Origin of the sequence: Stenotrophomonas maltophilia R551-3 (assembly GCF_000020665.1) — a bacterium.
In the GTDB taxonomy this organism is placed as follows: domain Bacteria; phylum Pseudomonadota; class Gammaproteobacteria; order Xanthomonadales; family Xanthomonadaceae; genus Stenotrophomonas; species Stenotrophomonas maltophilia_L.
Window position 1 is genome coordinate 1,097,131 of record NC_011071.1, and the last position, 54,398, is coordinate 1,151,528.

A 54,398-nucleotide genomic window follows, 5' to 3' on the forward strand; every position below is an offset into this window, starting at 1 on the left:
CAGCGCCAGCGGATGCGACTGCATGATCTTCTCGATGGTTTCCCAGCGCTGGCGCGGTTCCAGCGCATCCAGCCAGGACAGTTCCTCGGTACCGAGGATCTGCACCTTGTTGGGGTAGATCGCGTTGAGGTAACCGGCCAGCGAGGGCCGCCGCGAGACCGTGTTGCCGGCCTCCAGCTCACGCTTCTCGCCGGACTTGCCTGCGGCCCAGCGCAGCCCCAGCCGCTCGCGCTGCTGTTCGAACAGTTCACGGGCGGTGATGCTGGTATTCATGCGGCACTCGCAGGTGGGGTCAGCTCCAGCGCCTCGCGCAGGGCCCGGGCATCGCCGGCCGCGCGCAGGGCATCGCGGATGGCGGGCATCGAGAACAGCTCGGCCAGCTCGGACAGCAGCATCAGGTGCTGGTGGGTGTAGTGGGCAGGGACGGCCATCGCGAACACCAGGTCCACCGGCTCATCGCCACCGAAGTCGACCGGGGTGGCCAGCCGCAGCAGTGCGCCACGGGGGCGGTCCAGCGTCGGCGCGCGGCCGTGGGGGATGGCGATGCCGTGGCCGATCGCAGTGCTGCCCAGCGCTTCGCGCTGGCACAGGTTCAGGTAGATCTGTTCGGCGTTGGCCTGGCGGCAGGCCAGCAACCCGGCGGCGGCCTGCAGGACGCTGTCGCGGTCGGTGGCCGTGCAGAGCTGGGTCTGCACGGCCGCCAGGAGGTCAGTCAGGGGCATGTCTGCGGGGAACGGTGGCGATCAGCCACCATTGTCGCCCACCGGCAGTGGCGCGTGCTGCTGTTTTTTCTCCTTGTGCTTGATCACCAGACGGTCAAGCTTGTCCGCAAGCAGGTCGATCGCGGCATACATGGTCTGGGCATTGGCCTCGGCGTGCAGGGTCTGGCCGGGAATGTTGAGGCTGGCGTCGACGTGGTGTTCGGTCTTCTGCAGCTTGAGGGTCACCCGCGCTTCGCAGTGCTGGTCGAAGTGTTTGCCGATCCGGGCCAGCTTCTCCTCTACATAGGACTGCAGGGCCGGGGTGACTTCGACATCTTTGCCAAACGTTTCGATGCGCATCGGGTTTCTCCTGTGTTCGGATGTGCCAATGAACCTCTCCGCCGGGCGCGGCGGCGCGTCAAGCGATTCTGACCCTTTCGTGCGAGGCGGAGATGTTCATGGCTTCACGATACTTCGCCACGGTGCGCCGCGCTACTGGAATTCCCGACGATTTGAGCAGGTCAGCCAGCTTGGCGTCAGAAAGCGGCTTGCGTGGGTTCTCGTCGTCGATCAGGCGTCGGATCATCGCCTGGATGGCCGTGCTGGAGGCCTCGCCGCCGCCTTCGGTGTCGATGCCGGAGGCGAAGAAGGCGCGCAGGGGCAGGGTGCCGCGTGGCGTACGCACGTGCTTGCGGGCAATCGCGCGCGACACCGTCGATTCGTGCAGGCCGAGCTCGGCGGCGATCTCGCGCAGTGTCAGAGGGCGCAGCGCCTGTTCGCCGAATTCAAGGAAGCCAGCCTGTTGCAGGATCAGGCTGCGCACGACGCGCAGCAGGGTTTCGCCACGCTGCTGCAGCCCTTTCAGCAGCCAGCGCGCTTCCTGCAGCTGTGCACGCAGGTAGCCGGCATCGGCCTCGCCACAGCGGCGGATCAGCTGTTCGTAGCCGCGGTGGATCACCACCCTTGGCCCGGCATGCGCGGCCAGTGCAGCGCGCCACACGCCGTTCTGCCGCCACACCACGACATCGGGTACCACGTAGGTGTCCTGCGACAGGGGGGCGATCTGCGTGCCCGGCCGAGGATCCAGCGAACGCAGCAGGGTCACTGCAGTCTCGACCTCGGCCAGCGGCAGTTTCAACTCGTGGGCCAGCCCGGCCACGCCGCTGCGCGGCAACCGTTCCAGCGGGCCCGCGGCAATCTGTCGCGCCAATGCCAGGCCCGGTGTGGTGTCGTCCAGCACCTCCAGCTGCAGCTGCAGGCATTCGCCGAGGGTGCGCGCGGCCGCGCCGACCGGATCGAAACGCTGGATCCGGTGCAGCACGGCAAGAATCTCGTCCTGGTCGGCATGGATGGCCGGCAGCAGGGTTTCGGCGATGCCTGCCAGCGGTTCGCGCAGGTAGCCATCGTCGTCCAGTGCATCGATCAGTGCGGCACCGATGCTGCGATCACGTGCGGTCAGGTGCGACAGGTGCAGCTGCCACAGCAGATGATCGGCCAGGGTTTCGGTTTCGGCCACGCGTTCGGCGGCACTGCCGGTATCGTCGTCATCGTCGAAGCTGCCGCCGCTGCCGGCCGCGCTCCAGTCCAGTTCGGCCGGCGCCCAGTCGTCGCCGTTGTCGGCACGTTCGGCCGCTGCATCGCCGTCGGGGTTGTCACTGGTTTCGTTGGCGGCGCTGCTGCTGTCGCTGCTGTCGGCCCAGTCCAGCAGTGGATTGCTTTCCACTGCCTGCGCGATTTCCAGTTCCAGCTCGGTGCTGGACATCTGCAGCAGCTTGATCGCCTGTTGCAGCTGGGGCGTGAGCACCAGCTGCTGTCCCAACGATGTCTGCAGCCGAGTCTTCATGCCTGTGCCGAAAGGAAGGAGAGGGACCCGGCGCTAGCCGTCACAGCTTGAAGGAATCCCCAAGGTAGACGCGACGCACGTCGGCGTTGTCCAGGATCGCTTCCGGCGAGCCTTGGGCCAGCACGCTGCCCTCGGCGAGGATATACGCGCGGTCGCAGATTCCCAAGGTCTCGCGCACGTTGTGGTCGGTGATCAGCACGCCGATGCCACGCTGCTTGAGGTGGGTGACGATGCGCTGGATCTCGCCGACCGAAATCGGATCGACGCCGGCGAACGGCTCGTCGAGCAGGATCAGGCGCGGTTGTGCTGCCAGTGCGCGGGCGATCTCGCAACGGCGGCGCTCGCCGCCGGACAGGCTGGCACCGAGCTGGTCGGCCACGTGGCCCAGCTGCAGTTCGTCGAGCAGGCTGTTCAATTCGCGCTCGCGGCCCTTCGAATCGAGGTCCTCGCGCAGTTCCAGCACCAGGCGGATGTTGTCGGCCACGCTCAACTTGCGGAACACCGACGGTTCCTGCGGCAGGTAACCCACCCCCTGCTTGGCGCGGGTGTACATCGGGTCACCGGTGATGTCCTTGCCGTCAAGCACGATGCTGCCGGCATCGGCGGCGACCAGGCCGACGATCATGTAGAAGCAGGTGGTCTTGCCGGCGCCGTTCGGGCCGAGCAGGCCGACCACTTCACCGGCATCGAGGGTCAACCCGAAATCCTTGACGACTTCGCGTTGCTTGTAGCGCTTGCGCAGGCCCTTGGCGACGAGCATTACTTCTTGCTCCCGGCCGGTGCTGCCGGCGTGCTGGCCTTGGGTTGTGCAGCCGGCGCCGCAGGCGTCTTGTTCTTCGGCGGAATGACGGTGCGCACGCGGCTGCCGTCGCCGCCGGAGTTCATTTCACCGCTGCGGGTGTTGTAGACCATGCGCTGGCCGGCATTGGTGCCGCGCGCGCTGGTGACCTTGTAGTTGCCGGTCAGGGTAATGATCTCGGTCTTGATGTCGTAGTCGATGCGGTCGGCCAGGGCATCCATCCAGGTGCCATCGTCGAGCTGCTGCTTCATCTTGGCCTGCTTGCCGGTGAACACCACGCGCACCGCTTCGCCGTCCTTGAGGTAGATCTCGGCCTCGGACGAGCGCAGGTCCAGCGTGCCCTGGGTGATGACCACGCCCTGCGACAGCACGGTCTTGCCGTCGCCGGTGAGCATGCCCGACTGCGCGCCGGAATCGATGTGCATGTCTTCGTTGCGGTCGGTGGACTTGGCGAAGGCGGCGCTGGGGACAAGAAGACCAAGCGCGAGTACGGCTGCAAAGGGAATCTTCATCGGGGTCCGTTCTACCGGTGGGGGCCTCCCGGGTGGACCGGGGGCGTGCGGGTGGGGCTGCCGGCCTTGCGCCTGTCCGGAGACGTCGCAGGCTGGCGGCGGAATCAGTGCTTGGGCGTGTAGCGGCCCTTGGACTGGCTGAGGAAATGATACGTGTTGTTCTTCGAATCCACCTCGAAGCCCACGCCGGACTGTTCCATGCCGGGGCGGGTCATGGTCACCAGGGCATCGGTACGGGCGCGGTTCTCCTTGGGGAACACGTCCAGGTGGTCGGTGCGGAAGGTGGTCGGCACGGTGCCCGGTGCGGCCGGGCTGTCGCCAGCCACGTTGCCGCGCAGCTTCATCTCATCGCCCTTGGCGCTGAGCCAACCGGTCTCGGCGCGCAGGGTCCAGTGCTTGCCATCCTTGTCCGGCATCTCGAACAGCGGGGTAGCGATGTTGATGGTCTGGTCGCCGCGCTGGCGCTCCAGCAGCGGTGCACGCAGGGTGGTGGACTCCTTGCCGTGCTCATCCAGGGCGACGATCTGGAAGTCGTGCAGGATGTAGTCCACGCCGACTTCCTTGCCGTCATTGGCCGGCCCCTTGTCGCGGTTGCGCAGCGCCGCCCAGCTGCTGAGCAGGGCCGCCAGCAGCAGGCCGATGCCGAGGAGGGTGCGCCAGTTGAGCGAAGGAGCATTCATGCGCCGAACCTCGCCAGCACCGCATCGACATAGCCCTGTGCGGCCAGCAGGACGTCGCACAGCTCGCGTGCAGCACCACGGCCGCCGTCGGCACGGGTCTGCCAGTGCACGCGCTCGGCGATCCACGGATGCGCGTTGGCCGGCGCCACCGCCAGTCCGACCGCGCTCAGCGGTGCCAGGTCAGGCAGGTCATCGCCCATGAACGCCACCTGTTCCAGGCCGATGCCGTGCTGGGCACACAGGGCCTGCACGCTGGCCAGTTTGTCGCCCACGGCAATCTGGGTATCGATGCCGAGGTCGGCGCCGCGCCTGAGCGCGGACTGGCTGTTGCGCGCGGTGATCAGCACGGGGTGGATGCCGTGCTGCTGCAGCAGTTTCAGGCCCAGGCCGTCCTGCACGAAGTACGCCTTGCTCTCGTTGCCGTCCTTGTCGTAGTACAGCTGACCGTCGGTGAGGGTGCCGTCCACGTCGAAGCAGGCCAGGCGGATACGGGCCGCGGCGGCATGCAGGTGGGCGGGGAAGGCGGGCAGGGGGGACCAGGGCATCAGGGCGGCAGGCTCGGTGGGGGCGGGTGCGGCGTTACAGACTGAATGGGGTCTACGGACTGTCGGTTAAACCACCCGCGCCCGCAACAGGTCATGAATGTTCAGGGCACCGACCGCGCGGCCCTGGCCATCGACCACGATCAGGCCGGTGATCTTGTGGGTTTCCATCAGGCGCGCGGCCTCGACCGCCAGCTGGTCGGCACCGATGGTGCGCGGGTTGCGGGTCATCACATCGGCGATCTTCGCCGTGCGTACGTCCAGCGCGCTGTCCAGCGCACGGCGCAGGTCGCCGTCGGTGAACAGGCCGATCAGCACGCCGTCCGCGTCGACCACGGCGGTCATGCCGAGCCGTTTGCGGCTCATCTCCATCAGTGCTTCGCTGAGGCTGGCGCCGGCGCCGACGCTGGGCAGGTCGTCGCCGGTGTGCATGACGTCGGTGATGTGCAGCAGCAGGCGGCGGCCGAGGCTGCCGGCCGGGTGCGAGCGGGCGAAGTCATCGGCGGTGAAGCCGCGCGCATCGAGCAGGGCCACCGCCAGCGCATCGCCCATCGCCAGCGAGGCGGTGGTGCTGGAGGTCGGGGCCAGCGCCAGCGGGCAGGCCTCGGCCGGTACGCTGACGTCCAGATGGATGTCGGCGGCGGTGCCCAGGCTGGACTGCGGGCGCCCGGTCATGGAAATCAGCACGTTGCCCTGGCGCTTGAGCACCGGCAGCAGCATCAGCACTTCGTCCGACTCGCCCGAATAGGACAGCGCCAGCACCACGTCGTCCTCGGTGATCATGCCGAGGTCGCCATGGCCGGCCTCGCCCGGGTGCACGTAGAAGGCCGGGGTCCCGGTGGAGGCCAGGGTGGCGGCGATCTTGCGGGCGATATGCCCGGACTTGCCCATGCCGGTGGCGACCACCCGGCCGCGGCTGGCCAGGATCGCCTGGCAGGCCTGCTGGAAGGCCTCGCCGAGGCGGTCGGCCACGGCATCCAGCGCCTGCCGCTCGATCTCGAACACGCGGCGGCCACTGGCGACCAGGCCGGCAGGGTCGACGGAACGGGGGGGCAACAGGGATTCGGCCATGCGGACGCCACGCAGCGGAAGTAGAATGGACGTACATTTTATTAGGAAAGCCCGTTGGACGCCGACACCATCCGCAATCTGATCGAAACCGGCCTGCCCGGCGCCCGCGCCGACGTGCAGGGCGACGATGGCGTGCATTTCGAAGCGACCGTGGTCTGTGACGCCTTCGCCGGCAAGATGCCGCTGGCACGCCACCGCATGGTGTATGCCACTCTGGGCGACCTGATGGGCGGCGCGATCCACGCGCTGGCACTGAAAACCGTGACCCCGGCCGAAGCCGGCTGAACCGCAGAAGATCCCGAATACATGGCCAAGATCGTTGTGACCGGCGGCGCTGCGCTGCACGGTGAAGTAAGCATCTCCGGCGCCAAGAACGCCGTCCTCCCCATTCTCTGCGCGACCCTGCTGGCCGACGAGCCGGTGGAGATCACCAACGTGCCGCACCTGCACGACGTGGTCACCACGGTGAAGCTGCTGGGCGAACTGGGCGCGAAAGTGACCATCGACCAGGGCACGCTGTCGCGTGGCAGCGCGATCGTGGTCGACCCGCGTTCGGTCAACCAGCACGTTGCGCCGTACGAGCTGGTCAAGACCATGCGCGCCTCGATCCTGGTGCTGGGCCCGCTGCTGGCGCGTTTCGGCGCGGCGGAAGTGTCGCTGCCCGGCGGCTGCGCGATCGGTTCGCGTCCGGTCGACCAGCACATCAAGGGCCTGCAGGCGCTGGGTGCCGAGATCGTGGTCGAGAACGGCTTCATCAAGGCCACCGCCAAGCGCCTGAAGGGTGGCCACTTCACCTTCGACATGGTCAGCGTCACCGGTACCGAGAACGTGCTGATGGGCGCGGTGCTGGCTGAAGGCACCACCATCCTCGACAACTGCGCGATGGAGCCGGAAGTGACTGATCTGGCGCACTGCCTGATCGCACTGGGCGCGAAGATCGAAGGCCTGGGCACTGCCCGCCTGGTGATCGAAGGCGTCGAGCGCCTGTCCGGCGGCCGCCATGAAGTGCTGCCCGACCGCATCGAGACCGGTACCTTCCTGGTGGCCGCGGCGATGACCGGTGGCAAGGTCACGGTCAACCGTGCGCGCCCGAACACCATGGACGCAGTGTTGTCCAAGCTGGTCGAAGCGGGCGCGAAGATCGAGACCACCGACGACACCATCACCCTAGACATGCAGGGCAAGCGGCCGAAGGCGGTCAACCTGACCACCGCGCCGTACCCGGCGTTCCCGACCGACATGCAGGCGCAGTTCATGGCGCTCAACTGCGTGGCCGATGGCGTTGGCGTGATCAACGAAACGATCTTCGAGAACCGTTTCATGCACGTCAACGAACTGCTGCGCCTGGGCGCGGACATCCAGGTCGAAGGCCATACCGCCATCGTGCGTGGCAACGAACACCTGAGCGGCGCGCCGGTGATGGCCACCGACCTGCGTGCGTCGGCCTCGCTGATCCTGGCTGGCCTGATGGCCAGCGGCGAGACCACCATCGACCGCATCTACCACCTTGATCGTGGCTACGAGAACATCGAAGAGAAGCTGTCTTCGCTCGGTGCCACCATCCGGCGCGTGCCATGATCCTGCGCGGGAGGTTCAGCCCGCGTCGCAAGGCGCTGCTGGCGCTGGTGCTGATCGTGCTGGCGTGGCTGGGCTATGCCTGGTACGCCAACCTGGCCATCACCCAGGGCATCGAGCAGAAGGACATGGACTGGAACGGCGACGGCACGGTCTCGCGTGACGAGATCATCCAGTCGTTCTATGCGGTGTCGGTCAATGACAGCCAGGACGGCAGCCGCCATTGCCGGACCTTCGTCTGGCGCAGCACCGGCGAGCAGATCCGGGTGGATTGCCGGACCGAGTTCAAACCGGCCGAGGAACAGAAGCCGGCTGAAGCGAAGAAATAAGAGAACGCCCGCGAAAGCGGGCGTTTTTTTTGCGCGGGGTCGGATCCCTTTCCGACGGAAAGGGCTCTGACCCCACCATGTCGCAACCGGGGTCAGAGCCCTTCCCGGGGAAGGGATCCGACCCCTGCAATCAGTTCATCGCCCTGATGGTCAGGTCCAGCGCATCGCGGCCGCTTTCACGCTGCAGCATGCGCGCCGGCACCGGGAACTCGGGCACGATCCAGGCGATCAGTTCCTTGTTGCCGTCGGCACGCGAGACCTTGGTGGCTTCATAGCTCTTGCCGGCCACGGTGATCGACTCCTTGCCGATCACGCGATAGGTCATGTTCTTGATGCGGCCTTCGTCGACCATGCGATAGGTCAGCGGCTTGCCCGCCGCCAGGTCACGGGCGATCGCCAGGTTGATCAGCAACGCGTCCATGTCACCGGCCTTCAACGCGATCGGTCCAGCGCGGTCCGGCTTGATGTCGCCGGTCCAGGTGGCCTGGTTGCTGCTCCAGTTGTAGTTGGCCTGCACGTTGCGCTTCTTCACCAGCAGCGCCGAACGGTCCTGGCTGCTGAGCGGGCGCAGCTGGCCACGCACTTCCTCGAACACCGTGCTCTGGCTGAGGTCGGCCAGCTGGTTCTTCACCTGCAGGCTGTAGCGCCACTTGTTGGCACCTTCGCTGGCCAGGGTCATGGTGCCGTTGGCCTGCATGCCCATGTAGCTGGCCAGGTAATCGGCCTTGAACGGTTCCAGCGCCATGGCCGGCAGGCTGGCCACGGTCAGTGCGGCCGCTGCGATCCAGGTGAGGGGGCGGGTCAGGGTGTTCATGCTCAGACTCCTTGGTATTCGATCAGGCGCAGATCGACGCGATCTTCGCCGTCCTCGCGTTGCAGGATGCGCACCGGGGTGGGGACACCGTTGGCGATCCAGAGAATGGTTTCGTTGTTGCCGCCGTTGGTCCGATAGACCCGCAGCGCGTTGTAGGACAGGTCACCGACCTCGACGTTCTCGGTCTGCGCTGCGGCCTGGTAGTCGTGCTGGCGGACCTTGCCCATGTCCACGTAGCGGTAGTGCATGGCGGCACCCGGGCGGGCATCGCGCATGATCGCCAGATTGATCAGCAGCGCGCTCTGGTCACCCGCCTGCAGCGGGATCGGTTGCGCGCGCTCCTTTTTCACGTCACCGCTCCACTGCGCGGTGCCGGCCTGCCAGTTGTAGGTGCCCACGGCCTTCTTGCCGAGAAACAGGCCCTTGCGCACGGTGCTCTGGCTCAGCGGTGCATAGATGCCACTGCGCTCCTCGAACACCGTGCTCTGCTCGATGTTCAGGCCGAGCACGCTGGCGAAGCCGCGGCGACCGACCACCTGCATGTCCACCCGCCACTGGCTGCCGCCGGTATGGGTGACCTGCATGCTGGCATCGCCGGCCTCCTTGCCCTTGTAGAAGGCCTGGTAAGTGGCGCTGAACGGCTGCAGCGGCGGCGGCTCCCAGGCCAACGCCGCCGGCATCGGTACGGCCGGTTCGGCGGGCGGCTGCACCACGGGCACGGGTGCCGGCGGGGTGGCGGGCGCCTGCGCCTGGCTCCAGCCCACGGCGGGAAGCACGGCAAGCGACAGCAGCAGTGAAGTGGACAACAGGGTCGTGGTCTTCATGGAGGACAGGGACCGCAGGAGGAGGCAGGATGCCAGCCCCGCAGTCAGCGGGGCGTGTGCAATGGGGTTACCGGTTCAGGTTACCGGCGGAATCTAGGGCCAATGGGCTAAACAGGGGGTGACCGTCGAGCCAGGGCTGGCCCTCCCGTTCAGCCAGGCGGCCGCCACACAGCAGCTGCAGCGTGGCGATCAACAGCGGATGCTCTACCGCCAGCACGCGCGCGGCCAGGCTGTCCGCGTCATCGCCCGGCTGCACCGGGACACGCACCTGCGCCAGCACGGCGCCGGCATCGAGCTCCGGCACCACCAGGTGCACGCTGGCACCGTGCTCGGCATCGCCGGCCTGCAGGGCCCGTGCATGCGTGTCCAGGCCCTTGTGCAGCGGCAGCAGCGACGGATGGATGTTGACCAGGCGGCCATCGAAGCGCTGCACGAAGCCAGCGCCGAGGATGCGCATGTAGCCGGCACAGATGATCCAGTCCGGCTCAACTGCAGCCAAGGCATCACCCAGTGCGTGCTCGTAGGCAGCGCGGTCGCTGAATTCCTTTGGTGCATGCGCCCAGCGCAGCGCAGGCGCCACGCGTTGCAGCGCCTGCGCGGTGGGCCGGTCGGAGAACACGCCGACCACTTCAGCCGGCAGGCGCCCGCTGCCGATGGCATCGAGGATCGCCTGCAGGTTGCTGCCGCGCCCAGAGGCGAGCACGGCGATACGGGTGGGGGCGGTCATTGCAGCGAACTCCGGCGGATCAGCGGCCAGGTCAGCAGGCTGCCCGCGGTGGCCATCAGCATGTCGGCATGCGCGTCCCACATATCGCCCTGCTGGCCGTTGTAGGCCTCGGCGGCATCCGGCGACAGGGCCAGCGCGATGGCCCACTCGAACCACTCGTAGACCAGGCTGGCACACATCACCGTCATCACCGCCAGGGTGAAGGCCTGGCCCACCCGCAGTGCCGGCCAGGCGTGGCGGGCCAGCTGCAGCAGGGCGGGGGTGAAGCAGACGCCGAACAGGAAATGGATGAGGCGGTCGAAATGATTGCGCTGCCAGCCGAACGCCGCGTTGGGCGACCAGCCGAACAGCGCCTGCGACCACGCGTCATAGGGCACGTTGGAATACAGCCAGCGCGCTGCCACGCAGTGCAGGGCGATGAAGCCGCAGATCGCGATGAAGGCGCCATTGCCCAGCCAACCGCCGCGGCGGTCCACCCACAGCAGCGCGGCCAGGCCGATCACGGTCAGGGTGCTGTGCAGGGCCTGCTCGATCGGCCACAGCGGATGGACCCAGCTGATCGCGAACACCGCCAGTACGGCGGCGAAGGCCAGCTTCTTGGGGCCGGAGAAACGGTAGGCGGTTGCAGCGGCGGTGGTGGCGATGGCAGGCGAGGACATGTCGGGTCGATCGAAAGGGGGATGGTTCGTCTGCCTGCCGGCTCAGACGCTGAGGTGGTCGCCGCGGTCGAACAGCGCGGCCATTTCCGACTTGGACAGGAACACCCAGGCATAGGCGGCCAGGGCCATGCCCAGCGGACCGGCCAGCACCGCCAGCCACGCCGCGCGCCGGCACCAGGCCAGCCCGGTGCGGGCCGTCAACAGGCGCGCGGTATGCAGCTGCACGAAGCCGAGCACGGCCGCCAGCACGGCGATCGAGGCATAGACCGTGGTCAGCATCCAGGCATCGTCCAGCCCGCGTGAGTGGGCCACCCAGCCGCTGAGGCCGAGGAAGGCCACTGTGGCGAACCAATGGAAGCCGGCCAACGCGTAGAACAGCACTTTCAGCGTCTGCAGATGGCTGGCCAATTGCAGCTGCGCCAGGGTCTGCCGCGGCAGCGGCGGCGGATTGCCGGAGGCGGTCATGCGGGCGTGGCGGGAAGATCGAAGACGGCCTTGACCTGCGGACGCAGCAGGGTGATCAGGCTGAACACCCCCAGCACGGTGCCGACTGGCGCGAACAAGCAGGCCAGGCCGGCCACGATCAGACACAGCAGGTAGCGGCGGCGGCGGGTCAGGCAGCGGCCGGCATAGGCCACGAACGCGCCCAGGGTGACGCCACCGAACACGATGACGCAGCCGATGATGGTGAACATCCAGCCGAACAGGCGCTGCTCGGCCGGCGACGACGGCTGGCCGCCGGAATTCATCGGCAGGTTGCCGGTGAGCGCGGTGATGCCCAGCACGATGTGGATGATGAAGATCAGCGAGAACAGCGCGATCAGGCCGCCGACCACGTAGTGCGCGATGGCCAGCATGCGCAGGTGGTCGGCATCCTGAGTGCTGAACACCGGTACCGTCGCCAGCGGCGGCGGCACGGGGGCGGGCGACAAGGGGGGCGTTGCGTCCATGCGGGCTCCTGGGTTGCCGGGATCAGCCGATGTGGACGCGCTCGGCGCCTTCAGCGGTGACCACCTGGCCGATGGTCCAGTGGTCCAGGCCCTGGGCCTTGACCGCCTCGGACACGGCAGCGACCTGGTCCGGCGCGACGATCAGCACGAAGCCGATACCGCAGTTGAAGGTGCGCCACATCTCGCTGTCGGCCACCGCGCCTTCCTTCTGCAGCCACTGGAACACCGGCGGCAGGGTCCAGGACGAGGCCTGGATGTCCAGACCGAGGCCTTCAGGTACCACGCGGATGATGTTTTCGGTCAGGCCGCCACCGGTGATGTGGGCCATGCCGTGGATGGCCGCGCCGTGCGACTTCAGCAGCGACAGGATCGGCTTGACGTACAGCCGGGTCGGTGCCATCAGCGCGTCGACCAGCTTCACGCCGCCTTCCAGCTCCAGCTCGGCCGGGCGGCCGGCACGGTCGTAGATGCGGCGCACCAGCGAGTAGCCGTTGGAGTGCGGGCCGGAGGAGGCGATACCGATCAGCACGTCACCGGCGGCGACGCTGGCGCCGTCCTTCAGCTCGCTTTTCTCGACCGCGGCCACCGTGAAGCCGGCCAGGTCGTACTCGCCCGGGGCATACATGTCGGGCATTTCAGCGGTTTCGCCGCCGATCAGCGCGCAGCCGGCCTCGGTGCAGCCGTTGGCGATGCCGCCCACGACCGCCGCGGCGGTGTCGATGTCCAGCTTGCCGGTGGCGAAGTAGTCCAGGAAGAACAGCGGCTCGGCGCCCTGCACCAGCACGTCGTTCACGCACATGGCGACCAGGTCGATGCCGATCGTATCGTGGCGGTTCAGCTGGTGGGCCAGCTTCAGCTTGGTGCCCACGCCGTCGGTACCCGACACCAGCACCGGCTCGCGGTACTTGTTGGACAAGTCGAACAGGGCGCCGAAGCCGCCCAGGCCGCCCATCACTTCCGGGCGGAAGCTGCGCTTGACCAGGGGCTTGATCCGCTCGACCAGCTCGTTGCCGGCGTCGATGTCGACACCCGCGTCACGGTAGGTGAGGGGGGAAGGGGCGGAAGACGGGGTGTTGGTCACGGGCGTCGGCGCTGGCAGGGGTTGAACGGGCGATTTTAACAGGCCGCATTGGCGCAAAGGCCGTATTCGGGCAACAATTCCCCCGGATACGTCGAGCCAATGGATGTCCTGATGCGCCGCAGCCTGATTTTGACCCTGCTCCTTGCGCTGAGCCTGCCGGTGGCCACGATGGCCCAGAGCGGCCTTCGCACCGAGGGTGATGTCGCCACCGCCAGTGGCGCGTACGAGGCCGAAGTGCCCGTCAACAGCCAAGCCGAGGCCGATCGCAACGGCGCCCTGGCCCGCGCCTTGAGCGTTGTACTGGGCAAATTGTCCGGGGATCGCAGCGTGATGTCGCGCCCTGGCGTGGCGCAGGCGCTGCGCAATGCCAAGGATTACGTGGCCAGCTACGACTACAAGCAGGACCAGAGCGTGGGCGCTGGCGGTGCCCCAAGCTTCCGGACGCTGCTGGTCGCCCGCTTCCGCGAGGATGACGTTGATTCGCTGGTGTCGGCGCTGGGCCTGCCGTTGTGGCCGCAGCCGCGACCGAAGCCGGTGCTGTGGCTGGCCGTCGACGACGGCAGCGGTCCGCGCCTGGTCAGCGTGCAGCAGGCCAACGCCGCCCGCCCATTGCTGAACCGCGCCATCGAGCGCGGCTACAAGCTGGGCCTGCCCAGCGGTGGTGCCGCCGAACAGGCACTGGCCGGTGCCATCTGGCGCCAGGACAGCGCCGCCGTGGCCCGCGCCTCTTCGCGCTACTCGCCGCCGATGCAGCTGATCGGCAAGCTGTACCGCGCCAACGGCGGCTGGCAGGCGGACTGGGTGTTCGTCGACAACGGCCGTGAGCTGAACAAGTGGACCAGCAAGGACGCCAACGCGATGCGCGCGATGGCCGCCGGTGCCGATGGTGCCGCCGATGCGCTGGTCAAGCGCTATGCCAAGGCCGGCGCGGCCGTGGGCCAGGCCGGCACCTACCGGGTGGTGGTCACCGGCATCAACAGCGCCGACGACTACCTGCGCCTGGCTGCCGGCCTGCGCGAGGTACCGGTGGTGCGCAACGTCACCCCGCTGCACGCCTCTGCCAGCCAGCTGGAGCTGAACCTGGAGATGACCACCGGCCTGGCCGGCTTCAACCGCATGCTGGGCGACAACGGCGTGCTGGTGCCGAGTGCGCCGCTGCCGGCGCTGCCGACGCCCATCGATGACACCACTGGCACCCCGGTGGCCCCGCCTGTCAGCAACGAGTACCGCCTGCGATGACCCTGACCCCGGAAGCGGAAATCGCGCAGTTCCTGCGCCGGCTGAAGTACATCCTGTTCGCCGGCCTGATCGGCTGGATCGTCTGGTTGCTGGCACCGATCCTGACCCCGTTCGTGCTGGCGCTGGCGCTGGCCTGGCTGGGCGACCCGCTGGTGGACCGCATCGAGGCCACCGGCCGCTCGCGCATGACCGGCGTGGTGCTGGTGTTCGCGGCGATGGTGCTGGTGATCGTGGCGCTGCTGCTGGTGCTGGTGCCGATGATCGAGCGCCAGATCACCACCCTGATCGCGGTCGCGCCGCAGGCACAGGCGTGGTTGATGGAAAAGGGCATTCCCTGGTTCGAGCAGAAGACCGGCCTGGAAGTGATGCAGTGGATGGATCCGGACCGCCTGATCGAATGGGTACGCAGCCACTGGCAGCAGGCCGGCGGCTTTGCCACCACGTTCATGGGTTACGTCTCGCGCTCGGGCTTCGCGATGGTGACCTGGGTGGTCAACATCCTGCTGCTGCCGATCCTGGCGTTCTACTTCCTGCGTGACTGGGACAAGCTGGTCGAGCGGGTCGCGTCGGTGATCCCGCGCAACCAGATCGGCACCATCAGCGCGCTGGCGCGCGAATCCAACGAAGTGCTCGGTGCGTTCATCCGCGGGCAGTTCCTGGTGATGTTGGCGCTGGGCGTGATCTATGCCGGTGGCCTGTCGCTGGTCGGCCTCAAGCTGGGCCTGTTGATCGGCCTGATTGCCGGCCTGATCAGTTTCATCCCCTACCTGGGCGCAACCACCGGCATCCTGATGGCCATCGTGGCCGCGCTGGTACAGGCGCAGGGCTTCGACCTGAAGCTGCTGATCCTGGTCGGTGTGGTGTTCACCGTGGGCCAGTTGCTGGAAAGCTACGTGCTGACCCCGCGCATCGTTGGCGACAAGATCGGCCTGCACCCGGTGGCGGTGATCTTCGCGGTGATGGCCGGCGGCCAGCTGTTCGGCTTCCTCGGCATGCTGCTGGCGCTGCCGGTGGCAGCGGTGACCAACGTGCTGCTGCGCTACGCGCACCAGCGTTATCGCCAGAGTGAACTGTACGTGGGTGAGAAGCCGGCGATCGTGCTTGATGGCGTGGTCGACCAGCCCCATATCATCCTCCCGACCGACAAGGGCCCCGACCTGAAGTGATGGGTGTGCCGCAACTGCCGCTGGCCCTGCATTACCCGCGGGACCAGCGCCTGGAGACCTTCATCGGCGCGCCGGACGGTGCGCTGGCGCAGCTGCGTGCGATCGCGGTCGGCGCCAGCCATGATTGGGTCTACCTGGAAGGCGCGGCGGGCACCGGCAAGACCCATCAGGCGCTGGCGATGTGTTCCAGCGCGGAGCAGGCTGGCCGGCTGCCGACCTATGTACCGCTGGCCAGCGCCGCCGGCCGCGTGCGCGCGGCACTGGATGGGCTGGAGGCGCGCGAGCTGGTGGCGCTGGACGGCCTGGATGAGATTGCCGGCAACCGCGAGGACGAGATCGCGCTGTTCGATTTCCACAACCGCGCGCGCGCTGCCGGCGTGACCGTGCTGTACACGGCGCAGAAGGCGCCGGGCGAACTGGGCCTGGTACTGCCGGACCTGCGTTCGCGGCTGGGCCAGTGCGTGCGCGTGCTGCTGCAGCCGCTGGACGAGGAAGGGCGGGCCGCGGTGCTGCGCGAGCGCGCGCTGCGGCGTGGGCTGGCGATCGACGAGGCATCCATCGAGTGGCTGCTGTCGCATACCGGGCGCGAGCTGGGTGGGTTGATCACGCTGCTGGACTGGCTGGACCGTGAGTCGCTGGCGGCGAAGCGGCGGATCACCGTGCCGTTCCTGCGCCAGGTGCTGGAAGAAGGCCGGCCGCGTTACTGAGGGATGTTGTTCGGCAGGGCTGCGCCCTGCACCCGCCGAAGCCGAAGCAACGTCAACGTCAAAGGCTGGCTTCCTGAGGGGAGGCGGGGCGCTGTGGGCTTGCGGGGCCGCCGTAAACCCGTCCATGGGGGCTTGGTCGCCGCATCCATGCGGCTCACACCCCGCAAGCCCACAGCGCCCCGCCTTCGACAGGTTCCCGCGATCTGCCGGGACTGCGTACTGCACTGCTGTTGGTGGGTGTCGACCTTGGTTGATACGTGTCTTGCTTGTGGTGGGTGACGACCGTTGGTCGTCACCAGAGCAAGCGCAGCGAAGCGACCCGCTTTTGCTTTTCTTTTTCTTTTCCGTGGCTGGACGCCCACGGAAACTGTCATAGGCCGGGCGGGGTGGGTTCGCGGGGGTGTCCGCGGCATGGATGCCGCGGCCAAGCCCCCAGGGTGAAGTGACCCCCGGGAATTGGACACCAGATCCAACCCCGAGGGATACATGAACAGATACGACGCGCGTTTCAAACTGCAGGTCGCCAAAGAGGCCTGCAAGACCTCCACATCGGTCAAAGCCATTGCCCGTCGCCACGGCCTGGAGTTCTCCACGGTCAGGCGCTGGGTGGCGACCTATCGGCTGCATGGTTGGCGAGGATTTCATCGCCAGGCCCGGTTCTATGACCTCCCGTTCAAGCTGGCTGTCCTGGAGAAAATGAGCCAGGACGGCATGTCCGGGCGGGAGGCCACCACCTACTTTCAAATTGGCGATGCCGGCGCGGTGGGGCGATGGCGGCGCCTGTATGCTCAAGGCGGTGCCCAAGCGTTGGCACCCCCTCCGCCGCCGCCCCGAAAGCCGATGAAAAAGACCCGTTCGTCCAAGCCACCTGAAGATATGAGCCGCGATGAGCTGCTCAAGGAAGTCGCCTATCTGCGTGCGGAGACCGACTACCTAAAAAAACTCGATGCCTTGATCCGGGAAGAGCAGGCGGCGCAGGACGCAAAGCGCAAGCCGTCCAAGGATTGAGGCAGGTTCATACGCTGTCGCTTCTGCTCGAAGCAGCTGAGCTGTCACGCAGTACGTTCTATTACCAGAACCATGTCCTGGCCCATCCGGATCAGGACGAGGCACAGCTGTGCGAGCGCATCCGTGCAATCTACGATCAAAGCCAAGGGCGCTATGGCTATCGCACGGTGACGCTGGAATTAGCCAATCAGGGCCATCGGACCAATCACAAGCGGGTTCAGCGCCTGATGGGGGAGATGGGGCTGAAATCGCGGGTGCGTGTGAAGCGCTACCAGGCCTTCAAGGGGGCGGCCAACGTTGTGGTTGGCAATGACCTCAATCGCCAGTTCCATGCCGAGCGCCCCAACCAGAAATGGGTGACTGACGTGACCGAGTTCAAGGTGCAGGGCATGAAGCTGTACCTGTCGCCGATCATGGACCTCTACAACGGCGAAATCGTGGCTTATCAGATCAAGCGTCGGCCCGTATTTGATCTGGTGGGCCAAATGCTGGAGGAGGCCATCAAGAAGCTTCCCCCGGATGAGCGCCCCATGATCCACTCCGACCAGGGCTGGCAGTACCAGCATGAAAACTACCGGCACATGCTGGAAAAGCACTCGTTGAAACAAAGCATGTCCCGGCGCGGCAACTGCCTGGACAATGCGGCGATGGAGAGCTTCTTTGGGACGCTGAAGTCGGAATTCTTCTACCTGAACAGCTTTGACAGCATCGAGAGTCTGGAAGCTGGGCTGGTGGAATACATCCAGTACTACAACGAAGAGCGCATCAAACTGAAACTGAAAGGTCTCAGCCCGATAAAGTACCGGGAGCAGGCCCAATCGGCCGCCTGACCCCGTCCAAGTCTCGGGGGTCACTTCAGGGACGGGTTCACGGCGTCCCCCGCGAACCCACCCCGCCCGGCCAAGCACGGCTTTTGATCTGAGCGACCAACCACGAGGGGCTCAGCCGTTCGCTGCCAACTCCACATCCAGCGCGCGCAGGCGATCCACGGTCCCGACATCGGTCCAGCGCCCGCGATGGTGCTGTCCGGTCATCAACCCCTGCGCCATGAAGTGCTTCTGCAACGGCACCACCGAGAACTTCGGCGGCAGCCGCTCGCTGCCCGGCGCATCACCGATCACCGCGCGCCAGTCGGCCACGATGGAAGGGCGATACACGCCGATGCCCGCATAGGTCAGGCAGGGTCCTGCCCGGTCGTGGTACAGCACACCCTGCGCATCGAGACGGTAGTCACCTTCGGGGTGCTGAGCCGGATTGTCGACCAGCACCAGGTGTGCCTGGCCTTGTGGCTCACGGGGCAGCGTGGCGAAATCGAAATCGGTCCAGATGTCGCCGTTCACCACCAGGAACGGGGCGTCGCCCAGCACCGGCAGTGCGTTGAGGATGCCGCCGCCGGTTTCCAGCGGGGTCGGCCCTTCGTACAGGAAATGCAGTTGCAGGCCCCATTGGCTACCGTCGCCCAGCGTCGCCGGGAACTGCTCGGCCAACCACGCGGTGTTGACGACCACCTCGCGCACGCCCAACGCGACGAGGCGCTCCAGGTGCCAGACGATCAGCGGTTTGCCGGCCACTTCCAGCAGCGGCTTGGGCGTGTGCAGCGTCAGCGGGCGCATGCGCTCGCCCAGGCCTGCGGCAAAGACCAGTGCTTTCATCGGGCCACGCGCATCGGTGCGGCCAGCTCGGCCAGCGCCGGCTTGATGCGGTGTTCCAGCAGTTGCTGCAGCGGTGCCAGCTCGCGGTAGCGCGGCAGCACTTCGTCCAGATAGTTGATGAAGCGCGGCGCGTCGTCCAGGTAATGGCCCTTGTTGTCGCGGTAGCGCAGGCGACAGAACAGACCGAGGATCTTCACGTGGCGCTGGATGCCCATCCAGTCGGCATCGCGCAGGAAGATGGCGCGTTCGGGTACCGGCAGGCCGGCGGCGCGGGCGCGCTCGTGGTACTGCGCCAGCCACTCGTCCACGCGCTGCAGCGGCCAGCTCAGGAACGCGTCCTTGAACAGGCTCACCGCGTCGTAGGCGATCGGGCCACGCACCAGGTCCTGGAAATCCAGCACCGCCGGACCGTCGTCGACCGGCATCAGGTTGCGCGGCATGTAATCGCGATGGGTCAGCAGCTGCGCCTGGCCCAGGGCGTTGTCCATCAACCGGCGGTGTACCAGCTGCAGGCCTTCGAGCTCGCCGCAGTCCAGCTCCAGGTGGAGGTGGCGCTGCAGGAACCATTCGTCGAACAGGCCGGCATCACGCTGCAGCAGCGCCTCGCCGAACTGGCCGAAGCCGGCGGGTACCGGAATCGCCTGCAGGCGCAGCAACTGTTCGATCGAGCGACCGAACCATTCATCGGCGTTGCGCTCGTCGAGGATCTTCGCCAGGGTCGGGCCGCCGAGATCTTCCAGCAGCAGGAAGCCAACATCGAGGTCCTGCGCCAGCAGCGCGGGCACGCGCAGGCCGTTGTCGTGCAGCAGGCCGTGCATGTGCAGCCACGGCCGCGGATCTTCCAGCCCCGGGGGGGCGTCCATCACGATGTGGCTGCCGCGCGTGCTGGTGGTGCGCCAGTAGCTGCGCATGCCGGCATCTACCGAAGCGCGCTCGACCACGGCGTTGCCGTCGTCAAGCTGGGTACGGGCCCACCGCAGGCGCTGCGCGCTGCGCTGGGGATCGGAGGCGGGTTCGGTCATGCAGGCATATCCGGGCGCGCCGGGCGCGCCAACGTCGGGAACAGGAAGGGAAGGGCGGTCAGGCTCAGCGGCGACCGCTGAACAGGCGCAGGATCGCCAGCACGACGACCGCGCCCACGACCGCACCGAAGAAACCGGCCGGTTCGCCGGCGGCGTACCAGCCCATGTACTGGCCGAACCACCCGGCCAGCAGCGCGCCGATGATGCCCAGCACGATGGTCAGGAGGCAGCCCATGCGGTTGTTGCCGGGCATGAAGAATCGCCCGAGCAGGCCGACGAAGAAGCCGACCAGGATGATGTACAGCCAGCTGCTGCTGCCGAACAGACCATTCATGCGTGTGATTCCCACCAAGAGTGGACGCAGCCTAGCAAGGCCAGGCTGCGTCCGTCACGGTGTGCCGCTGTCAGCAGCAGCCGTGGTCGCCGTGGCGGGTGCCGCTGTCGGCAGCCACCGGCGAACCGCTGGTCTCGCCACGCAGGCTGGCGGCGTAGTGCTCGCTGATCACCTTGGACACGCAGGACGTGACCTTCTTGCCCATCGGGATGTGCAGGAACTCGTTCGGGCCGTGCGCGTTGGAGTGCGGGCCGAGCACGCCGGTGATCATGAACTGTGCGCCCGGGAATTTCTCGCCGAGCATGCCCATGAACGGGATCGAGCCGCCTTCGCCCATGTACATCGCCGGCTTGCCGAAGAAGGCCTGGCTGGCGTCGTCGATCGCCTTGGTCAGCCACGGCGCCATCGCCGGAGCATTCCAGCCGGTGGAGGCCTTTTCCAGGTCCAGGGTGACCTGTGCGCCGTTCGGCGGATCGCGTAGCAGCGCTTCCTTCAGCAGTTCGCCGCAGGTCTTGCCATCGGCAGTCGGCGGCAGGCGAAGCGACAGCTTCACCGACGTCTGCGGGCGCAGCACGTTGCCGGCCGATTCCAGCGCCGGCATGCCACCCACGCCGGTGACCGACAGCGCCGGGCGCCAGGTGCGGTTGAGCACCAGCTCGGTCAGGTCCTCGTTCATCGGGCGCAGGCCGTCGACCATCGGGAACTTCTCGAAGATCTCGGTATCGACCACTTCGGCGGCGCGCTTGGCCTGCGCCTGGCGCTCGGCCGGAATTTCAACGTTCATGCCATCGATCAGGATGCGGCCGGTGTCCTGGTCCTCGATGCGCGACAGCAGCTGGCGCAGCAGGCGGAAGCTGGACGGCACAACGCCGGAGGCATCGCCGGAATGCACGCCTTCGTTGAGCACCTTCACGGTGAAGTTGCCGCCGGTCAGGCCGCGCAGCGAGGTGGTGCACCACAGCTGGTCGTAGTTGGCGCAGCCCGAATCCAGGCAGACTACCAGCGACGGCTTGCCGATGCGGTCGGCCAGGTGGTCGACGTAGGCCGGCAGGTCGTAGCTGCCCGATTCTTCACAGGCCTCGATCAGCACCACGCAGCGGGCATGCGGCAGGCCCTGGGCCTGCAGTGCCAGCACCGCGGCCAGCGAGCCGAAGATGGCGTAGCCATCGTCCGCACCGCCGCGGCCATACAGCTTGTCGCCGCGCAGGACCGGGGTCCACGGGCCGAGGTCGTCGTCCCAGCCGGTCATTTCCGGCTGCTTGTCCAGGTGGCCGTAGAGCAGGATGGTGTCGTCGCCGGTTTCGGCGCCGGTAGCCGGAATTTCCAGGAAGATCAGCGGGGTACGGCCTTCCAGGCGCACCACTTCAACCTTCAGGCCGGGCAGCTGCTGGGCCTTGGCCCAGTTCTCCATCAGCGTGACCGCCTGTTCCATGTAGCCGTTCTGCACCCAATTGGCGTCGAACATCGGCGACTTGTTGGGAATGCGGATGTAGTCGACCAACTGCGGGACGATTTCGCTGTCCCACTTGTCATTGACGAATTGGCCGAGCTTGGCGCTGTCCATCTGAAACTCCGGTTGCATGGGCTGATCCGGCCATTCTACGCCTGTGCCACGGGTAGGGTTTTTCCTACATCACGTCGGGTATTTGGCTGGCTTTTAGAAATCCAGGAAACCGATAGGCTGTGTGCATGTGGTGACGGACACTGTTCCTACCGACGGGATTGCCGGTCGGGACGGCCAGAATCACAAGGAGATACACGTCGTGCCTTGGAGTGTCGTGTTGAGGGCACTGGTGCTGGTCGTGTGGATCGCTGGGGCGCATGCCGCCGAACCGATCGACATCAACCGCGCCGATGCCCAAGCGCTGCAGCAGGGATTGACGATGGTCGGAGCCGCCAAGGCCGAGGCGATCGTCGAGCACCGGCGCAGACACGGCCCGTTTCATCGCGTCGAGGACCTGACGCAGGTGAAGGGGATAGGGAAAGCAATCGTCGAACGGAATCGACAGCGGATCACCGTAGGCAACAGGTTGTTGCCGGCGGATCCGGTACCTGGATCGGTACCGGTGCGAACCGTACCGAGGCGCTGACAGCAGGAATCGTCGGAACCGGCAGGAGGCTGGTTCACCGGTCACGGACAGGAAGGCCTTGACCACCGACCGCCGCAGGACGCGGCACCAATCACCAGGATGGTGGCATCACAGACCTGTGGAAGGGGCTGAGATACAAACAGGACAGACGCGGCCGCGTGCAGGATGCAACGCTACCCCCACAGCGCAGGATGCGAGGGGGCGGCAGCAGGCCGACAAGGACGTAACGATTGCCCGGTACGACACATGGCTGTGTCGCCGGGCAGTTTCATTTCCGGCGCCTGGTTTTGCCGCGGCCACCACGGGCCGATGGTGTACGGTGGCCGCTCCGCATGGAAAGGACCCCCGCTGGATGCTTCCGCACCGCCCCACGACCCTGATGCTCGCCCTTGCACTGGCGCTGCCGCCGCTGGCCCATGCCGCTGCGCCGACGTCGGCTGCCAAACCAGCAGCTGCCGCAGCCAGCAGCGCCGAAGTGCGCGGACCGACCGACCTGAAGCCGGGCGAGTACCTGTGGCATCCGGAAATCTCGCCGACCGGCCCGATCGTGCTGGTGGTCAGCCTCGATGAACAGCGCGCCTACGTGTACCGCAACGGCATCGCGATCGGCCTGACCACGATCAGCTCGGGCAAGGCCGGGCACGAGACGCCAACGGGTGTGTTCACCATCCTGCAGAAGGACAAGGACCACAAGTCCAACCTCTACAACAGCGCGCCGATGCCGTACATGCAGCGGCTGACCTGGGACGGCATCGCCCTGCATGGCGGCAGCCTGCCCGGGCACCCGGCCTCGCACGGCTGCGTGCGGCTGCCGCAGGCTTTCGCGCAGAAGCTGTTCAGTGAAACCCAGCGCGGCGACACCGTGGTCGTGGCCGATGCCAAGAGCTCGCCGATGACGCTGGCCTATCCGTCGGTGCTGGCGCCGGTCAACGCGCGTGGCCAGGCCCTGCCGGAGACCGAGGGCGGGGCGCCGGCGCAGGCCTGGTGGAACGACAGCGCGGCGCCGGCGGGGCAGGTCGGCATCCTGGTCAGCCTGCACGACCAGCGCCTGTACGTGCTGCGCGATGGTGTGATGATCGGCGAGTCGCCGTTGAAGGCCGACGCGCTGCCAGCGTTCCAGGGCACCACCTTGTTTGTGATGGGGCAGGGTTACAGCGACACCCCCAGCCCGCTGGACGTGAACCAGCGCCTGCACCAGTGGACGGCCTATCCGCTGCTGGGCCAGGACCGTGCCCAGGCCACCCCGGACCTGCTGGCCACGCCCTCGCTGCCGATGGCGCTGCCGGCCGATTTCGCCCGCCAGCTGTACCAGGTGCTGGTGCCGGGCACGACCCTGCTGGTGACCTCGCTGCCGGCGGTCCGCCCAAGCCCGGCTGAATCCGGAATGCAGCCGGTCTTGGAATCCGAGCCGCCAGGGTCCACCCTCAAGGGCAACTGAGTCCCCCTGTTGTGCCCATGACTGCATCCCGCCTGTGCCGGCTGGCCGCGTTCGGCCTGCTGGCGACCTCGGCCAGCGCCCCGGCGCTGGCACAGACGCCCGCCCTTGCCACCAGCGCCGATGATCTGGCTGCCCTGCTGTCGCGCAGCGCGCCCAAGGCCGACCGCCACGTGTTGCAGCTGGCGGCGCACGCCATGCGCTGTGCGTTGCAGCGGCCGGAGCTGGGCATCAATGGTGATCGGCTCAGCGTGATCGACTATTCGCGCCCGTCCACCGAGCCGCGCCTGTGGGTGTTCGACCTGGCCCACCAGCGCCTGCTGTTCGAGGAATGGGTGGCGCATGGCCGCAACAGCGGTGAGAACCGCACCGAACACTTCTCCAACCGCGATGGCAGTTTCATGTCCAGCCTCGGCGCGTTCACCGCGCAGGAGACCTACATGGGCGGCAACGGCTATTCGCTGCGCCTGGCCGGGCTGGAACCGGGCTTCAACGACCGCGCGCGTGACCGAGCCATCGTCATCCATGGTGCGCCGTACGTGAACCCGGCTACCGCGCAGCTGCAGGGGCGGCTGGGCCGCAGCCTGGGTTGCCCTGCGGTGCGGCTGTCGGTGGCCAAGCCGCTGATCGATGCGTTGCGTGGCGGCACGATGGTGTTTGCTTACTACCCCGACCAGGATTGGCTGAAGCACTCGCAGCTGCTGGCCGGCGAGTGCGGTGGCCAGGGCACGCTCGCCACGCGGTGATGCACGACGGCGCGCGGCATGATGCAATGCGCGGATGAACATCGACTCCCTGCTGCACACTCCGAGCCAGGTGATCTCCCGCCTGGACTACCGCCGCGAACGTTGGCGGAATGGACTTGGCTGGACCCGCGAGATCCTGCGCCTGCCTGCGCAGGGCGATGACTGGGCGCTGCGCCTGTCGGTGGCCGAGATCGAGCAGGATGCCGCGTTCTCTGCCTTCCCCGGGGTGGAGCGCGAACTGGTGCTGCTGCAGGGCAATGGCGTGCGCCTGCGCTTCGACGATGGCCGTGTGGCCGAGGTGCTGCCACCGCACGGGCGCGTGCGTTTTGCTGGTGAGGAAGCGCTGCACGGCGAACTGGTCGATGGCACCACCCACGACTTCAACCTGATGTGGAAGCGCGAGCTGCTGCAGGCCGAGCTGCTGCACCGGCCGCTGGTGGGCGCCATGTTCTTCTTCTGCGAACCGGGTGTGGCCTGGGCGCTGCATCTGCTGGCCGGTCAGGCGGAGTTCGGTGCAGATAGCGGCTTGCCGGCGCTGCAGGCGGGCGATACCGCGTGGCTGTCGGCCGGCGAGCGTCAGCGGCACGCGTTGCAGGGCGGTGGCGAGTTGTTGGCGATCCGGGTGAGTGCGGCGACGATGGCATGACCCTGTAGAGCCGAGCCCATGCTCGGCTGCTTTTCGCGTTCCACCCAGCCGAGCATGGGCTCGGCTCTACAGTGGCTAATACACATCGCGCCGGTAGCGACCGGCCAGCTGCAACGCTTCCTTGCCCTCGGCCCCCAGCACCTGCTCGATCACCGCATCCACCGCCGGGGCCATGCCCTGCAGGCTGCCGCAGACCAGGATCGTCGTACCTTCATCGACCCACTGCCGCAGCGTTGCCGCTTCGGCCAGCAGCCGGTCCTGCACATAGCGATGCGCGCCGCCGCTGCGGCTGAACACTGCATCCAACCGCGCCAGCGTGCCGTCGGCCAGCATTGCCTGCAGTTCCTCACCGAAGTGGAAGTCGTGCTCAGCGGTGCGTTCACCGAACAGCAGCCAGGTGCGGCGCGCGCCATCGCGAGCACGTTCATGCAGGTGCGCGCGCAGGCCGGCAATGCCAGTGCCGTTGCCGATCAGCAGCAGCGGCACGTCGGCGGCCACGCCGTGGAAGTTGTCGTTGCGTCGCAGGCGCAGCTGCACCGGTTCGCCGACCACCGCGTGGTCGCACAGCCAGCCGCTGCCGATGCCCGGCGTGCCATCGGCACGCAACTGGCGGCGCAGCAGGATGTCCAGCGCACCGTCGGCCATCACCGAGGCGATCGAGTACTCGCGATGCGGCAATGGCTGCAGGGTCGCCAGCAACGCAGGCAGGTCCCCCGGTGGAACCAGTGAAGGCAGGTGCGAGCGTGCGACACGGGCCAGCAACGTCTGTCCATCGTCGAGTACCGCGTCAGCATCAAAGCCCTGCGCGTCCAGCCACGCGCGCGCGCTGTCCCGCGCATGCTGCGGACCAATTTCGGCGATGTCGCCGGCCTGCCATTGTACATCAACGCCAACGGGGGGCTGCAGGCGCAGCCAGTACACCGGGCCGCCGGGGCTGCCCGGGTTCAGGTGCTCGCGTTGCAGCAGCGTCCACGGTTGATACTCGGCCGGGCTCCAGTCGGGTAGTTCGCTGGCGCCACCGCCGAGTTGACCCAGCAGTTGCTGCCAATGACGCAGCGCTGCAGGATCGGCGTTGTCGACCTCGATCGCATCGAACAGCGGATGCGCACCGTGCTGGCGCAACCACTGGTCCAGCTGGTGGCCGAATCCGCAGAAGTGGCCATAGCTGCGGTCGCCCAGCGCGAGCACGCCGTACTGCAGATGCTGCAGTGGGGGCGGCGTGGCCATCACCCCGCGCAGGAACGGCAGGGCGTGGTCGGGTGGGTCGCCCTCACCGGTGGTGCTCGCGATGAACAGCGCGCGCTGGCTATCGGCCAGCAACGCCGCGTCCACTTCGTGCAGGCCGCGTACGCGTACCGGCAGGCTGGCACCGCGCAGGGCCTCGGCGCTGCGCTCGGCCAGCTCACGCGCGAAGCCGGTCTGGCTGGACCAGACCAGCAGGATCGGTGGGGTGTCTCCGGTTGCGGCATCGTCGCGCGGGCGCCCGCGCCACCACAGGGCCGCGCAGGCCAGCGCATACAGCGCCGTGGCGAGCACTGCGATCTGTGATTGCCGCGCCGGCGGAGCGCCCTGCCACCAGGCCTCGCCCAGGTGCAGGCGCAACAGCGCCCAGCCGATCACTGCCAGCAGGAACAGCACCAGCGCGTTGCCGAGCCACGCGCGCGACGGACGGGTGCTCATGCGACCTGCTCGTCGAGCAGGCGCTGGAAGGCGCTGCTGAGGAATTCGCGTGGACCCTCCGCTACGCGTTGCAGGTAGCGCGCGGCCAATCCTTCGCGCTCGGCCAGTGCCATGCCTGCCTCACGTCCGAGCACGGTCAATGCCGTGGCCCAGGCATCGGCGTGCATCGCATCGTCGGCCACCACGGTTACCGCAGCCGCAACCTGACGCACCGGCATGCCGGTACGCGGGTCGAGACTGTGGCTGTAGGCCTCGCCATCGGCCTGGTATTGGTGCCAGCGATCACCGGAGGTGGCCACCGCCCTGCCGTCCAGTGTGAGCACGCGTGGCGGGGTATCGGTGTGCGCGTCTTCTTCGGGTGCGGATTCCACCAGCACCCGCCACGGCTGGCCGTCCGGCTTGCGGCCGTAGCCGGCCAGTTCGCCGCCGACTTCGATCAGCGCTGCAGTGATGCCTTGTCCACGCAACCAGGCGGCCACGTGATCGACGCCGAAGCCCTTGGCGATCGCAGAGAGATCTAGTTCCAGTCCACCCGGTTGCAGCAGCGCATCGTCCTGCCACTGCAGGCGCTGCCAATCGCAGCGATCACGCGTGGCCTGCAGGCGTGCGGGATCGGGCTGAGTGCGTTCACCGGCGTGTGCGCCGAAACCCCACAACGCTACCAGCGGGCCGATGCTGGGATCGAAGGCGCCGTCACTGGCGGCGGCGATGGCCAGTGCGCAGGCCAGAACGTGGCGGGTCTCGGCCGGCAACGCGCACCATTGGCCGGCGTCGGCGCGGTTGTAGCGGCTTAGATCCGAGCCGGGTTCCCAGGTGCTCATCTGTGCGACCACTTCATCCAGCCGCGCCTGGATGCCAGCGTGCAGCGGGTGCAGGTCGCGCTGGTGCGATGCGACCAGCGACACGCTCCACGTGGTGCCCATGGTGGTGCCGCCGAGGCGGGCGATGTCGAGCAGGGAATCGGTCATGGTGATGCGTAGCGGCGGCGATGCCGGGGGCTGCCCGGCATCGCAGTCCACATTACTGCGGCAGCACTTCCAGCGTCGCGACGTAGCTGAGGCGGCGCTTGGCGGCCTGCTTCACCGAGGTCTTGTTGTCCTCGGTGCCGGTTTCCAGCCAGTACATGCCAGCTTCCGGCCAGGTCACCTTGATCTCGCCCTTGGCGTCGCTGGTCAGCTTCTGCTCGTCCTGCGCGTTGCGGTAGCGGGTGCCACCACGCACGATCTCGAACTCCAGGCCGGCGGCCGGCTTGCCATCGACCAGCACGCGGAAGGTCGCTTCCTCGCCGGCGAACAGATCGTTCGGATGGCCCACGGCCACCAGTTCGATGCCGCGGTTGGTCGGCTTCAGCGCAGTGTCGTTCGGTGCGCCGTTGGTGACGAAGGTTTCCACGCGGCCGACCGACTGGCTCACTTCCAGCTTCTTCGCGTCCTTCGGCAGTTCACCGAAGGTGGCGGCGGTACCACGCCAGCGCTTGCGCTCGCCGTTCTGCTCGTAGGTGGCGAACAGGCCGTCATTGACCGACGCGATGCGGTAGGTGCCCGGCTGTTTCAGCTCGACATCGAACACGCTGCGGTACTTGCCGGTGGACGCGTTCTGCGGCTGCACGGTGCTGCCGTCCGGCGCGGTGATCACCAGCGACTCCAGGCGCAGCGGCACGTGGTTGAAATAGAACAGGTCATTGGAGACCGCACCGTCGACGGTGATCCACGGCGCGTTGCCGGCGATCACGGTCTGCGAGGGCAGCAGCCAGGCCTTGTGGGCCAGGGCGGAGAAGGGAAGGGCAGCGGCCAGAGCGGCGGCGAGGACGAGCGTGCGCTTCATGCGGAAGACTCCAGGTGGATGCAGGGTGGTGCGGCGAGGGGAGGGGAATTACGACTTAATCCCCTCCGTCCCCTTTTCAGGGTTTGACGGCGAGGGTGACCTGGCCCAGTTCGGTGGCGCCCTGCGCCTTGCCGTTCTGTGCGGCGGTGGCCGGCCAGGTGAAGGGGATCTTCAGCAGCTCGCGGCCGCCGACTTCGCGCACCGCTTCCACCACCAGGGTGTAGTTGCCCGGGGCCAGCTGCTTCAGCGCCGGCTGCTTGTCGTTGAACGACAGCGCGTGCTTGCCGGCCGGGCGGGTCGGGCCGGTCACGCCGTCCACCGGCACCTGCAGGGTGCGGCCGCTCTTGCGCCACCACTGGCGCAGGTCGGGCAGCCACTTGGTGCCGTGGCCTTCGCTGTTGCTGGTCTGCTGGTACCAGACCGACAGGTTGGCGGCGACCTTCTGGTCGGCGCCTTCCAGCCACACCGCCACATATGGGCGGTGGTACTCGGCCACGTTGAGCTTGGGCACTTCGACGTTGATGTCGAGGGTGGTGGCATAGGCCGGCGAGGTGGCCAGCAGGCCGCTGAGGGCGATGGTCAGGGTGACGCGCATGGGGCGGCTCCGGAAACGAAGGAAAGTCAGTGGATCAGCAGCAGGGCGATCAGCAGCGGGATCATCAGGCCGAGGCCGACCAGCGGCCAGGTCATGCGCCGCTGCCGCGCATGCAGGTGCAGCAGGAACAGGCCGGTGATGCAGAACACCAGGCAGGCCACGGCGAACAGGTCCAGGAACCAGCCCCACGCCGGGCCAGCATTGCGGCCCTTGTGCAGGTCGTTGAGGTAGGACACCGCGCCGCGCGAGGTTGATTCGTACTCCACCGCGCCGGTCTCGCGATCGATGCTCAACCAGGCGTCACCACCGGGGCGCGGCAGCGACAGGTAGATTTCTTCGGCCGACCACTCGGCCGGGCGCCCGCCGATGGCGATGCCCAACTGCGTGTCCAGCCATTGCCGGGCCGGGTGCGGAATCGGCGCGTTGCCATCCTCGCGCGTGCCCAGCTGGCCCAGCAGCGCGGCCGGCAGTTCCAGATGCTGGTTCTGCACCTCGGGCTTGGCCTCGATCTTCGCGGCATGGTTGAGGGTCAAGCCGGTCACCGCGAACAGCAGCATGCCGATCAGGCAGACCGCCGAGCTGATCCAGTGCCACTGGTGCAGCGTACGCAGCCAGAAGCCACGGCTCTGTTGCTGCTGCACGGTGGAAGGGGCAGGACGGCTCACGGCACGGTTCTGGATGGACGGGGACTGCCCATTACATCATTGATGAGAATAGCTCGCAATTGCGTGTCGTTCTGTATCCCTGGGTGGGAATTGCCGGCCAGCGGCCGGCACTACCGACTGGCTGGAATTGCCGGCGCTTGGCCGGCAATCCCGCGGATCAGTAGATCCACGCCATGCGTGGATGGAGCGGTGCCGACCAAGGTCGGCACCCACCAGGGCAGGGCGCAGAGATCAGAACTTCGCGTTCAACGAAATCCAGTAGCTGCGGCGCTGGTCCTTGGTCGCGTAGTCGTCCACGCAGCTGAATTCACTGGGATTGAGCAGCAGGCACGACTGCGAGACGAAGTCCTTGTCGAACAGGTTGTTGACCCGTGCGTTGACCGTCAGCCACGGCGTGGCCTTCCAGCTGCCGCCCAGGTGGAAGATCGTGTAGTCCTCGTAATAGCGCACGTGGCGGGCGCCGGCACTGTCGATGAGGGTGTCGCGATAGCGGTCGTAGCGGCCTTCGCCGATCAGCGACAGGCTGATCGCTTCGTTGATCTGCCAGTTGAGGCTGGCGTTGGCCATGTGCTTTGCCGGCGTGGTGCCAGAGATCGGGCGCCCCTTGTCGGGGCCGCTGGTCTGTTCGCTCTTGGTCCAGGTGTAGTTGCCGCGCAGCTGCAGGTTGTCGAGCAGGTCGACGTGGCCGGCCAGTTCCGCACCGCGGGTCTCGGCCTTGTCGATGTTCACGCTCTGGGTGAAGGTGCTGTAACCCAGCGCCGCCCAGCCCGGGCCGATGTCCACGCAGTAGCCGCTGCCGGCCGGCGCCACTTCGCAGTTCGGGAAGGTGCCGCCGCTGGCGATCTTGTCTTCGAACTTGTTGAAGAAGCCGGTGACATTGAAGCCCCAGCGCTGGCCTTCGTAGTACGCCGCCAGCTCGTAGTTGGTGCTGGTTTCAGGCTTCAGGTTCGGCGAACCCACCAGCGGCAGCACGCCCTGGCCACCGAAACCGGTGATGCCCGGGAACAGCTGGTCCGGACGCGGTGTCTTGTAGCCGGTGCTGATGCCACCCTTGAAGGTCCAGGCGTCGCTGGCATTCCATACCAGGTAGCCGCGCGGGCTGAGGTGGCTGCCGAACACGTTGTGGTCGTCGTAGCGCAGGCCGAAGGTGGCGGTGAGGGTATCGGTCAGCGACCAGTTGTCCTCGGCGAACAGCGCCCACATGCGGTGCTTCTGCTTGGTGTTGCTGCGGTAGCCGGCGCCATCCATGCCGAATACACCGTCGATCATGTCGGTGTTGTTGTATTGGCCGCCGACGGTCAGCTTGTGCGCGCCGAAGTCGAGGTCGAGCATCGTGTCCAGCACGTAGCCTTCCAGCTCCATGGTGCGCAGCGGACGCGGCAGGAACGCCTGCAGGCGTGCCTGTTCGCTGGCATTGAGTGCACCCAGTGCGTTGTTGCGGCCAGCGGCACAGTTGTTGGCCGCACCGGTGCGGCGGCAGACGTCATTCCACAGCGTCTGCAGGTTGGCGCGTTCGTCCAGCGTCAGCGGCAGCGAGCGGCCGAGATTGCTGCTCTTGCTGTGGGTCAGCGAGGTCTGCCAGGTGCCGAAGCTGTAGCGGCCCTGATGGGTCAGCGACAACTGGTCGCGCTCGTAGCGCTGGTAGGCGGTGTAACCCACGCGCGGCTGCACCACGCGGCGGGTGACCGTGCCGCTGCCGTTCGGGTTTGGAATCACTGCGTTGCCGACGCGCCACAGGCTGGCCAGGCTGTCGAGGGTGCCGGTCTGGCCCTCGCTGTTGTCGTACTTCTGCCGCGACACGTCGTAGTCCAGCCACAGTTCGTGGTCATCGTTGACGTGGAAGTTCAGCCGCACACCGGTGTTCCAGTTGGTGTTGGCCACCGACTTGCCGCCGCCACCGAAGCCGATGCTGCGTTCCCACAGGCTGCCGTCGGGCAGGGTCAGTGCATCCCACTCCGGATTGGAGGCCTTGGCGTCGTAGTAGCTGCCGCGTATTGCCAGGCCGATACGGTCCTTGACCAGCGGGCCGCTGAGGTAGACGTCGGTGGTGCGTGCATCGCCGAACTGATCGTCCTGCTGCACGGTGAAGCCCTGGGTGAGCGCGCCGTGCCAGCTGTCCTGGTTGCGACGGGTGATGATGTTGATCACGCCGCCCATTGCATCCGAGCCGTACAGCGTGGACATCGGGCCGCGCACCACTTCAATGCGCTCGATGGCATCCAGCGGCGGCAGGTAGGCGAACTGGCCACCGCCGAAGTTGTTCGGATACAGCTGGCCGACATTGCTCTGGCGGCGGCCGTCGATCAGCACCAGGGTGTACTCGGAGGGCAGGCCGCGCATCGAGATGGTGGCACGGCCGTTCTTGTCGCTGGCTTCCAGGCCGACGTCGATGCCTTCGACGTCGCGCAGCGCATCGACAAGGTTGGTGTACGGGCGCTTGCTCAGCTCCTCGCGGCTGACCACGCTGATGCTGGCCGGGGCATCGACCACCTTCTGCTCGAAGCCGGAGGCGGTGACCACCACCTTGTCCAGCGTCTGTGGCGCGCCGGAAGCGTCACCGTAGGCGAAGGCAGGGGCGGTCATGGCCGCCAGCACGGCGCTGGTCAGCAGGGTACGGGACAGGGACGAACGGACACGATGGCGCTTGGCCATGGCAGTTACCTCGAGGGATGCAGGGTGGTGCGATGCCAGGCGCAAACGGCGCGGCATGCACGGGGAGGCCCGGTCAGGGGCGGCAGGGATGAAGCAGGCAGCGGCGTGCCGGTGCGACCGCGAAGGCGGTCACGCGGGGCCGTGAATCAGGCGAGCGGCGGCGCCTGGCCGCGTTGCTGGCGGCGCCCGGGCGCATCGGCCCAGGGCGTGTCCGGAGTGGCCAGTGGCCAGTCCAGGCGCACGCCGGGCGTGGCCGGCGTGGCGGGTACCAGTTCGAGTTCAGTGCGCAGCCATTGGCTGGCCAGCAGCATCGGAGGGCGTGCCTTGTCAGCCGATTTCACCGGGGCCGAGGTGGCGCGGCGCAGCTTGGCCGGTGCTTCTTCCTGCAGCGGGGCTTCACCACCGCGTTCTTCCAGCGGCACCTGCAGGGCCTGCACCGGAGCGCTGGCGTGGGCCTGCGGCAACAGCGGCAGGGTGCCCAGCAGCAACACCAGCATCGCCACCCACGCCAACAGGCTGGCCAGCGCAGGACGCTGGCCGCGCATGGCGGTGCCCATCTTGCGATGGATGAGTGGGCGAGGGCGAAGCGGGCGCAGCAAGAAGGGGTCCCCAAGGGTCTGCCGGCAGCGGCCGGCATCAACGGGGCGTGATTGTAATGAGAGCTGTTAGCTGTTGCAAATGAGAATGATTGCCAAAATGTCGCAGGCCGGCCGGATCCGGCTCAGACCTCGCTCCAGCGTCGCAGCAGGTTGTGGTACACGCCGGTCAGCTGCAGCACCGCCTCGGCATCGCCGCCGGTCTGCCGCAGGCGCTCGATCGAGCCGTCCATTTCCCACAGCAGGCGGCGCTGCACATCGTCGCGGACCATGCTCTGCACCCAGAAGAACGAGGCCACGCGCGCGCCGGCCGTGACCGGGCGCACCTGATGCAGGCTGCTGGACGGATACACGATCAGGTCGCCGGCCGGCAGCTTCACTTCGTGCTCGCCGTAGGTATCGCTGATGATCAACTCGCCGCCTTCGTATTCGTCGGGCGCCGACAGGAACAGGGTGCAGGAGATGTCCGAGCGCAGCTGTTCACCGTTGGCCAGGTTCATCACCGCGCCATCGACATGGAAGCCGTAGGTGCCGCCGCCGCTGTAGCGGTTGAAGCGTGGTGGCAGGTACTTCAGCGGCAGCGCGGCGCTGAAGAACAGCGGGTGCCGGGCCAGTGCGACGAGGATGATCTCGCCCAGTTCGCGGCGCAGCGGTGAGGCCTCGGGTAGCTGCTGATTGTGCTTGGCCTGCGCGCCCAGATGGCCGACGGTCTCGCGGCCATCGGTCCAGTCGGCGGCATCCAGTCGGCGGCGGAAGTCGGCAACCTGGTCGGCGCTGAGAATATCGGGGATGTGCAGCAGCATGCGGGACTCCTCAGAGGGACGGCGGTGCGACCAGGGCGCGCACCTGCGGATGCGGCGACGCGGCCAGTTCCGGCACGATGTGCGCCATGAACGCCGGGCTGCCGTGGGCCAGTGCAAGCCGCAGCCAGTGCACGGCCTGCTCGACCTGGCCGGCCTGCAGCAGGATGGAGGCGTAGTTGGCCTGGCCGCGGAAATCGCCGGTCTCGGCCGCGCGCCGGTACCAGCCCAGGGCGGCCTGCGGATCGCGTTCGATCTCCAGGCCGTCTTCGAGGTGGCGGGCCAGCAGGTTCATCGATTTGGCGTGGCCCAGGTGCGCGGCGCGGGTGTACAGGGCCAGCGCCTGCGCGCGGTCCTGCGTCACGCCGCGGCCGGTGGCCAGCAGGTTGGCCAGGTTGTACAGGCCCCAGTCCAGCCCGGTGTCGGCCGCGCGCCGGTACCAGACCGCGGCCAGCGTCGGGTCGGCGACGGTGCCCTGGCCCAGCTCATGGCAGCGGCCGAGCATGTTCATCGCCATCGGCGCGCCGTTGTTGGCGGCGGTTTCGTACCAGAGCAGCGCGGCCGAGGCGTCCTGCGCGGTGCCTTTGCCTTCCATGTGCATCTGCGCGAGCAGCAGTTGTGCATCGACCTGTCCAGCCTGCGCGGCATCGCGCACGCGTGCGAACGCGGCCTGCGGATCGTGCTGCAGCAGCTCGGCCAGGGCGTCGCTGTCGATGGGAGTGCGGGTAACCATGGGGTGAGTATCGCCGGAAACAAAAACGGCGGCAGGAGAGCCTGCCGCCGTGGTGGAGCGGAGTTACATCAGAACTTCACGTTCAGTGCCAGGGTGGCCGAGCGACCCGGGGCGATGCTCGCGTAGTGCGAGGCATAGGCCTTGGTGAAATAGGTCTTGTCGGTCAGGTTCTGCACGTTGAGCTGCAGGCTGATGTTGTCCTGGATCGCGTAGCTGGCCATCGCGTCGAAGCGGGTGTAGCTGGCGATCCACTTGGTGTTGGCGACGTCACCATACTGCTTGTCCGAGTAGAACGCGCCGGCGCCGATGGTCAGGCCGATCGGGAAGCGGTAGGTGGTCCACAGGTTGGCGCTGTGCTTGGCGGTGTTCGGGAACTCGTTGCCGTTGTTCGGCGACGGCACGTAGACGTTGGACGGGCAGGTCCGGCCCGACACGGCGCAGACGAAGCCGTTGTCCTTCAGTTCCGAGTCCAGGTAGGTGTAGCCGCCGTACAGGCTCCAGGCGTCGGTGAGCTGCCCGGTGAAGCCCAGTTCGAAGCCGTTGATTTCCTTCTTGCCTGCGTTCTGGCTGGTGCCGTTGTCGATCGTCACACGTGCGTTGTTCATCACGGTATGGAAGATCGCCGCGGTCAGGTTCAGGCGGTTGTCGAGCAGGTCCCACTTGGTGCCCAGTTCGAGGTTCTTGGTGTCCTGCGGCTTGAGGTCGGCCACAGCCGCGCTCAGACCGTCGGAGCCGTCACCTCCGTCCATGCCCGGCGGGGTCGAAGAGGTGCCCCAGGACAGGTAGATGCTGCCGTTGGCCGCCGGCTTGAACACCACGCCGGCCTGGTAGTTCAGAAAGTCGTTGTCATTGCGCACGCGGGTCGGCGCCGCACCGGCCACCGGCGTGGTCAGGGTGGTGCGGAAGTCGTCGTAGCGCAGGCCGAGATTGAAGCTCCACTGTGCGTTGAGTTCGATGGTGTCGAACAGGTACGCCGAGGTGGTCTTGGTGCGCTGTTCGACGTCCAGCGCCTTGTCGCTGCGATACACCGCGTGGGTCGCCGCCCACGGATCGTTCGGGTTCGGATTGGCGAAGCTGGTGCAGTTGTAGCCGGTGGCCGCGCCGGTGGTCGGGCACTTGCTGTTGCCGGTCAGCGGGTTACTGGTGCCCGGGGTCATCAGGTAGCTGCCGCGGGTCATCTTCTCGTCGCTGTACTCCACACCGGCGCTGTAGCTGTGCTTGAGCGCGCCGGTCTGGAACGCGCCGGTCAGGCCCAGCTGGTCAGCGAAGCTCTTGACGTCGACGGCGCGGCTGTTGGTACGGCGCCACAAGGTGCCGTAGTTGTTCGGGTTGCCCTGGCTGTCGTCCGGCTGGGTCCACAGGTAGTCGTTGCTGGTGTTGCCCAGGCGCGCAATGTTGCGCAGCTTGTGGCCACCGAAGTCGTAGCTGGCGTCCAGGGTGCTGATGTCGGCGCGGGTGCGCTGGAAGTCACGGTCGACCAGGCCGTAGTAGTTGTTGCGGTCCGGCACCATCGGGCGGCCATCGACCCACTTCGAGGCCGGCGCACCGTTCGGATTACCGTACGGGAAACCACCTGCATCCGGCAGGTCGTCGCTCTGCATGTGGTAGTGGCTGGCAATCAGCTGCGCCGGGCCGTTCAGGCCGAACGCGATCGACGGTGCGATGCCCCAGCGGCTGACATTGGCGGCGTCACGGCCGGCGATGTCCGACTCGTGCTTCATCAGGTTCAGGCGGGCGGCGATGCCATCGCCCAGCACGTAGTTGGCGTCCACGGTGCCGCGTGCGTAGCTGTCGGTACCGATGCCCATGCTGGCGCTGGTTTCGTTCTTCAGCTTCGGCGTCTTGCTCACCAGGTTCAGGCTGCCACCACCGGAGTCACGGCCGCCGTAGGCCGAGCTCGGGCCCTTGACCACTTCCACCTGCTCCAGGTCGAAGATTTCGCGGGTCTGCGAACCGACGTCGCGCAGGCCATCGACAAACATGTTGCTCTGCGAATCGAAGCCGCGGATGAAGGGACGGTCGCCGGTCGGGTTGCCGCCTTCGCCGGCACCGAAGGTGATGCCCGGCACCATGCGCAGTGCATCCTGCAGGTTGGTCGCACCGGTTTCGGCAATCAGCTTCTCCGACACGATCGACACCGACTTCGGAGTGTTCAGCAGTTCCGCGGTGAACTTCGGCGAGGACGGATTGAACCAGCTGCCGCGCACCTGCACCTTGTCCAGGTCGGTGGCCTTGCGGGATGCAGCGTCAGCGTTGTCGGCGGCCTGTGCGGCCAGCGGTGCGAAGCCGGCGGCGAGGGTGGCGGTGGCGAGCAGGGAAACGCGCGGGGCGTACTTGCGGGTCTTGATATGGGTCATGGTCTGGATGGCGGTGGCTTGGATCAGGAAAGGGCGAGGGCCGAAGCGCAGACAGCGCGACGACACGTAGAAGGCGGTTTCTGTAGAGCCGAGCCGACGCTCGGCTGCGCGGTGAACGGCTTCAGGCGCACGGCAACGGCCGCAAGGCGCCTCAGCTGGCGTGCGGTGCGGGAGGTGCGTGGCCGGGATTCAGGCGCAGCGAAGGGTCGTGCAACTGCCAGCGCAAGGCGTCGGAGCGCCACAACGGGATATGGGCGACCAGAGCCGCACGGGGCGGGGCCAGGCCGGTGCAGGGCGCGCCGCCCTCGCCATCAAGCGGGGGTTCGGGTGCAGGCGCCGCATGTTGAGGACATTCGTCCGCCGGCGGGGCCGGCAGCGGCATGGCCTGCAGCAGGTTGTCCGCGTGTGCCTGCCAGCCGTGGGCGGCAGGTTCGTTGCCGCGCCCTTCGTGCAATGCCGACCACCCCAGCAGCAGCGTCAGCAGCGCGGCCACGAGCAGCGGCCACCCTTGACGGGCGAGCTGGCGCAGCGTGGCGGTGGGCGCGGGCGAAGCCATGGCGCGAGGGCGGAGTCGTTACGAAGATGTTACGTAGAATAACATCAACGATAATGATTCGCATATGCGAGCTCGGACGGGCGATCGGGATGCCCCCGAAAGGCCCTGGAAGGTTGCTCAGGGCGTTCCAGTAGATCCACCTCACGGGTGGATGCTCTCCGGCAGGCGCGTGCATGCGCGGGTCCTTGCCGGGCGGCGGCGCCTCAATCGCGGTCGTCGCGGGTCCAGATCGCGTCGTGCTCGCGCTTTACCGGGAACTTCGGCACCGGGCTGTAGGCCGGGGCACACAGGGCACGGCCATCGCGCACGTCGAAGCGCGCGCCGTGCAGCACGCACTCCACGCTGCCTTCGGCGGTGTTGAACTCGCCCGAGGACAGCTCGAACTCCTCATGCGTGCACTGGTCTTCCAGCGCGTACAACTCGCCGTCGAGATTGAACACCACGATCGGCGTGCCGGTCACTTCGTCGAACACGCTCTTCATTTCACCCGGCAGCAGTTCGGCACCGGCACAGACGAAGGTCCAGGCCTCGCTCACGCAGAGTCTCCGGCCAGCGGCTTTTCCAGGATCTCGAAGCGCAGGTCGTCGCGCTTGGGGATGCCGAAGCGTTCGTCGCCATACGGAAACGGCTTCTTGATGCCGGTGCGCTGGTAACCGCGGCGTTCATAGAAGGCGATCAGCTCGTCGCGCACATCGATCACCGTCATCTGCATCACCGGCACGCCCCATTCGCGTGCGGCGTGCGCTTCGGCGGCGTCCATCAGTTGCTTGCCGACACCGCCGCCCTGCTGGGCCGGGTCGACCGAGAACATGCCGAAGTAGCCCTTGCCGTCGACATCGGCGACATGGGCGCAGGCCACCAGTTGGCCGTCGCGTTCAGCCAGCAGGATGGTCGAGCGCGGGCGGTCGAGGTCACCCTGGATGCCGTCGGCATCGATGCGGGCGCCATCCAGCAGGTCGGCTTCGTTGGTCCAGCCAACGCGGCTGGCGTCACCACGGTAGGCCGAGGTGACCAGGGTGATCAGGGCGGGGATGTCGGCCGACGTGGCGGCCCGGTAGGTCAGGGTGCTCATGGACACATTCTATGTGGGGTGGGGGCGTGCGCAAATGGGAAGGTGGGGTCAGATCCCTTTCGCAGCGTGATAGGGATCTGGCCCCGGCGTCTACTGACCCAACGGCAGGCCATGGACCGACTGGCACGGGCGCGGAATCGGCAGATGCTCGGGGTCAGATCCCTTTGCGCAGCGAAGGGCTCTGACCCCCTGTTTCCAGGAGGAGCCCATGCCGAGGCCACGACGGGTCGATGCGCCCGGATACCCGCAACATGTCGTCCCGCGCGGCAACAATCGCCAGCCTGTGTTCTTCTCGGATGGCGACCGCGTCGCCTACCTGCGGCTGCTGTGTCATCACGCGGACCAGCAGCACTGCCGGATTCACGCCTATGTGCTGATGGGCAACCACGTGCACCTGCTGGTGACCCCTGATGCACCGGGCGGGATGTCGCGGATGATGCAGGCGGTGAACCGCGCCTACGTTCGCCGTGTGAACGAACGGCAGCAGCGCACGGGAACCCTGTGGGAGGGCCGCTTCCATTCCACGCTGGTTGATACCGAACGCTACCTGCTTGCCTGCCAGCGCTACGTCGAACTCAACCCGGTGCGGGCGGGGATGGTGGTGCGTCCTGGGGACTATCGCTGGTCAAGCTATCGCGCCAACGCACAGGGACGGGCAAATGCACTGCTCGTACCGCATTCGGCATTCGAGCTCATTGCTGCTGATGTGGATGAGCGGCGCAGACGCTATGCGGAGTTCATCGCGCAAGGTATTCCTGCTGGGGATCTGGTGGCGATACGTGGCGCGCTGCAGTCGCAGCGGCGGCTGTCGGGGCCGTTGATGGGGTCAGAGCCCTTTCGCGATGCGAAAGGGATCTGACCCCGGTGTGCCATGGCCTGCGGAGCTCTGCGTGTCTTCGATCCTGCCATTGGCGCCGCCATGAAAAACGCCGCGGTTTCCCGCGGCGTTCTCGGCTTCCGGCTGGCCAGGGAATCTCACCCCAGCAGCTTGCGCACCTTGGTCAACGCGGTCATGAAGCGCTCGATCTCGGCGTGCGTGTTGTAGAACGCCAACGAGGCACGGCAGGTGGCGGCGACGCCGAAGTACTGCAGCAGCGGGTGTGCGCAGTGCTGGCCCGAGCGCACGGCCACGCCTTCCAGGTCGAGCAGGGTCGCAAGGTCGTGCGCATGCGCGCCGTCGATCAGGAACGAGACCACGGCGGCTTTTTCCGGCGCTTCGCCGATGATGCGCAGGCCGTCGACACGGCGCAGCTCTTCGGTGAAATGCGCCAGCAGTTCGGCTTCGCGTGCTTCCACGTTCTCCTGGCCGAGCTGCTGCAGGTAGTCGGCGGCTACGCCCAGGCCGATGAATCCGGCGATGTTCGGGGTGCCGGCTTCGAACTTGTGCGGGGCATCGTTGAACACGGTGCCGTCGAAGCTGACTTCCTTGATCATCTCACCGCCGCCGAGGAACGGCGGCATCGCGTCCAGGTGCTCGCGACGGGCCCACAGTGCGCCGGTACCGGTCGGCCCGCACATCTTGTGGCCGGTGATGGCGTAGAAGTCGCAGCCGATCGCAGCGACGTCGACCTTGCGGTGCGGCACCGCCTGCGAGCCGTCGACCACGGTGATGATGCCGCGCTTGCGTGCTTCACGGCAGATCTCGCGCACCGGATTGACCGTGCCCAGCACGTTGGACACGTGCGTGACGGCGAGCAGCTTGACCTCGGGGGTCATCGCCGCGCGCAACGCGTCCAGGTCCAGCGCACCATCGGGGGTGATCTCGGCCACGCGGATGGTGGCGCCGGTACGCTGCGCGACCAGCTGCCACGGCACGATGTTGGCGTGGTGCTCCATGCGCGTGATCAGGATCACGTCGCCGGCCTTCAGCCGTGGCAGGGCCCACGAGTACGCCACCAGGTTGATGGCGAAGGTGGTGCCGCTGCACAGCACCAGGTCGCTGGGGCGCACGTTGAGGAAGCGCGCCAGTTTGTTTCGCGCGCCTTCATAGGCGTCGGTGGCTTCGCTGCCCAGCGCATGTACGGCACGGCTGACGTTGGCGTTGTAGCGGCGGTAGAACTCGTCCACCGCGCCGATCACCTGCACCGGCTTCTGGCCGGTGTTGGCATTGTCGAAATAGACCAGCGGCTTGCCGTGCACTTCGCGCATCAGCAGCGGGAAGTCGAGGCGGACGCGGTCCCAGTCGGGGCTGCCGGTGCGTTCTTCGATCGGTCGCGGCGAGGACAGGTTCATGCCACACCTGCCTCGGCCAGGGCCTTGTCCAGGCGACGCGCCAGCTGCGAGCGCAGCGCGTCGGGCAGCACCTTCAGCGGCTCGTGGCAGAACGCGGCGCTCAGCAATGCCTGCGCCTGCGCCTGCGGCAGGCCGCGCGTGCGCAGGTAGAACAGCGCATTGGCATCGAGCTGGCCGACGGTCGCGCCGTGCGCGGCCTTCACCTCATCGGCGTCGATCACCAGCGTCGGCTGGGTGTCGATCTCGGCGTCGGGCGACAGCAGCAGGTTCTTGTTGGACAGGTTGGCATCGGTGCCGTCGGCGCCTTCGCGGATCTGGATGCCGCCATGGAACACCACGCGGCTGCGGTTGGCCGCAACGCCGCGCCACAACAGCTCGCAGTTGGTATCGCGCGCGATGTGGTCGATGCCCAGGCGGGTCTCGACGTGGCGGCGGCCGTTGCCGAGCAGCACGCCATTGGCGGTCAGGTGGGCGTTGTCGCCTTCCAGGCGCACGTTCAGTTCATGGCGGCTGAGCGCGGCACCCAGCTCCAGGTCGACGCGGTGGTACTGCGCGTCGCGGGCCAGCACCGCATCGGTGCGCAGGAAGCTGGTCTGGCGCGCGCTGCCGGCCTGGACGCGGGCATGCTGGAGCACCGCGTCACGGGCGACGTGGGCATGCAGCACGGTGTTGTCCAGATGGGCGGCATCGCCGACGCTGAAGCGGTGCTCGACCACGCCCAGCTGTGCGCCGGCACGCAGTTCGATCAGGTGGCGGTGATGCCAGGCCAGGTCGGTGTCGCCGGCCACGCTGGCGAACACCAGCTGCAGAGGGGCTTCGACCTGCACGCCTTCGTCCACGCGCAGGACCACGCCTTCATCGGCCAGGGCGGCGTTGAGTCGGGCGAAGATTTCTTCGCTGCGCTCGTAACGGCGGCCGAGGAAACGAACGGCGTCCTCACCGTCCGCCAGCGCGGCCGACAGCGGCTGCAGCTGCACGCCGGCCGGCAACGCCTGCACGTCGCTCAGCGCGGCATCCAGGCGACCGTTGACGAACACCAGGCGCGGCGCCGGAATGTCTTCCAGCAGCGCGACGTCCAGGGCCGGGCCCTGCAGCGGTGCCGCGGCGAATGCACGGCGCTCCAGCTGGCGCAGCGAGGTGTACTTCCAGGCTTCGTTGCGGGCGGCCGGCAAGCCATCGCGCAGGGCCGCATCCAGCACTTCGCGGCGCGCATCGCTGCCGCAGAAGGCCTGGGCCATCGAGTCGAGCAGGGCGCTCATCAGACCGCCGCCTCGCGCACCACGCGATCCTTCAGGAAGTCATAGCCGTGCGCTTCCAGCTCCAGCGCCAGTTCCGGGCCACCGCTCTTGACGATGCGGCCGTCGGCCAGCACGTGCACCACGTCCGGCTTGATGTAGTCCAGCAGGCGCTGGTAGTGGGTGATGACCAGGAACGAGCGGTCGGCGCTGCGCAGTGCGTTGACGCCGTCGGCCACGCTCTTCAGTGCGTCGATGTCCAGGCCCGAATCGGTCTCGTCCAGGATCGCCAGCTTCGGCTCCAGCACGGCCAGCTGGAAGATCTCGTTGCGCTTCTTCTCGCCACCGGAGAAGCCTTCGTTGACGCCACGGTGCAGCAGTTCGTCCTTCAGGTGCAGCACGGCCAGCTTCTGGCGCACCAGCTTGAGGAACTGCATGGAATCGAGTTCTTCCTCACCGCGTGCCTTGCGCTGGGCATTCAGTGCCGCGCGCAGGAAGTAGGTGTTGTTCACACCCGGAATTTCCACCGGGTACTGGAACGCCAGGAACAGGCCGGCGGCGGCGCGCGCTTCCGGATCCTGGTCGAGCAGGTCGGTGCCTTCGAACTGCACGCTGCCTTCGGTCACGTCATAGCCGTCGCGGCCTGCCAGGACATTGCCCAGGGTGGACTTGCCGGCGCCGTTGGGGCCCATGATGGCGTGCACCTGGCCGGGCTTCACTTCCAGCGACAGGCCCTTGAGGATTTCCTTGTCGCCGATGCGGGCGTGGAGGTTTTCGATCTTCAGCATGGTCATGACTTGGTAGTTTTCTGGGCTGCGGGGTCGATGCGGACGATCTGCACAGAACCGCCGTCGGACTGCCCGGATTGAGCGGGAAGGGTGGAGAAGATCACGATGATTTCTTCACCGTGTTCTTGCAGGCAGGAGGTTGGAAGCGAGGCCTGCCGGATGGATTCGGCCGCAGCGCGATCCAGGCTGCGGTTACGCGACGTCAGCAACGGCACGATCGAGTCGAAGCTGCCGTCCGCTCGGGCTCGCACCAGCATCGAGAACTCCCCCGGCGTGGAGATGACCGTGCCTGCAGGCAGCGTGACGGGGGTGCTACCCCGCAGGTCTTCAGGCGTGCATGCTGCATTTGCGACGGCCCAGGGCGAAAGGCCCAGCAGGACCAGGGCAGGAAAAGGCGTGCGCATCATCCGACGCTGCCTTCCAGCGAGACTTCCAGCAGCTTCTTGGCTTCCACCGCGAACTCCATCGGCAGTTCGCGGAACACCTGCTTGCAGAAGCCGTCGACGATCATCGACACCGCGTCTTCCTGGCTGATGCCACGAGCGCGGCAGTAGAACAGCTGGTCGTCGGAGATCTTCGAAGTGGTGGCCTCGTGCTCGACCGTGGCGCCCGGGTTCTTCACCTCGATGTAGGGGAAGGTGTGCGCACCGCACTGCTTGCCGATCAGCAGCGAATCACACTGGGTGTAGTTGCGCGCGCCATCGGCGTTGCGGTCGACCCGGACCAGGCCGCGGTAGGTGTTCTGGCCACGGCCAGCGCTGATGCCCTTGCTGATGATCTTGCTCTTGGTGCGCTTGCCGACGTGGATCATCTTGGTGCCGGTGTCGGCCTGCTGGCGGTGATGGGTCAGTGCCACCGAGTGGAACTCACCGACCGAGTCATCGCCCAGCAGCACGCAGGACGGGTACTTCCAGGTGATCGCCGAACCGGTCTCGACCTGGGTCCAGGTGACCTTGCTGCGCGCGCCACGGCATTCGGCACGCTTGGTGACGAAGTTGTAGATGCCGCCGACGCCGTTCTCGTCGCCCGGGTACCAGTTCTGCACCGTGGAGTACTTGATTTCCGCATCTTCCAGCGCGACCAGCTCGACCACGGCGGCGTGCAGCTGGTTCTCATCGCGCATCGGCGCGGTGCAGCCTTCCAGGTAGGACACGTAGGCCTTGTCCTCGCAGATGATCAGCGTGCGCTCGAACTGGCCGGTGTGGCCGGCGTTGATGCGGAAATAGGTGCTCAGCTCCATCGGGCAACGCACGCCCTTGGGGATGAACACGAAGCTGCCATCGGAGAACACCGCCGAATTGAGCGCGGCGAAATAGTTGTCGCCGACCGGCACCACGGTGCCGAGGTACTGCTTGACCAGCTCCGGATGCTCCTTGATCGCCTCGGACATCGAGCAGAACACGATGCCCTTCTCGGCCAGTTCCTTGCGGAAGGTGGTACCGACGGACACCGAGTCGAACACCGCGTCGACCGCCACGCCGGCCAGCTTGGCGCGCTCGTGCAGCGGCACGCCCAGCTTGTCGTAGGTATCCAGCAGTTCCTTCGGCACGTCGTCCAGCGAGGCGTACTTCGGGCCCTTCGGCGCGGAGTAGTAGCTGAGCGCCTGCAGATCGATCGGGGAGATCTGCAGCTTGGCCCAGTTCGGCATCGGCATGGTCAGGAAGTGGCGGTAGGCGTCCAGGCGCCACTGCGTCATCCATTCCGGCTCTTCCTTCTTGGCCGACAGGGCACGGATGGTGTCCTCGTCGAGGCCGGCGGGAAGGGAGTCCGATTCGATGTCCGTGATGAAGCCGGCCGAATACTTGCGGCCGAGCTGCTCGTGGATCTCGCGGTTGGGGGTGTCGTCGCTGGCGACGTTTTCGATGGTTTCGGTGGCCATGGGGGGCTGCCTACGGATCAGGAGACGACGTCGACAGCGATGGTGCGGCGCTGTTCGTCATCGGCAAGGGGGAGAGGGGGCAGGATCTGGGCGAGGGTGACGTCGCGCAGGGCCTCGGAGACCACGTCGTTGATCAGCCGCCAGCTGCTGCGCGCACCGCACTTGGGCGCCATGCCGCACTGGTGGTGGTCGTGGCTGCATTCGGTCAGGGCCAGCGGCCCTTCCATCGCTTCGACCACTTCGAACAGCGAGATCTCGATGGCCGCGCGGGTCAGGCGGTAGCCGCCACGGACGCCACGCAGGCCCTCGACCAGGCCGGCCTGGGCCAGCGGCTTGAGCACCTTGCTGACGGTCGGCGGTTCCAGACCAGTGAATTCGGCCAGTTCGGTGGCACTGAGCACCTCGCCCGGGCGGGCGGCGAGTACGGTCAGTACCACGGTGGCGTAATCGGTGAGTTTGGTGACGCGCAACATGGGGATGCGAGTGGTTCTTAAAGCGGACTGAAATTGTACGCTTTTATTCGCCGCCATCCAAGCCGGGCATTCAGCCGGCGCTGGGGGCCGGGCCGGGAGCACTCACCGGGGCCGATGCCAGGGCGCCAATGCTGAGCCAACGGGATGATTTTCGCAATCACCCGGAATGGGCGAGAATCAACGTTCCTTTCGTTGCAGACCTCCCTTGCCGATGCCCAAGAAGATCCAAGCCCGCAAGTCCGCCATCCACGGCAACGGTGTGTTTTCCGTGGCCCCGATCAAGCAGGGCGAGCGCGTGATCCAGTACAAGGGCCTGCTGCGCAGCCACGGCGACGTCGATGCCGATGACAGCGGCGATGTTGAAAGTGGCCATACCTTCCTGTTCACCCTCAACGACGACTGGGTGATCGATGCCAACTACAAGGGCAACGACGCGCGCTGGATCAACCACAGCTGCGACCCGAACTGCGAGGCGGTGATCGAGGAAGACGAAGACGGCGACAGCCGCGGCGACAAGGTCTTCATCGAGGCGCTGCGCGATATCCAGGCCGGCGAAGAGCTGACCTACAACTACGGCATCACCCTGGCCGAGCGCCATACGGCCAAGCTGAAGAAGATCTGGGAGTGCCGCTGCGGCTCGCCCAAGTGCACCGGCACCATGCTGCAGCCCAAGCGCTGACCCGCAGCGGGTAGTGCCGGCCGCTGGCCGGCACACATGTGAAAAGCGTGCCGGCCAGCGGCCGGCACTACCTTACTTACCCAGCACGCCTGCCGGCACCAGGTTGCCCAGGTTCTGGTTGAAGGTGACCACCAGCTTGCCGTTCTTCACCTGCGCCGACTGCACCTGCAGGGCGCCGAGCAGGCCGGCCACGGCCGGGTCCAGCTTGTAGATCGGTTCGCGCTGGGCGTAGTCGCTCAGCCAGGCATTGAGCAGGCCGCGGGTGCGCGAATCGAGGCGACCGCCCTGGTTGGCCGGGGTGAAGTCATCCACGCTGGGCTGCTGCAGGTGGAAGCCCTGGGTCTGCGCGTCATAGCGCAGGCCGCTGCTGAGCTTCACCGTACCGAGCTTGGCCGGGTTGCCGCCAGCGGTCGCCAGCGCCACATCCATGCCCAGGTTCAGTCGTTCGCCGGCCGGCAGGCTCAGCTGCGGATGGCTCATGGTCAGCGCGATCAGGCCACCCAGCGCATCCTGGGTGCGCGGGAAACTGCCATCGAGGTACTGCTGCACATCGCTGGCGCCGACCGACAGTTCACGGCCGGAAATGGAAGGGGCGGCCTGCGCACCGATCGCCGCGGCGATCAGTACGGTGGAGGCGGCAAGGCGGGTCATCAGGGAACGCAGGCGCATGGCGGTGACCGGTGAATGCGGAATGGATGGAGCAAAGAGTAGCCTTGCCGGCTGAATCGTGCGTGCATGCCGCTGCAACGGTTCAGTCCAGCGTTGGCCGCAGTTGCGCCGACTGGATCTGCCAGGCGCGGCCATCGCTGCTGGGCTGCACCCGGTACCAGCCGCCGAAGCGGAACGTGCCCTGGGTGGTTGCTGCACGGACCTGTACCGGGATCTCCAGCAGCTGTGGTGGCTGGTGACCATCGCGGGCGATCGGCGACCCGGTCGTCAAACGCAGGCTGCGGACGTTCTCCAGCTGGCGCAACGCGGCGTCGTCCGCGCTTCGTGCATCGCGGGGCGGGAAGGTCCAGGCGGCATCGGCGCCTTTGTGGTCACGGTTGAGCAGGGCCATGACATAGCGATTGAGCATCGCGGCCGGGAGCTCGGCTTCGGCCGTGACGGCGGCAAACAGCGGGTCGACCGCGGTGGCTTGCAGTGCGGGCGCTTCGGCCTCTGCACTGGCAGCGGCCGGAGCCGGCGGCTGCGCAGGGGGAGCGGTTGGATCCGGTTGCGCCTCCGGCCGCGAACAGCCGAACAGCACCAGCGGCGCGATCAACAACAGGAACCTGCGCATGCCTGCCTCCTCCCCGAGGCGACGTGAAGGAGGGCAGTGTATCGGCTGCGCCGGTCTCAGCGGGAGGACGGCAGCTGTTCCAGCGCATCCAGCGCCGGCAGTACCTGCGTGGCGATTGCGGCCAGTGCGTGGCCTTCGGTTTCGGCGTGGCGCTGCACGATATCGCGCAGCAGCTGGGTGGCGATCACGACTGTCGCACGCTCATCGCCGCTGAGCCCGGCGGTGCGCGGTGCAGCTTCCAGCAGGCGCATCAGGTCGCGGCTGGCGCGATGCTCCAGTTCGATGGTGCAGCGCCCGGTGCACTGCACCCCGTCCTTTTCGATGGGGGTCACCGAGATCCGGTAGCGGGTGGAGGGGCTGGCCATGAGGGTGTGCTCGCCGTAGCTGTGGAGGATGTGCCCACGATAGGCAAGGCCACGGTCGGCAGCGATGGCCGGCGCTGCACGCAGTGTTCCACCCGGTACGTTCCGTGCGTGCAGAACGCGCGCTCATCCAACGGCGGCGGGCCTGTGCGGGCAATCCGCTGGCTGCGGCAACGCTGTGTTGCGGCCTGCGGTTCGGACAAAAAAAACGGGACGGCCTGAGCCGTCCCGTCGGAATCCGCTTCGGGGCGCGCGCTTACAGCGCAGCGTCCTTCAGCTTCTTCAGCGGACGCACCTTCAGCTTGGTGGTGGCCGGCTTGGCGGCGAACCACTGTTCTTCCTTGGTGAACGGGTTGATGCCCTTGCGCTTCGGCTTGGCCGGCACATTGACGGTGCTGATCTTCAGCAGGCCCGGCAGGGTGAACGAGCCAGCGCCCTTCTTGTGCACCGAGGAGGCGACAGCGCTTTCCAGCGAGGCCAGCACAGCGCGGACGTCCTTGGCGATGACGCCGGAGGCTTCAGCGATGTGTGCAACCAGGCCGGACTTGGTCAGCACTTCCTTGATCGGCTTCGGAGCGGCCGGCTTGGCGGCTGCCTTCGTCGCGACTTTCTTCACTGCCTTCTTCGGGGCAGCCTTCTTAGCGGTCTTTGCCATGGTTTCCTGTTCCGTGAACGGTTGGTTGTTTGGTCGGCGCCGAACCCCGTCGGCAAGCGCAATGTAGGGCAACTCTCGGGCGCCGCCAATAGCCTGGAGTGCGGAAAGTGCATGTTTTTTCATATCCAGGCCGATTCAGTACATGGCCGGTGGTGGGGGCTGGGGGTGCCGCGGTGCGGCCGGCAATGCTCGTCCCGGTAGCGAGGGGATGCGCGAAATCACTGAAAACAAGGGAAAAATGCGCGTTCTGTTGGCGAGGAAGTGTCCACGTGCCTGCGGCCAGGGTGACGTCCGGCGTGCGGCGGAGCGACGCAGGGCTAACGCATGGCGTGCGAGGGTAAACGTTCATCACCGCCACGCAGGAGCAGCACATGGGAATCTCGCGACACGCCACCGCGCACTGGGAAGGCGATCTGAAGTCCGGCAAGGGACAGTTGAGCACGCCGCAGAGTGGCCTGCTGGACAAGACCCGCTATGGCTTCAACAGCCGTTTCGGCGACGAAAAAGGCACCAACCCGGAAGAGCTGATCGCTGCCGCGCACGCCGGCTGTTTCACCATGGCGCTGTCGGCCAAGCTCGGCGAAGCCGGCTTCACCCCGACCTCGCTGGATACCGAGGCCAAGGTCGATCTGTCACTGGAAGGTGGCCCGCAGCTGTCGCAGATCCGGCTGAAAGTGAAGGCCGTGGTGCCGGGCATCGATGCGGGGCAGTTCCGTGCCATTGCCGATGACGCCAAGCAGAACTGCCCGGTGTCCAAGGCGCTGAGCGCGGTGCCGATCAGCCTGGAAGCCGAGCTGGGTTGAGGTCGGTAGCGCCGGGCCATGCCCGGCGAGCGCAGCGGAAAGACGCCGGGCATGGCCCGGCGCTACCACGCCGTACGGGATCACCAATCAATGGTGCCGGCAATCACTGTCTGCACCTGGCCACCGGACCAGACTTCCCCGTCTTCATCGACGAAGAGGGTCAAGCGCGCGTCGTGGCCGACTTCGCGACCCTGGCTGACTTCGAACGGTGCACCGCCACGGGGCAGGGCATCGCGCAGGTCCAGCCACGCGGCAAGCACGGCGTTGGCGGCACCGGAGGCGGCGTCCTCGAAGCGGCGTCCATTGCCGACGAAGGCGCGCACCGCGAGGTCGAAGCCCTCGCTGCCATCGCTGAAGGCATAGGCAAACACGCCCATGCTGTCGGTGGATTCGGCCAACTCGGCGACCGCGTCCCAGTCCGGACGGAGGGCACGCAATGCGGCCTCATCGGCCACCTGCACCACCCACCAGCTACGCCCGCCCTGCATGCGTGCCGGCGGCAGCGTGCCCAGCGGCCAGCCCTTCAGGGCCGGCTGCAGGCGTGGATCGGTGGCCTCGGCGGTCTCGGCCAGCTGCGCGCGCGGGGTGCGGATGGCGATGCGCTGCTGCGCAGCCTCGCCACTGACGCGTAGCGGCAGCACGCCGGCAATGCCGTCCTGCACCAGCATGCCGTCGACCGGCGCGGCTAGGCCGGCCTGCAGTACCGCATGCGCGGTGCCGACGCTGGGGTGGCCGGCGAACGGCACTTCCTTCTGCGGGCTGAACATGCGCAGCCGATAGCTGGCGCCGGCCGCCTCCGGCGGGAACACGAAGGTGGTTTCCGGCAGGCGCGTCCAGCGCGCGATGGCCTGCATGCTGGCGTCGTCCAGGCCTTCGGCATCGAGTACCACGGCCAGCGGATTACCCGCGCCGGGGCGCGGCGAGAACACATCCAGCTGCAGGAAACGGCGGCTAGTCATCGGGGCGAAACTCCAGGAATGAAGGGGGATACGGTAGCGCGGGGCCATGCCCCGCGAGCGCGCAGCGCGGCAAGGCCGACGGGCCTGGCCCGGCGCTACCAGCGGATGTTGCCGTCGATGACTGGCTGCACCTGGCCGCCGATCCACACCGTGCCCTCTGCATCGACTTCTACCTGCACTCGGCCATCGCGGCCGACTTCGCGGCCCTGGCTGGCCACATAAGTGCCGACGCGGCCGGGCAGGGCACTGCGTTGCCGCAGCCAGGCGCCGATCAGGGCGTTGGCGCTGCCGGTCACCGGATCCTCCGGCACGCTGGCCGCATCGGCGGGGCAGAACGCGCGCACCACGCGGGAATGGTCGGTGCCGGCTTCATCAGCGAACACGGCCACGCCGGTTGCGTCGGTGGCCAGGCTCCAGTCACGCAGGGCGGCCATGTCCGGCACCAGGTTGCGTACGGTGGTGGCATCGCGCAGCGGCAGCAGCCACCAGCGCGCGCCGTTGTCCCAAAGTTCCGGCGCATGCCCGTTGGCGGCGAGGGCCAGCAGCGCTTCGGGTACCCCGTTGGCTGTCGTCGCCCGTTGCCGCGCCGGCGGGCTGGCCAGCTGGACCTGCAGCGCCTCAGCCGGGCCGCTCACCCGTACCGGCAGCAACCCTGCGGCGCACTGCTGTACCAGCGCACCCTCGCGCGGCTGGGCCAGGCCGCAGGTCACCGCCGTCCAGGCCGCGCCAACACTGGGGTGGCCGGCGAAGGCCAGTTCACGGGTCGGGGTGAAGATGCGGATGTGATAGTCGGCACCGGGCGCGCTGGGGCGCAGGAAGAACACCGTCTCGGACAGGTTCAGCCAGGCCGCCAGGGCCTGCATCTGCTCGCCGGAGAGATCGTCGGCGTCCAGCACGGCACCCAGTGGGTTGCCGGTACCGGGGCGGGGGGCGAAGACATCGAGCTGCAGGTAACGGAGGACGGCCATCTACGGGGATATTGCGCTTAGAATCAAAGGTTCCGCCCCCGAGGGCGGCTTCCCCACATTCTACATAGCCAATCCATGTCAGCTTCCCCCCTTGTCGATCGTTGGATCGTACTGAAGTTCGGCGGCACCTCGGTGTCGCGTCGTCACCGCTGGGACACGATCGGGAAGCTGGCGAAAAAACGCGCGGAAGAGACCGGCTCGCGCGTGCTGGTGGTGGTTTCGGCGCTGTCCGGGGTCACCAACGAACTGACCGCGATTGCCGATGGCGCGCCGGACAGCCGTGATCGCGTGGCCGCGCTGGTCGAGCGCCACCAGGGCTTCCTGCAGGAACTGGAGCTGGGCGCCGAGGTGCTGGCCGAACGACTGGCCGTGCTGCAGGGCCTGCTCGATGACCCGCGTGCCGCTGCTCGTCCGCTGGACTGGCAGGCTGAAGTACTGGGCCAGGGCGAACTGCTGTCCTCCAGCCTGGGTGCGGCCTATCTGCGTGCCAGCGGCCTGGATTTCGGCTGGATGGATGCCCGCCAGTGGCTGGATGCACTGCCGCCACAGCCGAATCAGAGCGACTGGTCGCAGCGCCTGTCGGTGAATTGCCAATGGCGTGCCGATGCCGCCTGGGCGCAGCGCTTCCGCGCGCAGCCGACCCGGCTGCTGATCACCCAGGGCTTCATCTCGCGCCACGCCGACGGCGGCACCGCCATCCTCGGCCGTGGTGGTTCGGATACCTCGGCGGCGTACTTCGGTGCGCTGCTCGGCGCCAGCCGCGTGGAGATCTGGACCGACGTGCCGGGCATGTTCAGCGCCAATCCCAAGGACGTTCCGGACGCGCGGCTGCTGACCCGGCTGGACTATTACGAAGCGCAGGAAATCGCCACCACCGGTGCCAAGGTGCTGCACCCGCGTTCGATCAAGCCGTGCCGTGATGCCGGCGTGCCGATGGCCATTCTCGATACCGAGCGCCCGGAACTGCCGGGCACCAGCATCGACGGCAATGCCGCACCAGTGCCGGGGGTGAAGGCGATCAGCCGCCGCAACGGCATCGTGCTGGTGTCGATGGAAGGCATCGGCATGTGGCAGCAGGTCGGCTTCCTGGCCGACGTGTTCAATCTGTTCAAGAAGCATGGCCTGTCGGTGGACCTGATTGGTTCGGCCGAGACCAACGTCACCGTATCGCTGGATCCGTCCGAGAACCTGGTCAACACCGATGTGCTGGCCGCGCTGTCGGCCGATCTGTCGCAGATCTGCAAGGTGAAGGTGATCGTGCCGTGCGCGGCGATCACCCTGGTCGGCCTCGGCATGCGCTCGCTGCTGCACAAGCTGTCGGACGTGTGGGCGACCTTCGGCCGCGAACGCGTGCACATGATCTCGCAGTCGTCCAACGACCTGAACCTGACCTTCGTCATCGACGAAGCCGATGCCGATGGCCTGCTGCCGATCCTGCACGCCGAGCTGATCGACAGTGGCGCGATGCCGGTGGAAGAGACCGAAGTGTTCGGCCCGCGCTGGCGTGAGATTGCCGGTACGGTGCGCCCGCGTGGTACGCCGTGGTGGCGTGGCCAGCGTGCGCACCTGCTGCAGCTGGCCGATGCCGGTACGCCGCGCTACGTCTACCATCTGCCGACCGTACGTGCCCGTGCCCGTGCGCTGGCGGCAATCAAGCCGATCGACCAGCGCTACTACGCGATCAAGGCCAACAGCCATCCGGCCATCCTGCAGCTGCTGGAAGCCGAGGGCTTTGGACTGGAGTGCGTATCGCATGGCGAACTGAAGCACGTGTTCCAGCATCTGCCGGAACTGTCGCCCAAGCGCGTGCTGTTCACCCCCAGCTTCTGCCCGCGCGAGGAATACGAAGCGGCATTCGCGCTGGGCGTGACCGTCACCGTCGACAATGTCGAAGCCCTGCAGCGCTGGCCGGACCTGTTCCGCAACCGTGAACTGTGGCTGCGCGTCGATCTGGGTCGTGGCGAGGGCCACCACGCCAAGGTGCGTACCGGCGGCAAGGATTCCAAGTTCGGCCTGCCGATTGCCCGCGTCGACGAGTTCGTGCGCGCGGCTACCGAACTGGGCACCCGCGTGGTCGGCCTGCATGCGCACCTGGGCAGCGGCGTGGAAACCGCGCAGCACTGGCGCCTGATGTGCGATGAGCTGGCCGGTTTCGCCCGCCGCATCGGCAGCGTGCAGACCATCGACATCGGTGGTGGCCTTCCAATTCCGTACAGCGACGAAGACGAGCCGTTCGACCTGGATGCCTGGGCCGAGGGCCTGGCCGAGGTCAAGGCGCTGCATCCGGCGTTCCGCCTGGCGATCGAACCGGGCCGCTTCCTGGTGGCGGAATCCGGCGTGCTGCTGACCCATGCCACCCAGGTGGTGGAGAAGGATGGCGTACGCCGGGTCGGCCTGGATGCGGGCATGAACACCCTGATGCGCCCGGCGCTGTACGACGCCTGGCATGACATCGAGAACCTCAGCCGCCAGGGCGGCTACGCCGAGGCCGCCTTCGATGTGGTCGGCCCGATCTGCGAATCCAGTGATGTGTTCGGCAAGCGCCGCAAGCTGCCGGTGTCGACCGCGCCGGACGATGTGATGCTGATTGCCGATGCCGGTGCCTACGGCTACGTGATGTCCAACACCTACAACCAGCGGGCGATGCCGCGCGAAGACGTGATCGAGTGATCGCTGCCTTCCGCGCTCTGCACCCGCCCACCGACACCTCCCGCGCCTGCGCGCGGGCAGGTGCCTGACCGGATACACCATGACTGCTTTCGACAAACACCAGGTTTCCCGCTTCCGCTTCGTCCGCTGCGAGTTCGCTGCGGACACCGGTGTGGCCAAGCTGGTCTACGCCTTCGATGATGGCCCGGAGATGGTGGAAACCATCACCGTGCCGGGCGCCCCGTTCGTGCTGGATCAGGCGCGCACCGCCGCCGTGCAGCGCGCGCTGCAGCTGCTGCACCTGATCGCCGGTGTCAGCTACTACAAGGCGGGCGTGCCGGAGACGGTCAGCATCGACAGCTACGCCATCGATGCCGATACCGCTGCCCTGGTGGAGACGGTCTACCTCAACGGTCTGGGCGAGTTCGCCTACCGCAACGGCCTGAACCTGCGCGGTCGCTTCCGCCTGCCGGTGCAGGGCGAGGCAGTGCCGGCGCCCGTGCTGGGCCTGCAGCCGCACGCGCTGGTGGCCATCGGCGGCGGCAAGGATTCGCTGGTCAGCATCGAAGCCCTGCGCCGTGCCGGCGTGGACGAGACAGTGACCTGGATCGGTGGCTCGCAGCTGATCCGTGCCTGCGCCGAACGCACCGGCCTGCCGACGCTGAACCTGGGCCGCGCGCTGGCGCCGGAGTTGTTCGAACTCAACCGCCAGGGCGCCTGGAACGGCCATATCCCGGTCACTGCGGTGAACT

Annotated in this window: 61 protein-coding genes (2 of these 61 only partly in view); 16 read left to right on the forward strand and 45 right to left on the reverse strand. The window is 67.1% G+C overall.

From position 1 onward, the window contains the following. From hprK to SMAL_RS04960, 9 genes are all read right to left on the reverse strand, one after another. Positions 1–273, reverse strand: partial view of an HPr(Ser) kinase/phosphatase gene (hprK, locus tag SMAL_RS04920; protein WP_004147299.1) — the start only. The gene continues 678 nt to the left of window position 1, outside the view; only the first 273 of its 951 coding nucleotides appear in the window; its start codon is at positions 271–273; the stop codon falls past the left edge of the window. After that, complete coding sequence (locus SMAL_RS04925) at positions 270–722, reverse strand: PTS sugar transporter subunit IIA (RefSeq protein WP_012510284.1); 453 nt, start codon at positions 720–722, stop codon at positions 270–272. Before SMAL_RS04925 ends, hprK begins: the two co-directional genes overlap by 4 nt. A gap of 21 nt (positions 723–743) precedes the next feature. Beyond that, positions 744–1,061, reverse strand: coding sequence for a ribosome hibernation-promoting factor, HPF/YfiA family (hpf, locus tag SMAL_RS04930; protein WP_004147311.1), 318 nt, complete (start codon positions 1,059–1,061; stop codon positions 744–746). 58 nt (positions 1,062–1,119) lie between these two features. Beyond that, positions 1,120–2,544: an RNA polymerase factor sigma-54 gene (locus SMAL_RS04935; RefSeq protein WP_012510285.1), complete on the reverse strand. Its 1,425-nt coding sequence runs from the start codon at positions 2,542–2,544 to the stop codon at positions 1,120–1,122. A gap of 40 nt (positions 2,545–2,584) precedes the next feature. Further along, the gene (lptB, locus tag SMAL_RS04940; RefSeq protein ID WP_004147318.1) at positions 2,585–3,304 is read right to left on the reverse strand and encodes an LPS export ABC transporter ATP-binding protein; all 720 of its coding nucleotides are present in this window, start codon (positions 3,302–3,304) and stop codon (positions 2,585–2,587) included. Then, positions 3,304–3,855, reverse strand: a complete 552-nt coding sequence (gene lptA / locus SMAL_RS04945; RefSeq protein WP_004147320.1) for a lipopolysaccharide transport periplasmic protein LptA — start codon at positions 3,853–3,855, stop codon at positions 3,304–3,306. Before lptA ends, lptB begins: the two co-directional genes overlap by 1 nt. A gap of 104 nt (positions 3,856–3,959) precedes the next feature. Then, positions 3,960–4,535: an LPS export ABC transporter periplasmic protein LptC gene (lptC, locus tag SMAL_RS04950; protein ID WP_004147322.1), complete on the reverse strand. Its 576-nt coding sequence runs from the start codon at positions 4,533–4,535 to the stop codon at positions 3,960–3,962. After that, the gene (locus SMAL_RS04955; protein ID WP_012510286.1) at positions 4,532–5,080 is read right to left on the reverse strand and encodes a KdsC family phosphatase; all 549 of its coding nucleotides are present in this window, start codon (positions 5,078–5,080) and stop codon (positions 4,532–4,534) included. The genes lptC and SMAL_RS04955 overlap by 4 nt, the downstream gene beginning before the upstream one ends. Positions 5,081–5,146: 66 nt before the next feature. Further along, complete coding sequence (locus SMAL_RS04960) at positions 5,147–6,148, reverse strand: KpsF/GutQ family sugar-phosphate isomerase (RefSeq protein ID WP_012510287.1); 1,002 nt, start codon at positions 6,146–6,148, stop codon at positions 5,147–5,149. Positions 6,149–6,202: 54 nt separating this feature from the next. Here SMAL_RS04960 and SMAL_RS04965 point away from each other — a divergent pair, with 54 nt between their 5' ends. From SMAL_RS04965 to SMAL_RS04975, 3 genes are read left to right on the forward strand one after another with little or no spacing between them, the layout of a single operon-like run. After that, a complete protein-coding gene (locus SMAL_RS04965) occupies positions 6,203–6,433 on the forward strand; it encodes a BolA family protein (RefSeq protein ID WP_012510288.1) in 231 nt (76 codons plus the stop codon). Positions 6,434–6,454: 21 nt separating this feature from the next. Next, complete coding sequence (gene murA, locus SMAL_RS04970) at positions 6,455–7,726, forward strand: UDP-N-acetylglucosamine 1-carboxyvinyltransferase (protein WP_012510289.1); 1,272 nt, start codon at positions 6,455–6,457, stop codon at positions 7,724–7,726. Beyond that, a complete protein-coding gene (locus tag SMAL_RS04975; RefSeq protein WP_012510290.1) occupies positions 7,723–8,052 on the forward strand; it encodes a hypothetical protein in 330 nt (109 codons plus the stop codon). Before murA ends, SMAL_RS04975 begins: the two co-directional genes overlap by 4 nt. Before the next feature lie 130 nt (positions 8,053–8,182). On the opposite strand, the gene SMAL_RS04980 is transcribed toward SMAL_RS04975, so the two are convergent. From SMAL_RS04980 to purM, 7 genes are all read right to left on the reverse strand, one after another. Continuing rightward, on the reverse strand, positions 8,183–8,866 hold the full coding sequence (locus SMAL_RS04980; RefSeq protein ID WP_004147349.1) for a DUF3108 domain-containing protein: 684 nt from the start codon (positions 8,864–8,866) through the stop codon (positions 8,183–8,185). Positions 8,867–8,868: 2 nt separating this feature from the next. Further along, the gene (locus SMAL_RS04985) at positions 8,869–9,690 is read right to left on the reverse strand and encodes a DUF3108 domain-containing protein (protein WP_012510291.1); all 822 of its coding nucleotides are present in this window, start codon (positions 9,688–9,690) and stop codon (positions 8,869–8,871) included. A gap of 67 nt (positions 9,691–9,757) precedes the next feature. Next, on the reverse strand, positions 9,758–10,417 hold the full coding sequence (gene purN / locus SMAL_RS04990; RefSeq protein ID WP_012510292.1) for a phosphoribosylglycinamide formyltransferase: 660 nt from the start codon (positions 10,415–10,417) through the stop codon (positions 9,758–9,760). Next, positions 10,414–11,076, reverse strand: a complete 663-nt coding sequence (locus SMAL_RS04995; RefSeq protein ID WP_004147359.1) for a DUF2238 domain-containing protein — start codon at positions 11,074–11,076, stop codon at positions 10,414–10,416. Before SMAL_RS04995 ends, purN begins: the two co-directional genes overlap by 4 nt. A gap of 42 nt (positions 11,077–11,118) precedes the next feature. Further along, positions 11,119–11,541, reverse strand: a complete 423-nt coding sequence (locus SMAL_RS05000; RefSeq protein ID WP_004147360.1) for a hypothetical protein — start codon at positions 11,539–11,541, stop codon at positions 11,119–11,121. Beyond that, positions 11,538–12,026 carry a hypothetical protein gene (locus SMAL_RS05005; RefSeq protein WP_012510293.1) on the reverse strand — a complete coding sequence of 163 codons (489 nt, stop codon included), beginning with the start codon at positions 12,024–12,026 and terminating at the stop codon, positions 11,538–11,540. Before SMAL_RS05005 ends, SMAL_RS05000 begins: the two co-directional genes overlap by 4 nt. Positions 12,027–12,048: 22 nt before the next feature. After that, a complete protein-coding gene (purM, locus tag SMAL_RS05010) occupies positions 12,049–13,107 on the reverse strand; it encodes a phosphoribosylformylglycinamidine cyclo-ligase (RefSeq protein WP_012510294.1) in 1,059 nt (352 codons plus the stop codon). 99 nt (positions 13,108–13,206) lie between these two features. Between purM and SMAL_RS05015 the strand changes: the two genes are divergently transcribed. From SMAL_RS05015 to SMAL_RS20710, 4 genes are all read left to right on the forward strand, one after another. Continuing rightward, entirely contained in the window at positions 13,207–14,346 is a 1,140-nt protein-coding gene (locus SMAL_RS05015) for a DUF2066 domain-containing protein (protein WP_041864482.1), read from the forward strand. Then, entirely contained in the window at positions 14,343–15,512 is a 1,170-nt protein-coding gene (locus tag SMAL_RS05020; RefSeq protein ID WP_004147375.1) for an AI-2E family transporter, read from the forward strand. Before SMAL_RS05015 ends, SMAL_RS05020 begins: the two co-directional genes overlap by 4 nt. Continuing rightward, positions 15,512–16,219, forward strand: a complete 708-nt coding sequence (hda, locus tag SMAL_RS05025; RefSeq protein ID WP_012510296.1) for a DnaA regulatory inactivator Hda — start codon at positions 15,512–15,514, stop codon at positions 16,217–16,219. The genes SMAL_RS05020 and hda overlap by 1 nt, the downstream gene beginning before the upstream one ends. A 486-nt stretch (positions 16,220–16,705) precedes the next feature. After that, positions 16,706–18,057 (forward strand): IS3-like element ISStma2 family transposase gene (locus SMAL_RS20710; protein ID WP_087943697.1). Its coding sequence is split into 2 segments (ribosomal slippage): positions 16,706–17,153 and positions 17,153–18,057, totalling 1,353 coding nucleotides; the frame shifts between segments, so codons are not numbered across the junction. Positions 18,058–18,168: 111 nt separating this feature from the next. On the opposite strand, the gene murU is transcribed toward SMAL_RS20710, so the two are convergent. The 4 genes from murU to SMAL_RS05055 all read right to left on the reverse strand — a co-directional run bounded on the left by murU (position 18,169) and on the right by SMAL_RS05055 (position 21,799). Continuing rightward, positions 18,169–18,879: an N-acetylmuramate alpha-1-phosphate uridylyltransferase MurU gene (murU, locus tag SMAL_RS05040; RefSeq protein WP_012510299.1), complete on the reverse strand. Its 711-nt coding sequence runs from the start codon at positions 18,877–18,879 to the stop codon at positions 18,169–18,171. Next, positions 18,876–19,901, reverse strand: coding sequence for an aminoglycoside phosphotransferase family protein (locus SMAL_RS05045; RefSeq protein ID WP_012510300.1), 1,026 nt, complete (start codon positions 19,899–19,901; stop codon positions 18,876–18,878). The genes murU and SMAL_RS05045 overlap by 4 nt, the downstream gene beginning before the upstream one ends. Before the next feature lie 64 nt (positions 19,902–19,965). Next, on the reverse strand, positions 19,966–20,235 hold the full coding sequence (locus SMAL_RS05050; RefSeq protein ID WP_004147394.1) for a GlsB/YeaQ/YmgE family stress response membrane protein: 270 nt from the start codon (positions 20,233–20,235) through the stop codon (positions 19,966–19,968). Between the two features lie 70 nt (positions 20,236–20,305). Beyond that, the gene (locus SMAL_RS05055; protein WP_012510301.1) at positions 20,306–21,799 is read right to left on the reverse strand and encodes a M20 family metallopeptidase; all 1,494 of its coding nucleotides are present in this window, start codon (positions 21,797–21,799) and stop codon (positions 20,306–20,308) included. Between the two features lie 199 nt (positions 21,800–21,998). Here SMAL_RS05055 and SMAL_RS05060 point away from each other — a divergent pair, with 199 nt between their 5' ends. The 4 genes from SMAL_RS05060 (at position 21,999) to SMAL_RS05075 (ending at position 25,152) form a co-directional block, all read left to right on the forward strand. Beyond that, the gene (locus tag SMAL_RS05060) at positions 21,999–22,325 is read left to right on the forward strand and encodes a ComEA family DNA-binding protein (RefSeq protein ID WP_012510302.1); all 327 of its coding nucleotides are present in this window, start codon (positions 21,999–22,001) and stop codon (positions 22,323–22,325) included. Positions 22,326–22,677: 352 nt separating this feature from the next. After that, entirely contained in the window at positions 22,678–23,763 is a 1,086-nt protein-coding gene (locus tag SMAL_RS05065) for a L,D-transpeptidase (protein ID WP_012510303.1), read from the forward strand. Between the two features lie 17 nt (positions 23,764–23,780). Continuing rightward, positions 23,781–24,506 (forward strand): murein L,D-transpeptidase catalytic domain family protein, encoded by a 726-nt coding sequence (locus SMAL_RS05070; RefSeq protein WP_012510304.1) that lies wholly within the window; start codon positions 23,781–23,783, stop codon positions 24,504–24,506. Between the two features lie 34 nt (positions 24,507–24,540). Next, positions 24,541–25,152: a HutD/Ves family protein gene (locus tag SMAL_RS05075; RefSeq protein ID WP_012510305.1), complete on the forward strand. Its 612-nt coding sequence runs from the start codon at positions 24,541–24,543 to the stop codon at positions 25,150–25,152. Positions 25,153–25,227: 75 nt separating this feature from the next. Here the strand turns inward: SMAL_RS05075 and SMAL_RS05080 are convergent, their stop codons facing one another. The 13 genes from SMAL_RS05080 to SMAL_RS05140 form a co-directional block, all read right to left on the reverse strand. Then, the gene (locus tag SMAL_RS05080; protein ID WP_012510306.1) at positions 25,228–26,832 is read right to left on the reverse strand and encodes a sulfite reductase subunit alpha; all 1,605 of its coding nucleotides are present in this window, start codon (positions 26,830–26,832) and stop codon (positions 25,228–25,230) included. Further along, entirely contained in the window at positions 26,829–27,800 is a 972-nt protein-coding gene (locus SMAL_RS05085) for an FAD:protein FMN transferase (RefSeq protein WP_012510307.1), read from the reverse strand. Before SMAL_RS05085 ends, SMAL_RS05080 begins: the two co-directional genes overlap by 4 nt. 52 nt (positions 27,801–27,852) lie before the next feature. Beyond that, the gene (locus SMAL_RS05090; protein WP_012510308.1) at positions 27,853–28,656 is read right to left on the reverse strand and encodes a DUF4198 domain-containing protein; all 804 of its coding nucleotides are present in this window, start codon (positions 28,654–28,656) and stop codon (positions 27,853–27,855) included. Positions 28,657–28,732: 76 nt separating this feature from the next. Next, on the reverse strand, positions 28,733–29,251 hold the full coding sequence (locus tag SMAL_RS05095) for a DUF2271 domain-containing protein (RefSeq protein WP_004147429.1): 519 nt from the start codon (positions 29,249–29,251) through the stop codon (positions 28,733–28,735). A 26-nt stretch (positions 29,252–29,277) separates the two neighbouring features. After that, complete coding sequence (locus SMAL_RS05100; protein WP_041864483.1) at positions 29,278–29,916, reverse strand: PepSY-associated TM helix domain-containing protein; 639 nt, start codon at positions 29,914–29,916, stop codon at positions 29,278–29,280. 231 nt (positions 29,917–30,147) lie between these two features. After that, on the reverse strand, positions 30,148–32,568 hold the full coding sequence (locus SMAL_RS05105; RefSeq protein ID WP_012510310.1) for a TonB-dependent receptor domain-containing protein: 2,421 nt from the start codon (positions 32,566–32,568) through the stop codon (positions 30,148–30,150). A 146-nt stretch (positions 32,569–32,714) separates the two neighbouring features. Then, positions 32,715–33,125 carry a hypothetical protein gene (locus tag SMAL_RS05110; protein ID WP_012510311.1) on the reverse strand — a complete coding sequence of 137 codons (411 nt, stop codon included), beginning with the start codon at positions 33,123–33,125 and terminating at the stop codon, positions 32,715–32,717. A 164-nt stretch (positions 33,126–33,289) separates the two neighbouring features. Beyond that, positions 33,290–33,967: a Fe2+-dependent dioxygenase gene (locus tag SMAL_RS05115; RefSeq protein ID WP_012510312.1), complete on the reverse strand. Its 678-nt coding sequence runs from the start codon at positions 33,965–33,967 to the stop codon at positions 33,290–33,292. 10 nt (positions 33,968–33,977) lie between these two features. Continuing rightward, a complete protein-coding gene (locus tag SMAL_RS05120; RefSeq protein ID WP_012510313.1) occupies positions 33,978–34,697 on the reverse strand; it encodes a tetratricopeptide repeat protein in 720 nt (239 codons plus the stop codon). A gap of 68 nt (positions 34,698–34,765) precedes the next feature. Further along, positions 34,766–37,054, reverse strand: coding sequence for a TonB-dependent receptor (locus tag SMAL_RS05125; protein ID WP_012510314.1), 2,289 nt, complete (start codon positions 37,052–37,054; stop codon positions 34,766–34,768). Positions 37,055–37,205: 151 nt separating this feature from the next. Next, entirely contained in the window at positions 37,206–37,610 is a 405-nt protein-coding gene (locus tag SMAL_RS05130; protein ID WP_012510315.1) for a hypothetical protein, read from the reverse strand. A gap of 203 nt (positions 37,611–37,813) precedes the next feature. Continuing rightward, positions 37,814–38,146, reverse strand: a complete 333-nt coding sequence (locus SMAL_RS05135; protein WP_012510316.1) for a non-heme iron oxygenase ferredoxin subunit — start codon at positions 38,144–38,146, stop codon at positions 37,814–37,816. Continuing rightward, entirely contained in the window at positions 38,143–38,682 is a 540-nt protein-coding gene (locus SMAL_RS05140) for a GNAT family N-acetyltransferase (RefSeq protein WP_012510317.1), read from the reverse strand. The genes SMAL_RS05135 and SMAL_RS05140 overlap by 4 nt, the downstream gene beginning before the upstream one ends. A 208-nt stretch (positions 38,683–38,890) precedes the next feature. Here SMAL_RS05140 and SMAL_RS05145 point away from each other — a divergent pair, with 208 nt between their 5' ends. Further along, positions 38,891–39,541, forward strand: a complete 651-nt coding sequence (locus SMAL_RS05145) for an REP-associated tyrosine transposase (RefSeq protein ID WP_012510318.1) — start codon at positions 38,891–38,893, stop codon at positions 39,539–39,541. 116 nt (positions 39,542–39,657) lie between these two features. On the opposite strand, the gene SMAL_RS05150 is transcribed toward SMAL_RS05145, so the two are convergent. The 6 genes from SMAL_RS05150 to SMAL_RS05175 are packed head-to-tail and all read right to left on the reverse strand — an operon-like array spanning position 39,658 to position 45,289. Next, entirely contained in the window at positions 39,658–40,914 is a 1,257-nt protein-coding gene (locus SMAL_RS05150; RefSeq protein ID WP_012510319.1) for a cysteine desulfurase, read from the reverse strand. Further along, a complete protein-coding gene (gene sufD / locus SMAL_RS05155; protein WP_012510320.1) occupies positions 40,911–42,173 on the reverse strand; it encodes a Fe-S cluster assembly protein SufD in 1,263 nt (420 codons plus the stop codon). Before sufD ends, SMAL_RS05150 begins: the two co-directional genes overlap by 4 nt. Beyond that, on the reverse strand, positions 42,173–42,937 hold the full coding sequence (gene sufC, locus SMAL_RS05160) for a Fe-S cluster assembly ATPase SufC (RefSeq protein ID WP_004147524.1): 765 nt from the start codon (positions 42,935–42,937) through the stop codon (positions 42,173–42,175). The genes sufD and sufC overlap by 1 nt, the downstream gene beginning before the upstream one ends. Positions 42,938–42,939: 2 nt before the next feature. Beyond that, entirely contained in the window at positions 42,940–43,344 is a 405-nt protein-coding gene (locus tag SMAL_RS05165; protein WP_041864484.1) for a hypothetical protein, read from the reverse strand. Continuing rightward, on the reverse strand, positions 43,341–44,816 hold the full coding sequence (gene sufB / locus SMAL_RS05170; RefSeq protein WP_012510323.1) for a Fe-S cluster assembly protein SufB: 1,476 nt from the start codon (positions 44,814–44,816) through the stop codon (positions 43,341–43,343). Before sufB ends, SMAL_RS05165 begins: the two co-directional genes overlap by 4 nt. 17 nt (positions 44,817–44,833) lie before the next feature. Then, positions 44,834–45,289: an SUF system Fe-S cluster assembly regulator gene (locus SMAL_RS05175; RefSeq protein WP_012510324.1), complete on the reverse strand. Its 456-nt coding sequence runs from the start codon at positions 45,287–45,289 to the stop codon at positions 44,834–44,836. 211 nt (positions 45,290–45,500) lie between these two features. Here SMAL_RS05175 and SMAL_RS05180 point away from each other — a divergent pair, with 211 nt between their 5' ends. Continuing rightward, entirely contained in the window at positions 45,501–45,968 is a 468-nt protein-coding gene (locus SMAL_RS05180) for an SET domain-containing protein (protein ID WP_012510325.1), read from the forward strand. Positions 45,969–46,040: 72 nt separating this feature from the next. Here the strand turns inward: SMAL_RS05180 and SMAL_RS05185 are convergent, their stop codons facing one another. The 4 genes from SMAL_RS05185 to SMAL_RS05200 form a co-directional block, all read right to left on the reverse strand. After that, complete coding sequence (locus SMAL_RS05185; protein WP_012510326.1) at positions 46,041–46,637, reverse strand: YceB family lipoprotein; 597 nt, start codon at positions 46,635–46,637, stop codon at positions 46,041–46,043. A gap of 82 nt (positions 46,638–46,719) precedes the next feature. Beyond that, positions 46,720–47,250 (reverse strand): hypothetical protein, encoded by a 531-nt coding sequence (locus tag SMAL_RS05190; protein ID WP_012510327.1) that lies wholly within the window; start codon positions 47,248–47,250, stop codon positions 46,720–46,722. A gap of 56 nt (positions 47,251–47,306) precedes the next feature. Beyond that, positions 47,307–47,615, reverse strand: a complete 309-nt coding sequence (locus SMAL_RS05195; RefSeq protein ID WP_004147559.1) for a DUF3861 family protein — start codon at positions 47,613–47,615, stop codon at positions 47,307–47,309. A 253-nt stretch (positions 47,616–47,868) separates the two neighbouring features. After that, positions 47,869–48,267, reverse strand: coding sequence for an HU family DNA-binding protein (locus SMAL_RS05200; protein ID WP_012510328.1), 399 nt, complete (start codon positions 48,265–48,267; stop codon positions 47,869–47,871). A 371-nt stretch (positions 48,268–48,638) separates the two neighbouring features. Between SMAL_RS05200 and SMAL_RS05205 the strand changes: the two genes are divergently transcribed. Continuing rightward, on the forward strand, positions 48,639–49,070 hold the full coding sequence (locus SMAL_RS05205) for an OsmC family protein (RefSeq protein ID WP_004147570.1): 432 nt from the start codon (positions 48,639–48,641) through the stop codon (positions 49,068–49,070). A gap of 80 nt (positions 49,071–49,150) precedes the next feature. Here SMAL_RS05205 and SMAL_RS05210 read toward each other — a convergent pair whose 3' ends face one another. Beyond that, positions 49,151–50,029: a PhzF family phenazine biosynthesis protein gene (locus SMAL_RS05210; RefSeq protein ID WP_012510329.1), complete on the reverse strand. Its 879-nt coding sequence runs from the start codon at positions 50,027–50,029 to the stop codon at positions 49,151–49,153. Positions 50,030–50,124: 95 nt separating this feature from the next. Continuing rightward, on the reverse strand, positions 50,125–50,997 hold the full coding sequence (locus SMAL_RS05215; protein ID WP_012510330.1) for a PhzF family phenazine biosynthesis protein: 873 nt from the start codon (positions 50,995–50,997) through the stop codon (positions 50,125–50,127). 75 nt (positions 50,998–51,072) lie between these two features. Here SMAL_RS05215 and SMAL_RS05220 point away from each other — a divergent pair, with 75 nt between their 5' ends. Further along, positions 51,073–53,667: a bifunctional aspartate kinase/diaminopimelate decarboxylase gene (locus SMAL_RS05220; RefSeq protein WP_012510331.1), complete on the forward strand. Its 2,595-nt coding sequence runs from the start codon at positions 51,073–51,075 to the stop codon at positions 53,665–53,667. 79 nt (positions 53,668–53,746) lie between these two features. Beyond that, positions 53,747–54,398, forward strand: the start of a protein-coding gene (gene murL, locus SMAL_RS05225; RefSeq protein ID WP_012510332.1) for a UDP-N-acetyl-alpha-D-muramoyl-L-alanyl-L-glutamate epimerase. Its footprint extends 701 nt past the window's final position; 652 of the gene's 1,353 nt are visible here — the first part of the coding sequence; the start codon lies at positions 53,747–53,749; the stop codon falls past the right edge of the window.

Coding starts and splice junctions, on each gene's coding strand:
- SMAL_RS04925 (WP_012510284.1), bottom strand. CDS start 722: ATGCCCCTGACTGACCTCCTGGCGGCCGTGCAGACCCAGCTCTGCACG.
- hpf (WP_004147311.1), bottom strand. CDS start 1,061: ATGCGCATCGAAACGTTTGGCAAAGATGTCGAAGTCACCCCGGCCCTG.
- SMAL_RS04935 (WP_012510285.1), bottom strand. CDS start 2,544: ATGAAGACTCGGCTGCAGACATCGTTGGGACAGCAGCTGGTGCTCACG.
- lptB (WP_004147318.1), bottom strand. CDS start 3,304: ATGCTCGTCGCCAAGGGCCTGCGCAAGCGCTACAAGCAACGCGAAGTC.
- lptA (WP_004147320.1), bottom strand. CDS start 3,855: ATGAAGATTCCCTTTGCAGCCGTACTCGCGCTTGGTCTTCTTGTCCCC.
- lptC (WP_004147322.1), bottom strand. CDS start 4,535: ATGAATGCTCCTTCGCTCAACTGGCGCACCCTCCTCGGCATCGGCCTG.
- SMAL_RS04955 (WP_012510286.1), bottom strand. CDS start 5,080: ATGCCCTGGTCCCCCCTGCCCGCCTTCCCCGCCCACCTGCATGCCGCC.
- SMAL_RS04960 (WP_012510287.1), bottom strand. CDS start 6,148: ATGGCCGAATCCCTGTTGCCCCCCCGTTCCGTCGACCCTGCCGGCCTG.
- murA (WP_012510289.1), top strand. CDS start 6,455: ATGGCCAAGATCGTTGTGACCGGCGGCGCTGCGCTGCACGGTGAAGTA.
- SMAL_RS04975 (WP_012510290.1), top strand. CDS start 7,723: ATGATCCTGCGCGGGAGGTTCAGCCCGCGTCGCAAGGCGCTGCTGGCG.
- SMAL_RS04980 (WP_004147349.1), bottom strand. CDS start 8,866: ATGAACACCCTGACCCGCCCCCTCACCTGGATCGCAGCGGCCGCACTG.
- SMAL_RS04985 (WP_012510291.1), bottom strand. CDS start 9,690: ATGAAGACCACGACCCTGTTGTCCACTTCACTGCTGCTGTCGCTTGCC.
- purN (WP_012510292.1), bottom strand. CDS start 10,417: ATGACCGCCCCCACCCGTATCGCCGTGCTCGCCTCTGGGCGCGGCAGC.
- SMAL_RS04995 (WP_004147359.1), bottom strand. CDS start 11,076: ATGTCCTCGCCTGCCATCGCCACCACCGCCGCTGCAACCGCCTACCGT.
- SMAL_RS05000 (WP_004147360.1), bottom strand. CDS start 11,541: ATGACCGCCTCCGGCAATCCGCCGCCGCTGCCGCGGCAGACCCTGGCG.
- SMAL_RS05005 (WP_012510293.1), bottom strand. CDS start 12,026: ATGGACGCAACGCCCCCCTTGTCGCCCGCCCCCGTGCCGCCGCCGCTG.
- SMAL_RS05015 (WP_041864482.1), top strand. CDS start 13,207: ATGGATGTCCTGATGCGCCGCAGCCTGATTTTGACCCTGCTCCTTGCG.
- SMAL_RS05020 (WP_004147375.1), top strand. CDS start 14,343: ATGACCCTGACCCCGGAAGCGGAAATCGCGCAGTTCCTGCGCCGGCTG.
- hda (WP_012510296.1), top strand. CDS start 15,512: ATGGGTGTGCCGCAACTGCCGCTGGCCCTGCATTACCCGCGGGACCAG.
- murU (WP_012510299.1), bottom strand. CDS start 18,879: ATGAAAGCACTGGTCTTTGCCGCAGGCCTGGGCGAGCGCATGCGCCCG.
- SMAL_RS05045 (WP_012510300.1), bottom strand. CDS start 19,901: ATGACCGAACCCGCCTCCGATCCCCAGCGCAGCGCGCAGCGCCTGCGG.
- SMAL_RS05050 (WP_004147394.1), bottom strand. CDS start 20,235: ATGAATGGTCTGTTCGGCAGCAGCAGCTGGCTGTACATCATCCTGGTC.
- SMAL_RS05055 (WP_012510301.1), bottom strand. CDS start 21,799: ATGGACAGCGCCAAGCTCGGCCAATTCGTCAATGACAAGTGGGACAGC.
- SMAL_RS05065 (WP_012510303.1), top strand. CDS start 22,678: ATGCTTCCGCACCGCCCCACGACCCTGATGCTCGCCCTTGCACTGGCG.
- SMAL_RS05070 (WP_012510304.1), top strand. CDS start 23,781: ATGACTGCATCCCGCCTGTGCCGGCTGGCCGCGTTCGGCCTGCTGGCG.
- SMAL_RS05075 (WP_012510305.1), top strand. CDS start 24,541: ATGAACATCGACTCCCTGCTGCACACTCCGAGCCAGGTGATCTCCCGC.
- SMAL_RS05080 (WP_012510306.1), bottom strand. CDS start 26,832: ATGAGCACCCGTCCGTCGCGCGCGTGGCTCGGCAACGCGCTGGTGCTG.
- SMAL_RS05085 (WP_012510307.1), bottom strand. CDS start 27,800: ATGACCGATTCCCTGCTCGACATCGCCCGCCTCGGCGGCACCACCATG.
- SMAL_RS05090 (WP_012510308.1), bottom strand. CDS start 28,656: ATGAAGCGCACGCTCGTCCTCGCCGCCGCTCTGGCCGCTGCCCTTCCC.
- SMAL_RS05095 (WP_004147429.1), bottom strand. CDS start 29,251: ATGCGCGTCACCCTGACCATCGCCCTCAGCGGCCTGCTGGCCACCTCG.
- SMAL_RS05105 (WP_012510310.1), bottom strand. CDS start 32,568: ATGGCCAAGCGCCATCGTGTCCGTTCGTCCCTGTCCCGTACCCTGCTG.
- SMAL_RS05110 (WP_012510311.1), bottom strand. CDS start 33,125: ATGGGCACCGCCATGCGCGGCCAGCGTCCTGCGCTGGCCAGCCTGTTG.
- SMAL_RS05115 (WP_012510312.1), bottom strand. CDS start 33,967: ATGCTGCTGCACATCCCCGATATTCTCAGCGCCGACCAGGTTGCCGAC.
- SMAL_RS05120 (WP_012510313.1), bottom strand. CDS start 34,697: ATGGTTACCCGCACTCCCATCGACAGCGACGCCCTGGCCGAGCTGCTG.
- SMAL_RS05125 (WP_012510314.1), bottom strand. CDS start 37,054: ATGACCCATATCAAGACCCGCAAGTACGCCCCGCGCGTTTCCCTGCTC.
- SMAL_RS05130 (WP_012510315.1), bottom strand. CDS start 37,610: ATGGCTTCGCCCGCGCCCACCGCCACGCTGCGCCAGCTCGCCCGTCAA.
- SMAL_RS05140 (WP_012510317.1), bottom strand. CDS start 38,682: ATGAGCACCCTGACCTACCGGGCCGCCACGTCGGCCGACATCCCCGCC.
- SMAL_RS05145 (WP_012510318.1), top strand. CDS start 38,891: ATGCCGAGGCCACGACGGGTCGATGCGCCCGGATACCCGCAACATGTC.
- SMAL_RS05150 (WP_012510319.1), bottom strand. CDS start 40,914: ATGAACCTGTCCTCGCCGCGACCGATCGAAGAACGCACCGGCAGCCCC.
- sufD (WP_012510320.1), bottom strand. CDS start 42,173: ATGAGCGCCCTGCTCGACTCGATGGCCCAGGCCTTCTGCGGCAGCGAT.
- sufC (WP_004147524.1), bottom strand. CDS start 42,937: ATGCTGAAGATCGAAAACCTCCACGCCCGCATCGGCGACAAGGAAATC.
- SMAL_RS05165 (WP_041864484.1), bottom strand. CDS start 43,344: ATGATGCGCACGCCTTTTCCTGCCCTGGTCCTGCTGGGCCTTTCGCCC.
- sufB (WP_012510323.1), bottom strand. CDS start 44,816: ATGGCCACCGAAACCATCGAAAACGTCGCCAGCGACGACACCCCCAAC.
- SMAL_RS05175 (WP_012510324.1), bottom strand. CDS start 45,289: ATGTTGCGCGTCACCAAACTCACCGATTACGCCACCGTGGTACTGACC.
- SMAL_RS05180 (WP_012510325.1), top strand. CDS start 45,501: ATGCCCAAGAAGATCCAAGCCCGCAAGTCCGCCATCCACGGCAACGGT.
- SMAL_RS05185 (WP_012510326.1), bottom strand. CDS start 46,637: ATGCGCCTGCGTTCCCTGATGACCCGCCTTGCCGCCTCCACCGTACTG.
- SMAL_RS05190 (WP_012510327.1), bottom strand. CDS start 47,250: ATGCGCAGGTTCCTGTTGTTGATCGCGCCGCTGGTGCTGTTCGGCTGT.
- SMAL_RS05195 (WP_004147559.1), bottom strand. CDS start 47,615: ATGGCCAGCCCCTCCACCCGCTACCGGATCTCGGTGACCCCCATCGAA.
- SMAL_RS05200 (WP_012510328.1), bottom strand. CDS start 48,267: ATGGCAAAGACCGCTAAGAAGGCTGCCCCGAAGAAGGCAGTGAAGAAA.
- SMAL_RS05205 (WP_004147570.1), top strand. CDS start 48,639: ATGGGAATCTCGCGACACGCCACCGCGCACTGGGAAGGCGATCTGAAG.
- SMAL_RS05210 (WP_012510329.1), bottom strand. CDS start 50,029: ATGACTAGCCGCCGTTTCCTGCAGCTGGATGTGTTCTCGCCGCGCCCC.
- SMAL_RS05215 (WP_012510330.1), bottom strand. CDS start 50,997: ATGGCCGTCCTCCGTTACCTGCAGCTCGATGTCTTCGCCCCCCGCCCC.
- SMAL_RS05220 (WP_012510331.1), top strand. CDS start 51,073: ATGTCAGCTTCCCCCCTTGTCGATCGTTGGATCGTACTGAAGTTCGGC.